Here is a 51745-nt window from a genome sequence, read left to right as displayed (position 1 = left end):
CGGCCGCTTCGTCCTGTCCGGCGACGACCGCTGCTCCCGCCACAGTCCTTGGGTGCCYCCATGGCTGTTGCCYGACCCACCGCGCGCGTGGCCAGGCAGACAGGCTCGCCGCCGTCCTGAGGATGGCCCGGCCCGCGGGTCGGACCGCGGTGGAGCGCGGTGAGGTGCGACGTGTCAGCGCCCCACGGCGCGCGGCTGCGCTCGGGGGCGGAAGGTTCAGGAGGCGGAGCCCGAGGTCAGGTCGGACCGCCACTGGTTGCTGTCGTGGACCAGGTGATGGGCGGCGGTGTAGACATCCGAGAGCGCCTCGAGCATGCAGCACGGATCCAGGAGGTCCGAGCCGGTGGAGTCGGTGTTGAGGAAGTTCGCCCACTCGACGGCCCGCTTGAGGGCTTGGAGGTCCTGGGTCGAGACCAAGGTCCGTTCAGACAGCTCCATGGCGACTCCCTCTGGGGCAAGGCGCCGCAGTCCTTGGTGCTCGCGCCGGAGGCGTGGGTCCGGAGCTGGCGCTCACGGCGGCCATGTGGTGCCCACCGAACCCACGGCAGGCGATCCGTTGGAGTAGGTGCCCTCCACGGTGGCTCGGACGCGACCCTGGGCGTCGGCGGCCCACACCGTGTCGACCGTGCCGCTCCAGCGACCTGTCGTGGTCGCTCCCGCGGTGCACGTCACGACATTCTGGGTCTGGGCGCACGAGTTCCAGTCGCCAGCGCCACGAACCAGGGCCACGCCGTCGGGCAGCTGCAGCGTCAGCCGCAGCGGGCCCTTGATCCCCTGGGCGGCAGCCGACAGCCCGATCGACGTTGCTGACCGAGGGCCTGCGATACGGAGGTCGACCGTGAGCGGCGTCGTCGGCGGCGCAGTGGTCGTGGTGGGGGCTGCGGGAGGCTGGGTGGTCGTTGGGCCTGAGGGTGGCGGCGTCGTCCGCCGGGGTCGAGTCACCTGCGGCGGTGGGGTGGAGGTCCGGCTCGCAGGGGTGGTCGTGCTCGCGGTCGGCGCAGGGCTCGTGGTGGTGGTCGAGACGGTGACGGACGGCATCGGTGAGCTCGGAAGGGTCTGTGCCACCTGGGGCGTGGTCATGACCTCGGGGCGTGAGGCCAGCAGGATCGCGGCTGCTGCGCCAGCGAGCGCGGCCGAGCCCAGCGCCCACCGTGCCCCCGGCCGGAAACCCAGGAGGTTCACCGTCGGGCTGTCGGCTCCGGCGAGCGAGCCGACGCCCATACTGGCTCCTGCCGCTCCCAGCAGCAGCTTGGACGGCACGAGGCCGAAGACGACCGGGCCCAGGAAGCCGGCGAAGTTGAGGCTGACTGCCCGGAGCTCATCGAGCCGGCGGGTGCAGGCGACACAGCTGGCGACGTGGGCAGCGAGGGCGGGCGGCACCTCCGCCTCGGAGATGGACAGGTCCGCCAGTCCGTCGATGTACGGCTTGCACTGCGCCTCCACGCCGCGGTCGGAGAGGTGGGCTCGCAGGTAGGACAGCCGAAACCCCCGTCGGGCGCGCTTGGCCAGGGCAGCCACGCCGTTGGGGGACAGGCCCATGGCTCGGCCGACCTCGATGTTGCTGTCCTTGTCGACGGCCGTTCGCCACAAGACGATCTGCCACCGTTTCGGCAGCTCGGCGAACGCGACGCGGACGAGCTGGAGCTCGCTCATGTGGGCGGTCGTGTCGGCGGTGGGCTTGTCGAAGAGCGCCACGTCGTCGGTCATGACATCACCCGCCGACGCTCGAGTCGCCCGACTGGCTGCCAGGTTCCTGACCGAGGTCACGAGGTAGGCCCGCACCGAGGTCGTGGGGCCCGCGCCGCTGGCGAGGGCCGAGAGCATGCCGGAGAACGCATCGGAGGCGATCTCCTCCGCGTCCCGAGGCTGCCGGGTCACCCGCCGGGCAGCCATCAGCACCGAGGGGTAGTGCCGGGTCCAGAGGTCGACGGCAGCCTCGCGGTCTCCCTCTCGAAGGCGGTCGAGCAGGACCGCGTCAGGCGTCTGGTCGTCGACGTCATCCACAGTCGGGGCCTGACTCTGGTTCTGCGTGGGCGGGGAGCTCCCTGAGCTCCTGGAGGTCGAGGCCCGGGTAGAGCGGCGCGACGCTGAAGCTGACGTCGCCCGTCCCGYCGGCAGCGAGGTCTGCGCGACATTCGGCCTCGGCGACCGCGAGGGCGGCGAGCCCGCTGGCATACGGGCCGGAGTAGGTGGCCAGTGCGCACCCGGCGATGGTGGTCACGACGACGTGGGGCATGTCGATCTCGTCGATCTCCATCGAGTACATGATCCGCGCGATGCGCTCCATGTCGCCCGTGCCGTGCGGAAACTGCGGCTCGCTCACCTACCCACATCCTCGATCGCCCGGAAAGCCTTCCCTACACGCATGAAGACTCCGCAGCGCAGGATTGATGACGCCGTCCCGGGGTCGTCGGTGGCTCCCCCGACGACGAGTCACCAGCACCGGCGCCCGCGACGGTGCAGCCGGTCCAGGACCTCCGCGCCGTAATGCCCGATCGGCCGGATCGGTCTATGGGATGACGCCGTTCGCTTGCGGTTTCCGCCAGCTGGTGGCATTTGGCAGCCGTCGGGCCGGGTCCTCGGACGGGTCGAGCAAGRCTCCCGCGGGCGACGAGCTCCCGGGGGATTCCGCTATGCCGTGGAGAGGTGTGACTTCGAATGAACTTCGCAACGTCGACCAGGACCTGCCGGGCTGATCGTCCGCTCGTTCGCCACCAGCACCACCACCCGTCCCGACGCCTGCGCCGCTCGTGCTGTGCGGCTGCCGTCGCCGCGGTGGCGCTCTCGCTCCCGTCGACCCCGGTGCCGGTCGACGCGGAGACATCCCCCGACCGGTGGACCGCGGCGTCGGGAGGTCCGCTGGGCCAGCCGTCGCAGGTCGTGGTCCCGTCGATGGGCGCGCCGGCCACCACGGGGCCGGCGCAGCCCGCCGTCCGTTCCCCACTTCGGTCGCTGGCGTCGTCGGCCCCGACCGTCCACCGCCGGCGGATCTGTGTGCAGGTGGCGAACGTGCGCTCGGGCCCGGGCGTCTCGCACCGGGTCGTGACCACCCTCAGGAGGGGCGCGGTGGTGCGCGGGACGAGCACTCGTGGGTGGCTGCGCCTGGGCTCGAGCAGGTGGGTCTCGGTCTCGGTCACGTGCGCGGTCGGCGTGGGCGCTGCCGGGACGAAGGCTCGTCCAGGGGGCGATGCGGCCTTCCGGGCCTGGGTGCGTGCCATCGACCCGGCCGGGAACGCCCGGTGGACGATGGACCGCGCACACACGCACGCCCGGGGCGTCATCCGCGGGCTCACCGTCTTCCGGAGCTCCGGGCCGACCCGGTCGACCGTCTACATCCAGCCGGGGATGACGTGGTCGAAGACCAAGCTGGTCATGGCCCACGAAGCCATCCACGTGCGGCAGATCCGCTACGGCGGGTTCGCGCACTCCCTCCGGGCCTTCGGCAGCATCCGCGGGATGGAGCGTGCCGCGGACTGCGGCGCAACGATCATCCTCGGCACGGTCGTCAGGGCCGGCTGCCCGGCGGGCATGGCGACCAGCGTGAGGCACCTCCTGGCCGGTCGGCCGGCCTAGCGGTCGGTCGCGCCCCTCGCCGTCCCGCGTCGTGACGATCGACGCATATGGCGACCGAGGAGCGTGCGGCGACATAGGAAACGACGGGCGGTTGCAGGCCCGCCCGCCGTTTCCGGCAACCTGCATCCCCCGATGACAGGTCACTGGTGGAGACCGCCCAGCCGCCGGAGTGTGACGCGAGCTGTCGAACTTCTCCCTGACCGCGCAGGACTCGGTCACTCCCGGGGCCGGCTCACGGCCACTCGGGCAGGTCGTCCGCGCCGGTGTGCGGCGCCACCTCGACCCGGACGACGGCGGCGGCGATGTCGCCGAGCCGTCCTCCGGGTGCCAGGTCGACGGTCCCGGCCTCGGTGTCGACGTGGACGTACTCGCCGTAGAGGACCAAGAGGGCCCCGGCCGCATCGACAGCGCGGCACCACCGCCGGTATGCCGGGTGGTCGGCGCTGCGGGTCCACTGCAGCAACGGAATCGACCGTTCGTCGACGGTGCCCGTCAGCGAGAAGAGGGGTCCGTCCACCGTGCCGCGCACGGTGGTGGTGATGGGCGCGTTCGCGGTGATCCAGTCGATCTCGGCGACCCCGAACAGCTCGAACCCGAGCTCGAGGTAGGTCGAGATCCACGCCGACCGTCCCTCCGCGAGGTCGAGGTCGCGGACGACGATCGGATCTGACGTCGTGAACACCAGACCCGGGAGGTCGAGGCCATCGACGCCAAGGTCGGCGACCAGGACGTAGTGCATGTCCGACTCGGCGCTGAAGGGGTCGGTRCCCCCGCCGACGACAGCGCTGACGACCCTCAGCTCGGGTGGATGGCAGGACCGGTGGTGGACCTCGGCGACGAACCGGCGGTACCGGAAGCCAGCCACGGGCGGAGGTGGATCGGGGACCCGCACCTCGACGGTCAGCGACCGGCGGTCGTCGGCACCGAAGGGCACGGAGCAGGTGGCGCACCTACGCGCGGAGGTCGCGGTCGCGACGACGTAGTGCGACGTGTCGGCGGTCTTGAAGACGTGCAGCTCAGGGGGCCAGTCCACGTTGTCGACCCCGGGGTCGCCTGCGGCGCGCACTCCTGCTCCCTTCGTCGTGTCCCGTCCTCGGTAGGACGCCGCAACCACGGGGAACGTGACGGTGGTCCTGCCGTCGTACGTGCACGCGTCCGTCGTCACCTACCCGCGTGCGTGGACGACGGGTTCAGCGCTGGTGCGCCAGCCGCCGGGCGTGCAGGACCTTCGCGTAGATGGCTGTCACCTCGTCGAGCGTGGAGACCGGCACGGCCGTGACGTGCTTCCACCCGGGGGCGGTTGCCGTCACGCGCACCGCGCCGACGACGGCGGTGGCCGGGCTGGTGGACGCCGACCCGGACCAGTCCGGCGGGGTGGTGCCGTCGTCGATCTGCCATTCGACGTGTCGGGTCGATGACAGGCCGCTGGGGGTCGCCACCGTGTCGGGGGTCAGGGTGATGTCGCCGATGTCCTGTCTCCGCCGGGCCTCGGAGAGGGGACGGCGTCGGGGTCTGGGCCGGGTGGTGTGGGACGAGGTCTGGTGGGCTGACATGCACCAAGAGACCCGATATGTCCCCGATCGTGACGGTCGCTACCCGCTGGCGAGGGTGCCCAAGCCTGCCTTGATCTCGTTCTTGAGCACCTTCCCGACCTTGGAGCGGGGCAGGTCGTCCCACACGTGCACGGCGTTGGAGCCTTGACGCGACCGGTGCGCGCCTTGACGAAGGCGATCACCTCGGCCGGGTCGACCACGACAGGGCGGACAGCGTCACGGCAACCTGTGCTGCCTGGGCTGGGGGGCCCGTCGGCTGGCGGTCACGGGCAGGGGCGCGTGATCGTCACGACCGTGCGGGCCGCAGCGCCGGACGAAGCCGGCGCCACCTCGGGTGGGATCGGCCCGAGCGACTGGTAGCCCAGGCCCACGACGACGTCGACCGAGGTGCCCTTGCGGGAGTCGGCGAACAGCTTCGCGCCGGGGATCTGGGAGGCGGTCAGCAGGGCCTGGTCGAGGCCGTCGGGGCCGTGGTGCACGACGGCCGACTGGGTGACGTACCAGGACTCGGGCGCGTTGCTGATCCCGCCGACGGTGAACTTCCGCTTGGCCAGTCCTGACGCGACCAGCCCGGCGACGCCGTTGCGGCCGGTGGCGTTCATGACGTTGACGGTGAACGACGCCCGCGCGGGGGCAGGCACCACCACCGGGGTGCAGGTGGGTTGGGTCGTCGTCGAGGTCATCCACCCGGCCGAGTAGGCAGCGGTCATGCTCGCCGTGCCCATCAGGACACCCGGGACCGTGACGAACAGCATCACCTGCCGCAGCCGGTGCCTGCGCCACCGCTCTGCGGGGCTGCGTCGGTCGTCGTGCAAGGGAGCCTCTTTCGTGGCGGTGCCGAGGCGAGGGGGACCCCAGCGCGCTCGGGGTTCGCAGTCACGCGCTGGGATCCCGGCTGCGGAGGGCACAGGGATTCGTCGCAGCACCCTCGAGACGTGTGGGGGTCACCGAACGTGACGCGTCCAGCCGGACCTCGACGGAGCTGGGTGACACCCGCCGGCGGTGGACGTGGAGGTGCGCCGCCGGCGGGTGCCGGTTACTCGACCGGAGGGTGAGCCGGTCACCCGTTGAGACAGCAGGGGCCCGGATTCGTGACGCGAGGTCGCGGGGGGTCCGAGGCCGTTCTCACGACGGCGACACCGTCGCAGCCACCTGGTCGGCGAGGAGGACAGCGACGCGTCGTCGGTCCACGGTCGGCCGGGCCACGTGCGAGGCGCTGGTCAGCACGAAGTAGCCGCGAGGCGCCCGCTCGCCGTGCACGGGCAGCAGGACGGCCCGGTCGACGGGCAGACCGGACCGGTCGACGTCGAGGGAGGTGCCGCCGTGGGTGACCGACCCGTCCCGCTGGAGGACCGGACCGCCCGGGAGGGTGTGGCCTGCCACGAACTCGCACCGGTCGAGGTCGAGGACCTCTCGGATGCGTGCTGCGACGGCGGTCGTCACCCGCGCGACGTCGACGTCCTGGGCCACGGCCTCGGCCGTCGCCATGACGCCGTCGAGGTAGCCGCGTTGCCGGCCGAGGTCGGCACGCTGGCGTTGCCCCCAGAGCGCCAGCTCGGTGACGGCGATCCCCACGACCAGCAACAGCACTGCCACCTCGACGTCCTCGGCGCTGTCGATCGCGAAGCTCCGGTAGGGCTGGGTGAGGAAGAAGTCGAACCACGTGGCACTGGACGCCGCGGCCACCAGGCCGGCGGCTCGCACCCCGGTGGCGGCTGCCGCCACGATCACCACCACCAGGGCCACTGCTGCGCTGGCGTCCGGCACGCTGTCCGGCACGGCGCCGATCGCCGCACAGAGGACCAGGGGGGCGAACGCCGCGCCGGCGACCACCCAGGGCCTGCGGTGCGTCGTGAGCTGTACGAGCTGCATACCTGCATCACGCCTCGCCCGCGGCGCGCGGTCAAGGCTCTTGACGCGATCTGTATGCGGAGGCGTCAAGATCGCGTCAACGCCCGTCAGGGCGGCATCAACGATCCACGTGGCTGTCGACGGAAGTCGTTGACTGGCAGCGTGATCGAAAACCTCGTCGCCGCACTGCTCGGCCTCGCCCTCCTCGGCTACCTCGTCTACGCGCTGGTCCGCCCGGAGCGGTTCTGATGTCCGACACCCTCAGCGGACTGTTGACCATCGGGCTCGTCGTCGTCCTGGTCGCCGTCTGCTACCACCCCCTCGGTGCGTGGATGGCGAGGGTGTTCACCGACACCCGGCACTGGCGCACCGAGCGGTTGGTCTACCGCCTCGTGCGGGTCGACCCGGACTCCGAACAGGGCTGGCGGGCCTATGCCACCAGCGTGGTGGCCTTCTCCGTGGTCGGGGTGGTGGCGCTCTTCGGGCTCGTCGTCGCACAGACGCACCTCCCCGGCCGGCAGGGGTCCGACGGGATGGGTCTGACGACCGCGGTCAACACCGCGATCTCGTTCGTCACCAACACGAACTGGCAGTCGTATGCCGGTGAGGTAGGGGCCACACCACTCCTCCAGACCGTGGGCCTGACCGTGCAGAACTTCGTGTCTGCGGCGGTCGGGCTGGCCGTCGCGGTTGCGCTCATCCGCGGACTGGCCCGTCAGTCGGGAGCGGTCATCGGCAACTTCTGGGTCGACCTGGTGCGCGGAGTCGTGCGGATCTTGCTACCTGCCTCCGTCGTCGCGGCGGTGCTGTTGCTGATCGGTGGTGTCGTGCAGAACCTCCACGGCCCCATCGTGGTCCACTCCCTGTCGGGGGTGGACCAGGTGGTCCGGGGTGGGCTGGTGGCGTCCCAGGAGGCCATCAAGGAGCTCGGGACGAACGGTGGCGGGTACTTCAACGCCAACTCCGCCCACCCCTTCGAGAACCCGAACCCCCTCACCAACGTCTTCGAGATCTTCCTGATGCTCGTCATCCCGTTCGCCCTCACCCGCACCTATGGCCTCATGGTCCGCGACCGCCGACAGGGTTGGGGGCTCGGGGGGTTCGCGGCGCTGCTGTGGGCCGGTGGGGTCGCCCTGACGACCTGGGCCGAGGTCCACGCGTCCAGTGCGCTGACCGGTGCCATGGAGGGGAAGGAGCAGCGGTTCGGTGTCTGGGGCTCGAGCCTCTTCGCTGCTTCGACGACGGGTACCTCCAGCGGCGCCGTCAACTCGATGCACGAGAGCTTCAGCCCGCTCGGCGGCGGCACCGTGCTGGCGAACATGGTGCTCGGCGAGGTGTCTCCCGGGGGCGTGGGGTCGGGCCTCTACGGCATCGTCATCGTCGCCCTGCTCGCCGTCTTCGTCGCAGGTCTGATGGTGGGCCGCACCCCCGAGTACCTGGGGAAGACGATCGGCCGACGTGAGGTCACCTGCGCCGCGCTTTACGTCCTCGTCATGCCGGTCCTCGTCCTCGTGTTCACCGGCCTCTCGCTGGCCACCGACGGACCCCGGTCCACCATGCTGGCGTCCGGCCCGCACGGGCTGACCGAGGTCCTCTACGCCTACGCGTCAGCCGCGAACAACAACGGCAGTGCCTTCGCCGGCCTGGGGGCCGACACCCCTTGGTACAACCTGACGCTCGCGGTCTGCATGCTCCTCGGACGGTTCGTGCCGATGTTGCTGGTGCTGCGTCTCGCAGGGTTGGTGGCGCAGCAGCGCACCCGACCTGCCACCACGGGCACGATGCCCACCCACACCCCGCTCTTCGTCGGCCTGGTGACCGGCATCGCCCTGGTCGTCGCCGGCCTGACCTTCTTCCCCGCCCTGGCGCTGGGCCCCATCGCGGAGGCACTCTCATGACCCGCTCGCTGCTGCACGTCGTACCCCAGGCGTTCGCCAAGCTGGACCCCCGGCACGTCTACCGCTCCCCGGTCATCTTCGTGGTCTGGGTGGGGTCGGTCCTCACGACCGGCCTGGCCGCCAAGGATCCCAGCGTCTTCAGCTGGTCGGTCGCGGTCTGGCTCTGGCTGACGGTCCTCTTCGCCAACGCGGCTGAGGCGGTCGCAGAAGGCCGTGGCAAGGCGCAGGCAGCCAGTCTGAGGGCCGCGAAGCGCGAGACGGTGGCGCGCCGCCTGCGTCCGGACGGCGCCGAGGAGTCGATACCGGGCAGCGAGCTGACCGTCGGTGACCTGGTCGTCGTCGAGGCCGGGCAGGTCATCCCGGGGGACGGCGAGGTGGTGGACGGCGTAGCCACGGTCGACGAGTCCGCCATCACTGGAGAGTCGGCACCCGTCATCCGCGAGTCGGGTGGCGACCGCAGTGCCGTCACCGGAGGCACCACCGTCTTGTCCGACCGCATCGTCGTGCGGATCACGACCAAGCCGGGCGAGAGCTTCATCGACCGCATGATCGCCCTCGTGGAGGGTGCCCAGCGGCAGAAGACACCCAACGAGATCGCCCTGACGATCCTGCTCACGACCCTGACGATCGTCTTCCTCGTGACCGTCATGGCGATCCAGCCGCTGGCCTCCTACTCCGGCCGCGTCCAGCCGGTCGTCGTGCTCGTCGCCCTCCTGGTGTGCTTGATCCCGACCACGATCGGGGCCCTGCTCTCGGCGATCGGGATCGCCGGCATGGACCGGCTCGTCCAGCGCAACGTCCTGGCCATGTCCGGGCGCGCCGTCGAGGCGGCTGGTGACGTGTCGACGCTCCTGCTCGACAAGACGGGCACGATCACCTTCGGCAACCGCCGCGCCACCGAGCTCGTCTCGCTAAGTGACAGGGGCGCCCACGACCTGCCGGACGCGGCATACCTCTCGTCGCTGGCGGACTCCACGCCCGAGGGGAAGTCGATCGTCGACCTCGCCACCACCGAGTACGCCGTCAACGGCGGACGGTCTGCGCAGGTGCTGGTGCGCGATGGTGCCGCGTTCGTCGAGTTCAGTGCCACGACACGGATGTCGGGGGTGGACCTCCCTGACGGCACCCACATCCGGAAGGGCGCCACCTCGGCCGTCCGCCGCTGGGTGGAGGAGTCGGGCGGCACGGTGCCCGCCCGGGTGCAGGCGCTGGTCGACGACATCGGCAGATCCGGGGGCACCCCTCTGGTGGTCGCCCGGCGGGACGGCTCTGCGCCTGCCCGCGCACTGGGTGTCGTGCACCTCAAGGACGTGGTGAAGCCAGGCATGCGAGAGCGATTCGATGTGTTGCGCGCCATGGGAATTCGCACCGTCATGATCACGGGCGACAACGCCCTCACCGCGGCGTCCATCGCCAGGGAGGCGGGTGTAGACGACTTCCTCGCGGAGGCCACCCCCGAGGACAAGATGCGCCTCATCCGCCAGGAGCAGGAGGGTGGGCGCCTCGTCGCCATGACCGGTGACGGCACCAACGACGCGCCGGCCCTGGCCCAGGCCGATGTCGGCGTCGCGATGAACTCGGGCACCTCGGCGGCGAAGGAGGCCGGCAACATGGTCGACCTCGACTCCGACCCGACCAAGCTCATCGAGGTGGTCGAGATCGGCAAGCAGCTTCTCATCACCCGTGGTGCCCTGACGACCTTCTCGATCGCCAACGACATCGCCAAGTACTTCGCGATCATCCCGGCGATGTTCATCGCCCTCTTCCCCGGTCTGGATGCCCTCAACATCATGCGGCTGTCGTCACCCGAGTCGGCCATGCTCTCGGCGGTCATCTTCAACGCGCTCATCATCCTCGCCTTGATTCCATTGGCGCTCAAGGGAGTTCGCTACAGGCCGTCCAGCGCTGCCCAGCTGCTCCGGCGCAACCTGCTCGTCTACGGGCTCGGCGGCGTCATCGCTCCCTTCATCGGCATCAAGCTCATCGACCTCGGTGTCTCCCTCCTCCCCGGATTGGCCTGACCACCATGTCGTCACTTCGCCAGCTGATGGCATCCCTGCGGATGCTGCTCGTCCTCACCGTCCTCCTGGGCCTGCTCTACCCAGCCGTCGTCTGGGGTGTCGGACAGATCGGGTCCCCCGACCGCGCCAACGGTTCCCTGGTCAGGCGGGAGGGCGTGGTGGTCGGCTCGAGCCTCCTGGGGCAGGACTTCAAGGGGCCCCGGTGGTTCCACGGCCGACCGTCGGCGAGCTCGAATGCCGGTGGTGTCAGTGGTGGTTCGAACCTGGCCGCGACTGCGCGCGACCAGGTCGACGCCGTCCGCGCTCGGCAGGCCGCCTGGCAAGGCGTCGGCGAGGGTTCCGCACCCGCCGATGCCCTGACCGCCTCGGCCAGTGGTCTGGACCCGCACGTGTCCCCGGCCACTGCGCTCGCACAGGTGTCGCGGGTGGCTGCCGCGAACGGGCTGAACGAGAGCGTCGTCCGGCAGCTGGTCGACTCCCACACCCAGGGCCGCTCGCTCGGCTTCCTCGGTGAGCCGCGGGTCAACGTGCTCGAGCTCAACCTCGCGCTCCTGGACGCGGCGAGGTGATGAGCCGCCCCACCCGCGACATCTCCCCGCGAGGGACGACAATCGGCTCATGAGCAGGGGAGTGTTGCGGGTCTACCTCGGCGCCGCACCAGGCGTCGGCAAGACCGTCGCCATGCTCTCCGAGGCTCGGCGCAGGAGCGAGCGCGGCACCGACGTGGTCATCGGGGTCTGCGAGAGCCACGGCCGGGCGGTCACCGCCGGACTCATGGAGGGCATCGAACGCGTCCCCCTCCGAGTGGTGTCCCACCGCGACCGGGCCCTCGAGGAGCTGGACGTGCCAGCAGTCCTCGCCAGGCGCCCTGAGGTCGTGCTCGTCGACGAGCTCGCGCACACGAACGCCCCCGGGAGCCCGCACGCCAAGCGCTGGCAGGACGTCGAGGAGCTGCTCGTCGCGGGCATCGACGTGATCTCCACCGTCAACGTCCAGCACATCGAGTCGCTCAACGACGTCGTCGAAGCCATCACCGGGATCCGCCAGCAGGAGACCGTCCCGGACGAGGTGGTCAGGTCGGCTGACCAGATCGAGCTCGTCGACATGTCGCCGCAGGCGCTGCGGCGACGCCTCGCGCACGGCAACGTGTATGCCGCCGAGCAGGTCGACGCGGCCCTCGCCAACTACTTCCGCGAGGGGAACCTGTCGGCGCTGCGCGAGCTGTCGCTGCTGTGGGTGGCGGACCGTGTGGAGGAAGGGCTCGACCGCTACCGGGCCGACCACCAGATCACCGAGCTGTGGCCGACCCGGGAGCGTGTCGTCGTCGCCCTCACCGGCGGACCGGAGGGGCGCACCCTCCTGCGGCGTGGCGCCCAGATCGCCTCCCGGGCCGGAGGGGAGCTGCTCGCCGTGTACGTCACGCCCCCGGACGGCCTCGTCGACGCGACGCTCGAGGGCCTCGCCGACCTCCGTCAGCTGACCGTCGAGCTGGGGGGCACGTTCCACACGGTCAAGGGCGAGGACGTTGCCTCGGCCCTGCTCGAGTTCGCCCGCGGTGTCTCCGCCCGGCAGGTCGTCATCGGCGCCTCCCGCCGCCGGCGGTGGCAGGAGGTGCTGTCGACCGGGGTCGGACAGCGGGTCGTGGAGGGCTCGGGCGACATCGACGTGCACCTCGTCACGCACGAGCTCACCCGTACCGTCCGCGCGCCCTTGCGGTTCGGCCCGGCCCTGGGTGCGCGGCGCACGGCGATGGGCTGGGCACTCGCGGTGCTCGGCACGGCCGCGCTGGCCGGCATACTCCGTGCGACACCGGGGTGGCACGACCTGCCGCTCGAGGTGCTCCTCTTCCTGCTCGTCACCGTGGTCACCGCGCTCGTGGGAGGTCTCTGGCCGGCGCTGGCCTCGGCCGTGCTGGGCAGCCTGGCCATCAACTGGTTCTTCACGGAGCCGGTGAACACCCTGACGATCAGCGACCCCCAGAACCTCGTGGCACTGCTCGTCTTCGTCGTCGTGGCGGCCGCCGTCTCGTCGGTCGTCCACGTGAGCGAACGCCGGGCCGCCGCAGCCGGATCCGCCCGCCGCGAGGCAGACGCGCTCGCTGCCACGGCTGAGTCGCTCCTCGGTGAGCGCGACCCGCTGCCCGCGCTGCTGCGCCAGGCAGTCGAGTTCTTCGGCGTCGACACGGCTGCGGTGATCGCCCGTGACGACGTGCGCTCACCGTGGACCGTGGTGGCAGCGACGGAGGGCTTCGAGCTGTCGACCGTGGCCACCGCCTCGGTGCGGGCCTCGGTCGACGACACCCGGGTGCTCGTGCTCACCGGTCGCACGCTGTCGGGAGCGGACCGTCGGCTGGTGTCGGCGTTCGCCGCACGCGCCGGGGCGATCCTCCACCGCGACGAGCTCGTCGAGCTGGCCAGGGCGGCGAAGGTGCTCGCCAAGGACAACCGGGCCCGCACCGCGCTCCTCGCGGCGGTCTCGCACGACCTGCGCACGCCGTTGGCGAGCATCAAGGCGGCGGCCTCGAGCCTTCGCCAACCCGACGTGGTGTTCAGCCAGGACGACCGGGCAGACCTGCTCGAGACGATCGAGGAGTCGACCGACCGGCTCACCGGGCTCGTCGCCAACCTGCTCGACATGTCACGGCTGCAGAGTGGCTCGGTGGTGCCCCGGATCGGCGCCGTCGACGTGGAGGGTGCCGTGGCGGTCGCCGCTGCGCCCCTCCCCAACGCCGACCGCGTGCGGATCAGCATGGACGCCGCCCTGCCGCCGGCCGATGCCGACGCCGGTCTGCTCGACCGGGTGCTCGCGAACGTCCTCGAGAACGCCCTCAAGCACTCGGCCGCGGAGGTCGTCGTCCACGCGGCCGCCACCGGCAGCCGGGTGCAGGTCAGGGTCGTCGACCGGGGGAAGGGTGTCCCGGAGGGCGCGAAGGAGACGATCTTCGCGCCATTCCAGAGGTTCGGTGACACCCCTCGCGGCACGGGCGTGGGACTGGGGCTGGCGGTGGCCCGGGGCCTGATGGAGGCGATGGGCGGGTCGATCGTCGCCGAGGACACCCCGGGTGGGGGACTCACGGTCGTCATCGAGCTGCCGCGTCACCAGGGCGCGGAGGGGCTGCCGGTCGAGGTCGACGCTGCGAGGATGAGCCCGTGACCTCGATCCTGGTCGTGGACGACGAACCGCACCTCGTGCGGACGCTCGCGATCAACCTGCGCGCCCGGGACTACACGGTCGAGACGGCCGGTGACGGACGGACCGCCCTGCAGTCCTTCCATGACGCCCCACCCGACCTGGTCGTGCTCGACCTCGGGCTCCCGGACCTCGATGGGGTCGAGGTGCTGCGACGCGTCAGGCAGGTCTCGGACGTGCCGGTCATCGTGCTGTCGGCGCGCACCGACTCCGTCGACAAGGTGGAGGCGCTCGACCTGGGTGCCGATGACTACGTCACCAAGCCGTTTGCGATGGACGAGCTGCTGGCGCGGGTGCGCGTGGCGCTTCGTCGCCGCGACGACGGGCCGGGGTCGACGGTCGCCCCGGTGCGGACGCCGCACTTCACCCTGGACTTCGCCGAGCGGCGAGCCGTGGCGGCTGGGGTCGAGGTGCGCCTCACGCCCACCGAGTGGAGTCTGCTGGAGGTCCTGGCCCGACGGCCGGGGCACCTCGTCTCACAGCGCGAGCTGCTCCGGGAGGTGTGGGGTCCCGGGTACGGCAGGGAGTCGAACTACCTACGGGTGTATGCCAACCAGCTCCGCCGCAAGCTGGAGCCGGACCCCTCGGTCCCGCGGTACGTCGTGACCGAGCCGGGCCAGGGATACCGGCTGGTCGCGCCGACCGGGTGACCCGGAGCAGGCGCCGAGCCCGTCGGCGATGCGGCCACTGGAGCCCGTCACAGGCAACCGAGGTCAAACGCTGTGCCGGCCTCCGCATTTTCGTCGGCGGACCCCTCCTATACCGCCGACCCCGATGCCATGCTGGTTTGGCTCTCCGAGGGGGCCTAGTCCGTTCGGTCAGTTGTGCGCAGGCCAAACGTGCCAACTGGCCTCCGAGGACTATCCAGCCTCTGCGTAAGCACCCGTATGTTTCCGTTCACCCAAGAATGTCTTCAATCAAGCTTCGTGTGTCGTGAGGAAGGTGGCTCCGTGTCCAGACTGCAGTCGGCGGCTGGCCGTGTCCCCCAACGCTGGTCGTTCGGTCACTGGCCCCTGCGCCGGAAGCTTGCAGCCGCGATCGTCCTGCCCGTGCTCCTCGCCTTCGTCTTCGGTGGCCTGCGCGTCAAGAACGACTTCGACTCCTCGCGCCAGCTGTCCCAGGCAGCCGACACCGTTCTGGTCATCCGCCCCGTCGTCAACTACAACCTCGCAGTCCAGCGCCTCGCCGCAGCCGGGAGCGTCGGCGGCGGCGGTGTCATCGCCGCCATCACCAAGTACGAGTCCGCAGCGGCCGACCTCCGTATCGCCCTGAAAGCTGACGGCGTGCCGGACTCGGTGCGGCAGAGCGGCCGCGACGCCCTGGCCCTCGGCCAGGCGGTCCGCACCGCGAAGACCCAGAGCGAGTTCTCCGACATCGTCATCGACAAGTCCGGCAACATCGCCACCCTGATGTCCTCCGCCGTCAGCGACCTCGGCCTGAGCGACGACTCGGCCTCCGCCAAGATCGTCGTCGCCCTCCAGGACGCCATCGCCGCCCAGCGCGCCATGACCGGTGAGCAGCTGAACCTCTCCAACACCGACGACGCCTCCGCCAACCTGCGCGCGATCGGCTCGGTCGGTGCCGAGACGGCGGCCCTCACGCGACTGCGGTCCACCGCGTCGGCGGACCAGGTGGGCACGTCCCGCCAGCTCCTCAACGAGAACGGCCGACGCAACTACACGCTCCAGCAGCAGCCCCCGGACAAGGCCCAGATCGCGGGCCTCGGCACCGTGTTCGAGTCGAGCAACGCCGGCTACAGCAAGCTGATGGACTCGCAGCTCACCTCCCTCGAGGCCAACCTGCGTGACCGCGCCGCCCAGCACCGTGCCGAAGCGATCCTCAACGCCGCCATCGTGGTCATCGCGCTCGCCCTGGCCCTCGGTCTGGTCCTCGCGCTGATGCGCTCCCTCCTCGTCCCCATCCGCGCCGTGCGTCAGGGTGCCCTCGACGTGGCGAACACCCGCCTCCCCGAGGCCGTCGCCGCCATGCGTGACGGTGAGGAGCTGCCCGAGTTCGTGCCGATCCCGGTCCACACGACGGAGGAGATGGGCCAGCTCGCCCGCGCCGTGGACGACCTCCACACCCAGGCCCGCACGCTGGCCGGTGACCAGGCCCGCCTCCGGGTCCAGGTCGGCCACATGTTCGAGACCCTGTCGCGCCGCAGCACCTCCCTCATCGACCAGCAGCTCAGCCTGATCGAGCGACTCGAGAGCGACGAGGAAGACCCGAAGCGCCTGCAGAGCCTCTTCCGCCTCGACCACCTCGCCGCCCGTATGCGCCGGAACAGCGACTCGCTGCTGGTGCTGGCCGGCACGTCCACCCGTCGCGGCATGTCGGGCTCGGTCTCGGTGTCCGACGCCGTCCGTGCAGCCGTGTCCGAGGTCGAGAACTACGAGCGCATCGACATCGGCGACACCTCCAACGACCACGTGCTCGGTGCGGTCGGCTCCGACCTCATCCACCTGGTCGCCGAGATCGTCGACAACGCCCTGTCCTACTCCCCGCCCACCTCTCGTGTGGCGATCCGTGGTGCGCGTACGCCGGAGGGTGGCCTCCTCATCGAGGTCGCCGACCGTGGCCTCGGTATGCCGCCGAAGGACCTCGCGGCGCTCAACGACCAGCTCGCGCACGGCGGGGACATCACCGCCGACACCGCACGTCGGATGGGTCTGTTCGTGGTCGGCAGCCTCGCGAAGCGGCACGGTATCGCCGTCCGCCTGCGCCGCAACGGCGACGACAAGCAGGGCATCACCGTGTCGGTCCACCTGCCGGCCGGCCTCCTGGCCGACAGTGCCAAGGGCGAGCGTCCGGTCCGCCCGGCTGCCGCCGCGGCCGCCGCCCCCGCGGCTGCCGCGCCGGCTCCCACGACCCCGACGTCCGCGGTCGGTGGCACCACCAAGGCAGGCCTGCCGACCCGGGTCCGCGGAGCCAGCGGCGCCACGCCCAGCCCCGTCACCGACGCGGCCAAGAAGCTCCCCACCCGGACGCCCGGCGCGCACGGCCCGACGGCCGCGAACGCCATCCAGGCGCCGGCCAAGCCCGTCATCGAGGGGTCGGGGGCAGCCGAGGAGAAGGCAGCCACCAACGGCCACTCCGAGACCCCGCCGGTCAACGGCACGTCGGCCAAGGTCGACGAGGTCGGCACGGTCGACGCGCCGGTCAACGGCTCGACCCCCGTCGACGCGCCGGTCGAGGAGCAGGGCGGGGCCGCCGAGGTCGAGGACGCGAAGGCGGCCACCCCGGCAGCCGCCAAGGCCGAGGAGAAGGTCGACGCCAAGGCTGACGAGAAGGTCGACGCCACGACGGACGAGAAGTCCGACGCCACGACGGACGCGAAGTCCGACGCCACGACGGACGCGAAGTCCGACGCCCCGCAGGCCGAGGCGACCGAGCCCCAGCGTTCCGCCGCGGGCCTCCCCGTCCGCAAGCCGCGGGCCACCGGCATCACCGAGTACCGGGAGTTCGAGGACGCCCCCTCCACCGAGCAGGCGGACACGAGCTCCGACAAGGCCGCCGCGAGGTCGGACGCCCCCGCAGCCAAGGGTCGGCTGAGCTGGCTCCCGGGTCGGGCCAAGGCGGCGGCCGAGGCTGCCCGCCTCGAAGCCGAGGCCCAGGCCAGCGAGCCCCGTCAGATGCCGTCCAACCTGTCGGCCTGGCTGGACCACCGCGCCAAGCTCGTCGAGGCCTCCAAGGCGCGCGAGCTCGGTGAGGCTGCCCCGGCTGCCGAGCCCGCGGCGACCGAGCCCACTGTGTCCACCGAGAACACCGACGCTGGCGCCGAGATCCACGTGCCCGCGGAGTGGGTGGCCGAGGCCCAGGTCGACACCGCCGGGGCGAAGGTCGCCGAGGCCCCCACCGAGCAGGCCGAGGTCGCCGACGCTCCGGAGGCCACGGTCGCCGAGGCCGAGGTCGCCGCACCGGTCGACAGCACCCAGGTCCTCGAGGCTCCCGCTACCGCCGAGGCCGGTTCGCTCCCGACCCGCGTCCCCGGTGCCACGGCCTCCGCGAGCGCCGGTCTCCAGGAAGCCGAGGCCCCGAGCTCGCGCCCGCGGGTGCGTGCCCACAACACGTCGTTCTTCGGCGCTCGTCGGGCTCGCGACGTGGCGGCGGCCGAGGTGGCCGAGGCGGCTCCGGTCGTCGAGGAGCCTGTCGCAGAGGCGCCCGTCGCGGAGGTCGTCGAGCCCGCCCAGGCGGCCGAGCAGACCACGGAGGCGCCCGCCGCCGAGGTCGCCGAGCAGCCGGCCGAGGAAACCACCGAGGTCCTCCCCGTCGAGTCCGAGCACGTCGAGCCCGAGCACGTCGAGACCGAGCACGTCGAGMCCGAGCACGTCGAGSCSGAGCACGTCGAGCCCGAGCACGTCGAGCCCGAGCACGTCGAGCCCGAGCTGGCCGAGTCGGAGCACGTCGAGCCCGAGCACGTCGAGCCGGTCGTTGCCGAGGCCGAGGCCGACGTCGTCACGGAAGCCGAGCCGGCGGAAGCGCCGAGCGGCAACCTCAACGACACCCCCATCTTCCGGGCGATGATGTCCCGCTGGCTGACCGACGACTCCGGACCGACGCAAGCAGCGACGTCATGGTCCACCAACGAGGCTGACCAGGCGTGGTCCGCCGCCGCACGGATCGAGGAGACCCAACCCCTGGAAGAGTCCGCAGCCGGTCTCCCGAAGCGTCGTCCGGGGAACTTCCTGATCCCCGGTGCGATCGACGAGGCCGACGAGAAGCCCGCTGCCCCCGCAGCATCGCGACGTGATCCCGAAGCGATCCGCCGCAACCTCAACCGCCACAAGAACGGTGTGAGCTCCGCTCGCACCGAGGCACAAGATGGAACACACCGAGAGGAAGCCGATGTTCACCACTGACGCCATGGCCCAGCCCAAGGGCGAGTACGACTGGCTCGTGGCCAAGTTCGCGACCGAGACCCCTGGCGTGTCACACGCCATCCTGGTCTCGGCCGACGGGCTTCCCATGGCCGCCAGCGAGCAGCTCCCCGTGGACCGGGCCGAGCAGATGGCAGCCGTGGCCTCGGGCATGGCCAGCCTCGCCTCTGGTGCGGCTCGCCTGTTCCAGGGTGGCACGGTCCTGCAGTCCGTCATCGAGATGGAGCTGGGTTACCTGCTCCTCATGAGTGTCGGAGACGGCTCGCACCTGGCAGCACTCACCAGCACCGACTCTGACATCGGTCAGGTCGGCTACGAGATGGCGGTTCTGGTTGACCGCGTCGGCAAGATGATCGACGCGTCGGCCCGGACCCCGATGACGGGCTAGTCCCATGGCGCCAGACGGACGCGACGTGTCGGCAGGCCCCCGCCTGGTCCGACCGTACGCGTTGACGTCAGGACGGACCGAGTCCGTGGTCGACCTCCCCATCGAGGCCACGTTCGAGGTGTTGCCGTCCGGCCGCTCCGCGACTTGGCCCGAAGGCGACCTCTCGGGCCGGATCATCGAGCTGTGCGCGGCCACCGAGTCGGTGGCCGAGGTCTCGGCAAAGCTGCACATCCCACTCGGCGTCGCCCGCGTGCTCCTCGGTGACCTGGTCACCGCGGGTCACCTGAAGACGCGCACCACCATCTCCGAAAACACGACATCCGACGAACGACGTGAACTGATTGAAAGGACACTCAGTGGACTACGCGCCCTCTAACCGCAACAGCGCCTCGACGAAGATTGTCGTGGCCGGCGGCTTCGGCGTCGGCAAGACCACCTTCGTTGGTGCCGTCTCCGAGATCGACCCCCTGCGCACCGAGGCACTCGTCACCAACGAGTCCGAGGGCCAGGACGACATCTCCAAGGTGCAGCAGAAGCACACCACCACGGTGGCGATGGACTTCGGCCGCATCACCTTGGCCGAGAACCTCGTTCTCTACCTGTTCGGCACCCCTGGCCAGCGTCGCTTCTGGTTCATGTGGGACGACCTGGTCAAGGGTGCCATCGGAGCCGTCGTGCTCGTCGACGTCCGCCGTCTCGACGACAGCTTCGCGGCTGTCGACTACTTCGAGGCCAAGGGCCTGCCGTTCATCGTCGCGCTCAACCAGTTCGACGGATCGCAGGAGTTCGGTCCCGACGACATCCGTGAGGCGCTGGCCATCCCGTCCCACATCCCCGTCATCGAGGTCGATGCCCGCGACCGCGAGTCCGCCAAGCAGGCGCTCGTGCGGATCACGGAGTTCGCCCTCACCCAGCTCACCGGGATCAAGGCCTCGGCCTGACCCGCCCATCCCGGCTCACGACGGAGCCCGGCCACCCACACGGCGGCCGGGCTCCGTCGTGTCCGGCACGGTCCACCACGGGTCGGTGCTCAGCCGCGGTCGATCACCGGGGCGAGCCGCGCCACGTCGTCAGGTCCCTCGAGGTCGGGTAGCCCCACGAAGACCGTGCTGACCCCGAACTCCTGGGCGAGCCGGCGGTAGCGAGCGCGGTGCGTCTGCGCCTCCCCGGCGTGGTGTCGCTTGGCAAACGGTGCGGCTGCCGTGCGTCCACGCAACCGCTCGACACGTCGCCACGTGTCGTCGCGGTCGGCGCCGACCACCGGGAGGTCGAGCACGGTCACCGCCACCTCCGACGGATCGCGACCGAGGTCGGCACAGTGTGCCCGCAGCACGGCCAGCTTCCGGGCGAGCACCTCCTCGTCGCTGGGCAGGTTGCACGCATCCGCGTGCGCGGCCGCGATGCGAAGCGTGCGACGCTCGCCGGAGCCGCCCACGACCACCTGTGGTCGCCCGACCGGCCGAGGGTATGCCGTGGTCTCCGGCAGGGAGACGCGCGTGCCGGCATACGCCTTGGTGCCCTTGTCCCACAGCGCACGGAGGGTCTCGATGCAGGCCTCCAGCTGGTCCAGGCGCTCGCCGGCGGGCGGGAAGGGGAGTCCGAAGGCCTGGTGCTCCCGCTCCCACCACCCGGCTCCGAGTCCCACGAAGGCTCGTCCACCCGAGAGGACATCAAGCGTGGCAACGGTTTTCGCGATGATCCCGGGCGCACGGAAGGTGACCGGCGACACCAGGGTCCCGAGCCGCAGGTCGGTGTCGAGGCCGGCGAGCAGGCCCAGCGTCACCCACGGCTCGGGGATCGGCTCCCACGCCCGGTCCACCTGGGGGATCTGGATCAGGTGGTCCATCAGCGCGATGCCGGCGAACCCGTGGTGGTCGGCGGCGAGGGCGATCGAGCGCAGCCAGCCGGCCGGGTCGGAACCCCAGGGAAACCTCGACACCTGGAGCACGACCTCCGGGCCGGCCTGCCTCGAGCGGGCCGGTGGCTCCTGCTCACCAGGGTGCGACGTGGGTGCCGGTCGCGGGGGCGTCCTCGACGGCGCCTGGGGAGCCTCGTGCACGACCGTGCGGACCTCGTCCCAGCCTTCGGCGGCGACGGCCTCGCGTGCCCGGGAGAATGCGGCGAGCTGCTGGCCCAGCACTCGCGCTGGGACCGGACGGTCACGGCTGGCGTTGCGGGCTCGGCACACGGTCTCAGGGGCGTCGAACAACACTGCGACGCAACGCAGTCCGACTGCCCTGCCCTGCTCTCGGAGCCGGTCGCGGAGGTCTGGGTCGAGTCCTAGGGTGTCGACCACGACGGTGAGGCCCCGACGGGCTCGCCCAGCGACGATCTGGTGGAGGAGCGCGAAGGCGTCCGCAGAGGCGTCGAGGTCCGCCTCACCGCTGCCGACCACCGCCCTCAGGGCGTCGGAGGACACGATCTCCTGCTGGCGGTAGTGCCGCGCGGCCCAGGTGGACTTCCCCGAGCCGCTGGGCCCGACCAGGACGACCAGCGCGTGGTCGGGGAGGGGGGCCGAGGTGGTCAGCCCTCTGCCCTCGGGGCGTGGCTGACCAGCCCGACGAGGTTGTCCTCGCTGTCGCGGATGAACGCCATCCACTCGTCCTGCCCGTGCGGGCCGAGGGTGTCGTCGGTGTGGCTGAAGATGATGTGGGGCTCTGCCTCGATGACGACCCCGTCGGACCGGAGCTCCTCCACCCGCGTGGGGACGTCGTCCACCTTGAGGTAGAGCAGGGCGGAGGTGGCGCCCTCCTCGAGCAGGAGGCGGGTGCCTTCACCGAGGGCGAAGAACAGCAGCCCGGGTGGGTCGAACCGCGCCAGGGGTGCCGTGCCGAGCAGCCGCTCGTAGAAGGCCGCCGCGCGGTCGAGGTCCTGCGCGTACTGCGCCACCTGGGCCAGGCCAGTGCCACCGCTCATCGCCCACCTCCTGACGCGAATCTACTGCGGCAGGGTGCGTCGCCGCTCGAGGACCGCGGCTGCGACCTTCTCTGGGTGGGTCTCGGGGATCCAGTGGCCGGCGTCGAGCTCGGTGAACGTGTAGTCGGCGGCCACGTGGTCGCGGGTCCGTGTCGCGGCGGCTCGTCCCAGCGCGGAGTCGTGCCGACCCCAGACGTAGGACGTGGGGGTGGAGATGCGATGGGCAGTTGAGGGACCAGAAGCGTTGCGCTGCAAGGGAATCGCGCGATACCAAGCCAGGCTGGCAGTCGCCGCGCCGGGCTCCCGGAAGCGGGCGGCATACCTCTGCGCGTGCTGCTCCGGCAGCCCCGAGCGGCGAAGGGCCTGCGCGAGCCGGCGCCGGAGCACCAGCTCGGGCACGACCGGGAGCTGGAAGGCGGCCATGTACCAGCTGCGGCGGGCCTGGTCGCCGTGGCGCATCGCCCAGGCGATGGCGCGGTGGTGCGGCGTCGACACGACCGTGAGGCTGCGCAGGCGCTCGGGGTGGCGCTCGGCGAGGGCCCACGCGACCGAGCCTCCCCAGTCGTGGCCCACCAGGTGCACCCGAGGGGCGCCGAGCTCGTCGAGGAGGGCGAGGACGTCAGCGACCAGCTCGTCCATGCGGTAGGCGCCCCGGCCGGTGGGCCGCGCCCTGGGGGAGTAGCCGCGCTGGTCGAAGGCGACCACGCGCAGGCCTGCGTCGACGAGCAGGGGAGTCACCTGCGACCAGGTGTGGCGGTCCTGTGGCCAGCCGTGGAGGAGCACGGCGATCTCCTCGCCGTCGCCGCTGTCGCTGACGTCGAAGACCAGGCCGTCCCGGGTGAACTCCTCCACCCCGTGAACCTACCCGCCCGGCACCCCCGGACCACGCCGACCGCGTGGTGCGGGACAATGGGGCGTGACCAGACCCGCCCCCCAGTTCCCCCTCGGCGGGCGGCGGGCATGGATCGTGTATGCCGCGTCGGTCTCGATCTACGTCCTCGCGGTCTTCCACCGCAGCTCGCTCGGCGTCGCCGGGCTGCTGGCCAGCGAGCGGTTCGACATCGCGGCCACCCAGCTGTCGGTCTTCACGATGGTGCAGCTGCTCGTCTACGCAGCGATGCAGATCCCGGTCGGGGCGCTGCTCGACCGCTTCGGCTCCAAGCGCCTGCTGCTGACTGGCGTCACCCTGATGACGGTGGCCCAGCTGGGTTTCGCGTATGCCGACTCGTTCGCCATCGGGATCGTCGCGCGCGTCTTCGTGGGCATCGGTGACGCCATGATCTTCATCCCCCTGCTGAGGATCGTCGCCCTGTGGTTCCCACCCCTGCGGATCCCCATGGTGTCCCAGCTGACCGGGCTGCTGGGCCAGGTGGGGGCGCTGGTCGCGGCCACCCCACTGGTCTACGCCTTGCACACCTGGGGCTGGACGCCGTCCTACCGCACAGCCGCGTTGTTCGGCGTCGTCCTGGGGGCGATCGTCATGGTCGTCGTGCGCGACTCGCCGAACCCCGACCACGAGCTCGACCAGATCAAGGTCCGCGCCCTCGCGCGCAGCGTGCGTGCCGCCTGGCGCACGCCGGGCACGAGGCTGGGCCTCTGGTCGCACTTCTCGGCCCAGTTCGGCGCCACGGTGTTCGCGCTGCTCTGGGGGTATCCGTTTCTCGTTGCGGGACAAGGGCTCTCGCCTTCGACGGCCGGCACCCTCCTCATGCTGATGACCGTGACGACCGTGGTGACCAGCCCGCTCATCGGAGGGTTCGTCACCAAGTACCCGTTCTCGCGCTCGACCCTCATCCTCGTGATCGTCTTCGCGATCATGACCGTCTGGGGAGTCGTGCTGCTGTGGCCCGGACGGGCGCCCCTGCCCTTGCTGGTGCTGCTGGTCGTCATCACGGCGGTGGGCGGCCCGGGGTCGCTGGTCGGCTTCGACCTGGCCCGCACCTTCAACCCGCCCACCCGCCTCGGGAGCGCCACCGGCATCGTCAACGTCGGTGGCTTCCTCGCGTCGCTGTCCACCGTGACGCTGATCGGCATCATCCTCGACCGGGTCGCTCCGGGCGGTCCGAGCACCTACGACGTGGACACCTTCCGGGCCGCCATGTCGGTCCAGTACCTCGTCTGGGGCGCTGGAGTCGTGCAGATCCTGCGCTATCGCCGCAAGACCCGCCGAGCCCTGCGGGAGAGCGATCCCGACGCCTACGAGGCGCTGCGTGCCGGGGAGTCGATCACTCCCTGACCGCCGTCCTTCTCGTCGGTTGCCTGACGGTGGGGGAAATCGCGTGGTTTGGGACCGGATCGCTGGTCTGGCGGAGGGCTGCCGATTTGCCCGTTCAGGGGCTCCCACCTGCGAAAACGCCGATTTCGTTATCGATTCGAGACCATTTCTGGACACCTGATCGAAGCAGGGGGATCACCTGCTGAAAGACATTCGTGTAACTCCGCGAATGACAGGCCTGTCATTTCCCGGAAGGGGCTGTAAGGCGTGGGATTTGTGTGACGAGAGTGTTGTGAGTGAAAGGCCGGCTCTAGTCTCGTCCGGCTGTCACTGTTCACCCCGGTCGGCCCCCTTCCAGAGCCCCGGACCACGACTCGAGAGGCATTCCCCGTGCCGAAGGCCCACCCCGCTCGCCGCGTCCTGCGCACCGGCGCGACGCTGTCGATGGTTGGCGTCCTCGCGGTGTCGATGGCCCTGACCGCCACGGCCGACCCGGTGTACCCCTCGAAGGCCCAGGTCGCCCGGGCCAAGACCGCGGTCACCACGACGAGCGGCAAGATCGCCAGCCTCGACGCGCAGTACGTGGCTGCGAGCGCGCGCCTGGCCCAGGTACAGGACGCCGCCGGCGCCGCTGCCGAGGCGTACAACGGAGCGCGCTACGAGCTCGACCGCCGCTCGGCCGAGACGGCCGCGGCCAAGAAGCGCGCCGCCCAGGCGCAGCAGGTCGCCGACGCCGCGGGACTCCAGGTGCGCCGCTACGCCGCCAGCGTCTACCAGCAGGGCGGCAACCTCGGTGAGCTCGAGGCCTACCTGTCGAGCACCGGTCCGCAGGACCTGATGGACCGGGCCACCGCGCTCGAGGCGGTCAGCGACGCGCGGGCCCAGAGCCTCCAGCGGGCGGGCGCCGCGTCGATCGTCGCCGACACCATGCGTCAGCAGGCCGCCCAGGCCGAGGCCGCCCAGGTCAAGGCCGCCCAGGCCGCGGAGGCCGCCCGCAACGCCGCCCAGGCTCAGGCCGACCAGGCGCAGGCCGCAGCCGCCGAGATCCAGCAGCAGCAGACCTCCCTCACCGCCCAGCTCGCCACCTTGCGCAAGACCTCGGTCGCGCTCGAGCGGCAGCGACAGGACGGACTGGCCGCGGCCGCAGCGGCTCGGGCCGCAGCCGCCGAGGCCGCCCGCCAGGCCCAGCTCGCCGCCGAGCGCGCGAAGGCTGCTCGCACCGCGGCTGCCAAGCGTGAGGCCAGGGCTGCCGCTGCCCGGGCCGCCGCCGAGGCCGCGCGCCAGAGGGCTGCTGCCCAGGCCGCGGAAGCAGCTGCCGCGCAGAACAACCCCCGCCCGAGGCCGCAACCGGAGAACCCCCCGCCCCCGCCGCCGTCGACCAACGGAGGCGTCTCCGCCGTCATCGCCTACGCTCGCGCGCAGGTCGGCAAGCCCTACCAGTGGGGCGGCGCCGGCCCGGACAGCTTCGACTGCTCCGGACTGACCATGCGCGCCTGGCAGCGGGCCGGCGTCAACCTGTCGCACTACACCGGCGCCCAGTGGGACGAGACCGCCCGCGTGGCGATCAGCGACCTGCGACCCGGCGACCTCGTCTTCTACGGCAGCTCGGGTCCCACCAGCCACCACGTCGGTCTCTACATCGGCGACGGCCAGATGATCGAGGCTCCCTACACGGGCGCCGACGTCCGCTACGCCTCGATCTACCGCTCGGACCTCGTGTCGTACGGCGGCCGCCCGTAGTCCGCGCCACCGTGTGGTCGGCGCTCAGGCAGCGGCGACCGTCGTGTCCGTGACGAGGACGCCGCCGGTCCGGGCTGCCTTCGGCTTGCCGGTCCAGTTGCCTCCCATGCCGATGAGCGTCGAGACGTGGACCTCCCCGCCTGACACGGCGACGACGGGGACCTCCTCGGTCGTGGCCGTGGCGCGGTTGACCCACGTGTTGGTGAGCAGGCACACGCCCCCCTGCACCATGACCAGCGCCGTGTCCCGCTGGTCGGTGTAGTCGGTGGGGCGCGCCATCCCGAAGTTCAGCCGGGTGTTGGTGAACGAGACCCCACCGCCCTTGACGACGATGAGGGCACCCATGGCCGGGTCGCCCGCGTTCTCGCCCTCCACCACGCAGTCGGAGAAGGCGAGGCCGCCCTGTTGCGACGGCGTCCCCTCGACGAGGATCCCGCGCGACCCGCCTCGTGCGGTCAGGTAGAGGTTCTTGACGCTGGTCTTCATGACGTTGGAGAACCGCATGAGGTAGCGCCCGCCGTTGGCGCCGACCCATCCGTAGTTCATGGACGACGGGCAGAACCAGTTGTCGGAGCCCCGCAACGAGAACTGCGTGTCCTGGACGCCGACGACGGTCCAGTCGCCCGCCCACGTGTTGAGGGTGGCCGCGAACGGGTCGGCCGGAGTGCCGAGGACGTGCTTGAAGCCGTAGAAGGTGAGCGAGTCGAGACGGGTCGCGTAGGACGTCCCCGCGCTGTAGGGGTGGTGGTAGAACTGCGTGACCCCGTTGGAGGACTTGAAGCAGATCCCCGCCACCGTCACGTCATAGGTCGTCGCGGTGCCCACCAGCCAGGAGCTGGCTCCGTTGCCACAGTTCAGCGTGACGGTGCACTGCGGGAGGGCGCCGCTCGTGCCGCTGATCTCCGGGTTCTGCCACCCGAGGTTGGGCCCGAGGATCCGCAGGCCGCTGAACGTCGTGCGGGTCGCGCTGAACGTGTGGCTCCGTGCCGCGAGGCGGATCGGCCGACGCGGGCTCGAGCCGCGGGCCGCATCGAGGGCCGCGGTGAGCTTCTGGTCGTCGGTCCCGGGGTAGGAGTCGAGGAGGATCTCGTCGCCGATCGTGGCGGCCTGCGCCGATGAGGACCCTGCGACCGCGACTCCGGTCGTGAGGAGGGCGCCTGCGCCCAGCCGCTTCAGGACTGCCCTGCGAGTGGACATGTCGTCTCCTTCGGCCCGCGAGGGGCGCTGCTGGTGATGGTGTGCCGTAGGGCACCGGGGGAACATCACCGAGAAGACGGACGGGTCAGGCAGGGCGTTACGCGTGCGGGCGTCTTGTGCCGCAGCGGGATTCGCGTGGGTGACCACGCGGCATACCCTGGGACGCACCGAGCCCCCACGACGACGCGAGGTCGCCCCGGGGGCTCGGTATGCAGCCTGCGCGCCGCAGCGCGCAGGTGTCAGTCAGTGGGGGGCTTGGCCTCCGACATCGGCTCCGCGGTGACGTCGGGCATGCGCCAGCGGGCCGTCGTCATGCCGGCGTCCTTCGCGCGCTGGATCGCCTCGCGCACCACGCGCTCGGACTCCTCGCGCCCCGCCCAGTGGGCTCCTTCGACGGACTTGCCGGGCTCGAGGTCCTTGTAGGTCTCGAAGAAGTGCTGGATCTCGAGTCGGTCGAAGCTGCTGACCTGCTCGAGCTCGGTGATGTGGGCCTGGCGGGGGTCGCCGGCGGGGACGCAGAGGATCTTGTCGTCGCCGCCCGCCTCGTCGCGCATGTGGAACATCCCGATCGGGCGGACCCGCACCAGGCAGCCCGGGAAGGTCGGCTCCTCCAGCAACACCAGCGCGTCGAGCGGGTCGCTGTCCTCGCCGAGGCTGTCCTCGACGTAGCCGTAGTCAGCGGGGTAGCGGGTCGAGGTGAACAGCAGGCGGTCCAACYGGATGCGGCCGGTCTCGTGGTCCACCTCGTACTTGTTGCGATGCCCCTTGGGGATCTCGATGGTGACGTCGAACTCCACGACGATGTCCCTTCCGTAGTGCGCCTACCTGAGACGTGGTGCGCGTGCCTATGACCTAGGCTCGCCGCTAAGTGTTCCGTATGACGCAAGTCCAGCGCTGAGGGGGTCGAGTGCGTCGATTCCTGACCGCCCTGCTGGTCGCCCTGCTCCTCGTGGTCGCCTACGGCACCCTCGACGTGTTCGACGTCGTGCCGGGCATCCTCACCCGGGACCAGCCGCAGGCGGCACCGACCACGCCCACCCCGACCGGCACGGTGACCCCCACCAGCGTGTCGGTCCCGACGGTCGACACCGCCGCGCAGCCCCTCCAGCCGGCCTCGGCCAGTGCTCCCATCCCCGACCCCGCGGCCCTGGCCAAGGTGCTCGCCACGGCGGTGGCCGACCCGGCGCTGCGTCCCGGTCCCGGAGTGGTGGTCCGCGACGCGTTCACCGGCCAGACCCTGTTCAGCAGGGCGGCCGACACCCCGCGCGTCCCCGCCTCGACCGCCAAGCTGCTCACGGCCCTCGCGGTGGGGACGACCCTCGACCCGCTCTCGACGCTGCCCACCAGGGTGGTCCAGGGAGCCCTGCCCACCGAGGTGGTCCTGGTCGCCGGCGGCGACACCATGCTCGCCCCCGGCAGGGGCTCGCCGACCGCCGTCGAGGGACGAGCGGGACTCGGCGACCTGGCCGCGCAGGTGGGCGCCGTCCTGCAGGCGGCCGGCACGACGAAGGTCGCCCTGCGGCTCGACACCACCTATGCCAAGGGGCCGCGCTGGGCGCCGGGATGGAGCCAGGCCGACATCAACGCCGGTTTCACCGGCGGCGTCTCGATGCTCGGTCTCGCCGGCCAGCGTGCCATTCCCTACCACCCGGCACCCCGCAACCCGGAAGCCGTCACCGGGGCGGCGTTCGTCGCCGCGCTCGCCAAGGTCGGCATCACCGCGACCCTGACCCGCGAGAGCACCTGGTCCACGCCGGTGCCCGCGAACGCCACCGAGCTGGGGCGGGTCGAGTCGGCTCCGGTCGGTGACCTCCTCGCCCTCGCCCTCGACGAGAGCGACAACGCCCTCACCGAAGGCCTCGCACGGCAGGCCACCGTGAAGGAGGGCGGCGCGGCCACCTTCGCGGCGGCCGTCGCCTTCGTCGTCAAGGCCGTCGAGGCCCAGGGGGTGGACCTCACCGGCGTCACGCTCAAGGACACCAGCGGGCTCACCGCCGGTCAGGCGATCCCTCCCCAGGTGCTGTCCGACGTGCTCCAGCTCGGGGCGGACGGCTCGGTCCCGACGCTGCAGGACACCCTCTCGAAGCTGCCGGTCGCCGGGCTGACGGGCACGCTGGCCGAGCGCTTCCAGGCGAAGAACACCCATGCCGTCGCTGGGCTGGCGCGGGCGAAGACCGGCACCCTCACCGGGACCAGTGCGATGGCCGGGACGGTGATCGACGCCGATGGACGGGTGCTGTCCTACGTCGTGCAGGCCGACCGGCTTCCCGGGGGGGTCGGAACCCTCAACGCCCGGGCCGCGTTGGACCGCTTCGTGGCGGTGCTCGCGACCTGCGGGTGTCCCTGACCTACCGTGAGGGGATGACCGTGTCCGACGCCTCAGCACCGCACGTCACCCGCTATGTCGACTGGCAGTTCGCCAAGGCCACCGGTGCCCGCCTCGTCCCGGCTGGGCCGAAGGTGACCGGAGCGGAGGCCGCTGAGGTCGTCGCCTCGGTGCGCGCCGCGGCCGCGGCCGCCCAGCAGCCGGTCGCGGAGACGGCTCGTCTGCACGCCCCCGGCGACGCCCCGAAACCGGTGGTCGTCGACCGCGGCACCTGGATCTCGCTCAACGCCGACTCGATGTCCGCCCTGATGGACCCGGTGTTCGGCAAGCTCGTGGACGGGCAGAAGTCCGCGCCGCACCCGACCGTGCAGGCCATCGGTGGCAAGGTCACCGGCGGAGAGGCGGGCGCGCTGCTGGCCTTCATGTCGAGCAAGGTGCTCGGCCAGTACGACCTCGCCCCGGGCGGCACCCCCCAGCTGATGCTCGTCGCGCCCAACCTCGTGCAGGTCGAGCGCGAGCTGCGGGTCGACCCGGCCGACTTCCGCCTGTGGGTGTGCATGCACGAGGAGACCCACCGGGTGCAGTTCACCGCGGTCCCGTGGCTGCGCGACCACATGATCGAGCGCGTGCGCACGCTGGCGACCGACCTGGTGCCCGACCCCGAGTCGCTGCAGGAGACCCTGTCCCGGCTCGGCAACCAGCTGCCCGAGGCCCTCAAGGCCGGTGGTGCGGGCCTCACCGACCTGATCGCCACGCCCGAGCAGCGTGCCCAGCTCGCCGAGGTCACCGCAGTGATGTCGCTGCTGGAGGGGCACGCCGACGTCGTCATGGACGAGGTCGGGCCCCAGGTGATCCCCTCGGTCGCGCAGATCCGCAGCCGGTTCAACGAGCGTCGCAAGGGCGTCGGGGCGTTCGACCGGGTGCTGCGCCGGTTGCTCGGCCTCGAGGCCAAGATGCGGCAGTACCGGGACGGGGCCGTCTTCGTGCGCTCGGTGGTCGACCAGGTCGGCTTCGACGGCTTCAACCGCGTCTGGGAGTCGCCGGAGACGCTCCCCAAGCCTGCCGAGATCGAGACGCCCTCGGCATGGGTCGCCCGCGTCCACGCCTGACCCCGCAACCTGGGCGCCCTCTGGGGCGCCCAGGTTGCGGGAAGGGGCTCCGGTGACCGGCCCCCACCCGGCCACGGCCGCTGTCCGGTCCGCCGTCCGCGCCGTGCTGGGGGAGTGCGACCCGGGCGACCTGGTCCTCGTGGCCTGCAGCGGGGGAGCGGACTCGCTGGCCCTCGCCGCCGCAGCCGTCTTCGAGGCGCCCAAGCTCGCGGTCCGCGTCGGTGCCGTCGTCGTCGACCACGGGCTCCAGCCGGGCTCCCCCGACGTCGCCGCTGCCGTCCACGACCAGTGCCGCGCCCTCGGCCTCGATCCCGTGGTGCTGCGGCGGGCGTCGGTCACGGGCGGTGGCGGTCTCGAGGCCGCGGCCCGCGACGCGCGCTACGCCGCCCTCGAGGACGTCGCCCGTGAGACCGGCGCCACGCTGGTGCTGCTGGGGCACACCCGCGACGACCAGGCCGAGCAGGTGCTGCTCGGCCTCACCCGGGGTGCCGGCGCCCGGTCCCTCGCCGGTATGCCGCGGGCCCGCGACCGGTTGCGGCGTCCCCTCCTGGGCGTGACGAGGGAGCAGACCCGTGCGTCCTGCGCCGCCGAAGGGCTCCCGTGGTGGGACGACCCGATGAACGAGGACCCCGCCTTCACGCGGGTCCGCGCCCGCCGCGCGCTCGTCGACCTGGAGCGCGACCTCGGTCCCGGGGTCGCGGCCGCGCTGGCCCGCACGGCCGACCAGCTGCGCGAGGACGCCGACCATCTCGACGCCCTCGCCGACGAAGCGGTCGCCACCCTGCTCCCTCCCTTCCCGGTTCGAGGTGAAAACGCCGGGGAATCCCGGCGCGTCCACCTCGAACCGGTCGGAGTGGGGGTGGACGCGATGCTCGCGCTGCCCCGCCCCGTGCGCACCCGCGTGTGGCGGCGGCTGGTCCTGGCCGCCGGCGCGCCGGGCGGACAGGTGAGCACGCGGCATACCGAGGCGTGCGACGCGCTGCTCACGGACTGGCACGGGCAGGGCCCGATCAGCCTGCCCGGACCCCTGCTCGCCAGCCGGTCGGCCGGCCGGGTATCCATCGCGCCACCCGCTCGGGTTGAATAGCCCGAGCCGACCACCGAGCCGGACAACCAAGCCGACGACAAGGGAGTTCAAGCCGTGGACGCTGCCCACATGGGAGCCGATCTCGAGAAGGTCCTCATCACCGAGGAGGAGATCCACGCCAGGCTCGACGAGCTGGCCGCGGAGATCTGGGCGGAGTACGACGGCAAGGACCTGCTGCTGGTGGGGGTGCTCAAGGGAGCCGTCATGGTGATGGCCGACCTGTCGCGCGCGCTGCCCGGCACGGCTCCCGTCGACTGGATGGCCGTGTCGTCCTACGGCTCCGGCACCAAGTCGTCCGGTGTCGTCCGCATCCTCAAGGACCTCGACACCGACATCACCGGCAAGCACGTGCTGATCGTCGAGGACATCGTCGACTCCGGCCTGACGCTGTCGTGGATCAGGGCCAACCTCGAGTCCCGGTCCCCGGCCTCCGTGGAGATCTGCACCCTCCTGCGCAAGCCCGAGGCGGCCAAGGTCGAGATCGACGTCAAGTGGGTCGGTTTCGACATCCCCAACGAGTTCGTCGTGGGCTACGGCCTCGACTACGCGGAGAAGTTCCGCAACCTCCGGGAAGTCGGCACGCTCGCGCCCCACGTCTACGCCTGAGGCGTACCCGGAACACCGCGCCCATCCGGGTCGTTGTCCAGCACGAACCACCCCGGTGCCGCGTAGTACCGTCGTGGCAGAGCCGTGCCCAGGCCGGGCCACGGCACAGAGCGTGAGCGAGCAGGAGGAACGGGGCGGCCAGCCCCGCTACACACATGGATTTCAAGCGCATCCTTCGGGCCCCCCTGTTCTGGGTCGTCGCCGTCATCGCGATCACGCTGATGGTCTTCAGCCTTAGTGACGCCGGCGGCTACACGCGGATCGACACCTCTGCCGCCCAGCAGCTCATCACCGACAAGAAGGTGGAGCGCGCGGTCGTCACGAACAACGAGGTGGTGGACCTCGACCTGAAGAAGGGCGAGTCCTACTCCGACGGCAAGAACATCAAGAACGCCACCAAGGTGCGCACCCAGTACGTCGAGGCGGCCGGGCCCAGCTTCATCAAGCTGCTCGAGGACAACACCCCGCCCGGACGCATCAACCAGGTCAACAAGGACACCAACCCGCTGCTCTCGCTGCTCGGGTCGATCCTGCCGATCATCATCCTGCTGGGCCTGTTCTGGTTCCTCATGACCCAGATGCAGGGCGGCGGTTCGCGCGTCATGCAGTTCGGCAAGTCCAAGGCCAAGCTCGCCACCAAGGACACCCCGAAGGTCACCTTCGCCGACGTCGCGGGCGCGGACGAGGCGGTGGAGGAGCTCCACGAGATCAAGGAGTTCCTGGCCGAGCCGGCCAAGTTCCTGGCGGTCGGGGCGAAGATCCCCAAGGGCGTCCTGCTGTACGGCCCCCCCGGCACCGGCAAGACGCTGCTCGCGCGCGCCGTCGCAGGCGAGGCCGGCGTGCCGTTCTACTCGATCTCCGGCTCGGACTTCGTCGAGATGTTCGTCGGTGTCGGTGCGTCGCGGGTCCGCGACCTGTTCGAGCAGGCCAAGGCCAACGCACCCGCGATCGTCTTCGTCGACGAGATCGACGCCGTGGGCCGGCACCGTGGCGCTGGACTCGGCGGTGGGCACGACGAGCGCGAGCAGACCCTCAACCAGCTGCTGGTCGAGATGGACGGCTTCGACGTCAAGACCAACGTCATCCTCATCGCGGCGACCAACCGCCCCGACATCCTCGACCCCGCGCTGCTGCGCCCGGGCCGGTTCGACCGCCAGATCGCGGTCGAGGCTCCCGACATGATCGGCCGCCACCGGATCCTCGAGGTGCACTCCCAGGGCAAGCCGATGGCCACCGGCGTCGACCTGCTCGCGGTCGCCCGTCGCACGCCCGGTTTCACCGGCGCCGACCTGGCGAACGTCCTCAACGAGGCGGCGCTGCTGACCGCCCGCAGCGACGGCAAGCTCATCGACGACGCGGCCCTCGACGAGGCCATCGACCGCGTCATCGCCGGACCCCAGAAGCGCACCCGGATCATGTCGGCCAAGGAGCGCAAGATCACCGCCTACCACGAGGGCGGCCACGCCATCGTCGCGGCGGCGATGAACCACCTCGACCCCGTGACGAAGGTGACGATCCTGCCCCGCGGCCGGGCGCTCGGCTACACGATGGTGATGCCGACCGACGACAAGTACTCCACCACGCGCAACGAGATCCTCGACCAGCTCTCCTACGCCATGGGCGGTCGCGTCGCGGAGGAGGTCGTCTTCCACGACCCCACCACCGGCGCCTCCAACGACATCGAGAAGGCCACCGGCATGGCCCGCAAGATGGTCACCGAGTTCGGCATGAGCGAGCGGGTCGGCGCCATCAAGCTCGGCCAGTCGCAGGGCGAGGTCTTCCTGGGCCGCGACATGGGCCACCAGCGCGACTACTCCGAGGAGGTCGCGAGCATCGTGGACGAGGAGGTGCGCAAGCTCATCGACGCGGCGCACGACGAGGCGTGGCACGTCATCAACGACAACCGCGACATCCTCGACAAGCTCGTCCTCGACCTGCTCGAGCACGAGACCCTCAACGCCAAGGAGCTCGCGGCGATCTTCGCCCCGATCCGCAAGCGACCGCTGCGCCCGACCTGGCTGTCGAGCGAGACCCGCTTCCTGTCCGACCAGCCCCCCGTGCTCACGCCGGCCGAGCGGGCCGCACAGAACGGGTCGTCGGCTCCCCTCGAGGCCGCAGGCACCGACCGGGCCACCGCCGAGGCGATCGACAAGGCGGCCGAGGCCGGCTCGGTGAAGGCTCCGGAGGAGCACCCGCCCACCCAGGTGATCCAGATCCCCGAGGGTGGCCAGGTCGATCCGAATGCCCACTGAGCGCACGAAGCACGTGGTCGACCAGGCCCGTGCCGAGGCGGCGGTCCGCGAGCTGCTGATCGCCATCGGCGAGGACCCCGACCGGGACGGCCTGGTCGAGACGCCTGCCCGGGTCGCCCGCGCCTACGGCGAGTTCTTCGCGGGGTTGTCCCTCGACGCGGCGGAGGTGCTCTCCAAGACGTTCGAGATCGACCACGAGGAGATGATCCTGGTGCGCGACATCGAGGTGTACTCCATGTGCGAGCACCACCTCGTGCCGTTCCACGGCGTGGCCCACGTGGGCTACATCCCTGCCAAGGACGGCCGCGTCACCGGCCTCTCCAAGATCGCCCGGCTCGTGGAGATGTATGCCCGCCGGCCCCAGGTGCAGGAGCGCCTCACCACCCAGGTGGCCGACGCGCTGTGCACGCACCTCGGCGCGCAGGGCGTCATCGTGATCATCGAGTGCGAGCACCTGTGCATGTCGATGCGCGGCATCCGCAAGCCCGGCTCGCGGACGATCACCTCAGCCGTGCGGGGCCAGCTGCGCGATGCGGCCACGCGGGCCGAGGCCATGGCGCTGCTGCTGGGTGGCAAGCGGTGACCGGACGCGATCTCGCGCGCCCCACCCCTCCTGCCAACAGCAACAGCCGGCTCCCCGGCATACTCACGGCGTCGAGGGCGCCACGGCTGCTCGGCACGCTCACCTACGTCGTCGGCACCCTCGACCTGCTGACCGGACTGCTGCACTCCTGGCGGGTCCACCTGCACGGGCTCACCGAGGTGCTGCCCGGCGCCCTGTCCGACGCGGCCGCGGCGGCCACCGTCGTCTCCGGCATCTTCCTCATCGTGCTCGGCCACTCGCTCAAGCGGCGCAAGCGGCGGGCCTGGCGGGCGGCGGTCGCGCTGCTGACGCTGTCGGTGGCCCTCCACGTCATCAAGACCGAACCAGCCTCGGCCGTCGTCTCCCTGATGGGGCTGGCCCTGCTCGTGCGCTACCGCGCGGAGTTCCGGGCGCTGGGCGACCCGTCGACGAGGTGGCGGGCGGTCCGCGCGTTCGTCCTGCTCCTGGTGGCCTCCGTGGTCATCGGCACCTTCGTGCTGTGGCTCAACCGGAACGACACCCTGGGCGGCTTCCCGCGCCTCAACGACCTGGTGCAGGAGCTCGGGCTGGGCATGGTCGGGGCCAACGGCCCCCTGGTGTTCACCCGCGACCGCGCCTCCGACATCGTGGGCTCGCTGCTGCTGGCCCTGGGCCTGATGACCCTCCTGACGCCCGTCTACCTGGCGTTGCGACCGCCCGAGCCGCGCCCGTCGCTGACCGACGAGGACGAGGTCGCACTGCGCCGGCTGGTCGGGCACGGCGACTCGCTCGCCTACTTCAACACCCGCCGTGACAAGTCGGTGGTGTGGTCCGCGTCCGGCAAGTCGGCCGTGGCCTACCGCGTCGTCTCCGGCGTCATGCTCGCGAGCGGCGACCCCGTGGGGGACCCCGAGGCGTGGCCCGGCGCGATCCAGGCGTTCCTCGCCGAGGCGCGGGCCCACGCCTGGACGCCCGCGGTGCTCGGCTGCTCCGAGCACGCGGGCAACGTGTGGGTGCGCGAGACGGGCTTCACCGCCCTGGAGCTCGGGGATGAGGCGGTGGTCGACGCCTCCGCGTTCACCCTCGCCGGGCGGCCCATGCGCAACGTGCGCCAGATGGTCGGCCGCGTCGCCCGCGCCGGGTATGCCGTGGAGGTCTGCCGCGTCCGCGACGTCACCCCCGAGGTGCGTGAGAAGGCATTGGCCGACGCGGCGGCGTGGCGCTCGAGCGCGACCGAACGAGGGTTCTCGATGGCGCTCGGCAGGCTGCTCGACCAGGCCGACCCGGAGTGTGTCTTCGTGGCGGCACGGCAGGATGGCGTCGTGCGCGCGTTCCTGCAGTTCGTCCCGTGGGGCCCTGACGGGATGTCCCTCGACGTGATGCGCCGCGACGCGACGGCCGAGGCCGGCGTCAACGAGCTCATGATCACCGAGACCCTCGCCGCCGCCCCGGGGCTCGGTGTGCGACGGGTGTCGCTCAACTTCGCGGCCTTCCGGTCAGTGCTCGAGCGCGGTGGCAAGCTCGGCGCCGGGCCGGTGCTCAAGGCGTGGCGGCGGGTGCTGCTGTTCGCGTCGCGCTGGCTGCAGATCGAGAGCCTGTACCGGTTCAACGCCAAGTTCCAGCCGCAGTGGCAGCCGCGCTTCCTCGTCTACCCCTCGGGGTCGGACCTGCCCCGGGTGGGGCTGGCGGCGTTGGAGGCCGAGGCGTTCCTCACGTGGCCGAAGCTCGGCCGGCTCGGCGGTGGCGCATGACCGCGTCGTCGGGCGCCCGCGCCCTCGGGTGGCCCCTCCAGCGGGCTGACGGGCTCCCGGTCGTGATGGGTGTGGTCAACGTGACCCCCGACTCCTTCAGCGACGGCGGACAGTGGTTCGAGCCGTCGGCAGCGATCGAGCACGGCCGTGAGCTGATCGCCCAGGGTGCCGACATCCTGGACGTCGGTGGCGAGTCGACCCGTCCCGGCGCCGAGCGCCCCTCGGTGGCGGAGGAGCTCCGCCGCGTGCTGCCCGTCGTGTCGGCGCTCGCTGACGAGGGTGCGCTCGTCTCCGTCGACACGATGCGGGCCGAGGTGGCGGCGCAAGCCCTCCGGGCCGGTGCCGCCATCGTCAATGACGTCAGCGGCGGCCTCGCGGACGAGGAGATGGTCGGCATCGTGGCTGGCGCCGGGGCGCCGTTCATCGCCATGCACTGGCGAGGGCACAGTGTCGACATGCAGTCCAAGGCGGTCTACGACGACGTGGTCGAGGACGTGGTTGCCGAGCTCTCCGAGCGGGCTCGTCAGCTCGTCGCCGGTGGCCTCGAGCCGAGCCGGATCGTCCTCGACCCGGGCTTCGGGTTCGCCAAGCTCACCGCCCACAACTGGTCGCTGCTGCGAGGGCTCGAGCGGTTGCTCGAGCTCGACCACCCCGTCCTGGTGGGCACGTCCCGCAAGACGTTCCTCGGCCAGGTGGGGGTCGCCCCGGGTGGCGACCCACGACCGCCGCTCGACCGTGACGTGGCGACCGCCGCCACGTCGATGCACGCAGCCCGTCTGGGGGCGTGGGGGGTGCGGGTGCACCACGTACCCTCGACCCTCGACGCGATGCGCGTCGCCCAGGCCATCGAGGATGCCCCATGACGCTCGCCACCCACCTCACCAGCTTGACGCTCACCGCCATGACGCTCGCCGCCATGCCCCCCACCGCCATGACGCTCGCCGTTCTCGCCCGCCTGACGCTCCGGACCGTGGCGCTCGCCCCGGTCCCGATCCCGAGCGCGACCGGGGGGCACCGGTGACCGACCAGATCGTGCTCAAGGGCATCTCGGCCCGGGGTCACCACGGCGTGCTCGACTTCGAGAAGCGCGACGGTCAGGTGTTCGTCGTCGACGTCACCATGCACGTCGACCTCGCCCCCGCCGGCGCCAGCGACGACCTCACCGACACCGTCAACTACGCCGAGGTCGCCGGTGACGTCGTGGGGCTCATCGAGGGAGAGCCGCTCGACCTCATCGAGGCCCTGGCCGCCCGCATCGCCGACCGCGTGCTGGCGAGGCCGCTGGTCGAAGCGGTGGAGGTCGTGGTGCACAAGCCCGAGGCCCCGGTCGGGCACCCGTTCACCGACGTGCAGGTGCGGGTGACGCGGGAGCGGCAGTCCCACGTCGTCATCGCGATGGGGTCCAACATCGGCGACTCGATCGAGACCCTCCACGACGCCGCCATCTCGCTCTACGGCCTCATCGACATCATCGAGGTCTCGGCGCCGGTCGAGACCGACCCGGTCGGCGGACCGGAGCAGCCGGTCTACCTCAACGCCGTGGTGACGGGCACGACGCACCTGGCGCCCTCGTCGCTGCTGGCGGGGCTGCACGACATCGAGCGCGCCCACGGCCGCACCCGTGAGGTGCACTGGGGTCCGCGCACGCTCGACCTCGACCTCATCCAGTACGGCGACCCCGTCTTCGACACCGACGTGGTGATGGACAGCCCCACGCTCACCCTGCCCCACCCCCGGGCGCACGAGCGCGGCTTCGTGCTGGTGCCGTGGCTCAGCGCCGACTCGGAGGCCGTGCTGCGCGTCGACGGACAGGTCCGCAGGGTCGCCGACCTGGTCAGCGGCATGGATGTCTCCGGCGTCCGACCCGGGCCCGACGTCGACCTCCTGGAGGGCCCGTGGTGAACGAAGGCAGTGGGCTGCGCTGGTCGCAGCTCGTGGCCATCACCCTCGTCGTCGGTCTGGTGTCATGGGTCGGGTGGCGGTTCTACCTCAACGCCGGACACCTCCTCGGACCGGCCTCCTGGGTCTCGGCGGTGCTGCTCGTCGCCATGGCCGTCCTCGTCATCGGAGCCGGGCTACCGGTGCGGCGCTTCCTGCGGGGGGAGGTCCGCAAGACGCTCAGCCCGATCCGGGCGGCCCGCACGCTGGTGCTCGCCCAGGCAGCCGCGCTGACCGGGTCGGCCGTGCTGGGCTGGTATGCCGCGCAGGTCGCCCACGCGCTCGCCGACGTCGACCTGCCCGGTTACCGGTCGCTGCTCTGGCGGCTGCTCGCCCTGACGGCGTCGTCCCTGGTGCTCACCACGGCCGGCATGCTCACGCAGCGGATGTGCCGGGTCGACCCTCCCGGTGACCGTGACCGTGACCAGCGCCCCTGACCCCCGGTGCCCTGACCCTGACCCCCGGTGCCCTGACCCTTGCTCGCCCTACTTGTCGACGTCGCCGACCACGAAGAACATCGAGCCGAGGATCGCGACCATGTCGGCGATCAGGTTGCCGGGCAGCACCTCGGCCAGGACCGCCACGTTGTTGAACGATGCGGAGCGCAGCTTGAGCCGCCACGGGGTCTTCTCCCCGCGTGACACGAGGTAGTAGCCGTTGAAGCCGAGCGGGTTCTCGGTAGCGGTGTAGAGATCTCCCTCGGGCACCTTCAGCACCTTGGGCAGCTTCACGTTCACCGGCCCCTGCGGCAGCGTGCGCAGGCGGTCGAGGCAGGCCTCGGCGAGGTCGAGGCTGACGTGCACCTGCTCCAGGAGCACCTCCAGCCGGGCCAGGCAGTCGCCGGCCGTGCGGGTCACGACGCGTCCGGGACCGCCGTCGGCGAACAGCTCGGCGTACGCGAGGTACGGCTCGTCGCGCCGCAGGTCCATGTCGACCCCTGCGGCTCGGGCGATCGGGCCCGAAACACCATACGCCGCAATGGTTTCCGCGGTGACGAGTCCGACGCCTCGGGTGCGCGCCTCGAGGATCTCGTTGCCCACGATGAGCGCCTCGAGGTCGGGCAGCCGCCCGCGCACTGCCTGCACGGCATACGCGACGCGGTCGAGCCAGCCAGCCGGGAGGTCCTCCTTGAGCCCGCCGACCCGGTTGAACATGTAGTGCATCCGCCCGCCAGACGCCTCCTCCATGACCGCCTGGAGCTCCTCGCGCTCGCGGAACGCGTAGAAGATTGGGGTGATGGCGCCCAGCTCGAGGGGGTACGAGCCGAGGAACATCAGGTGGTTCAGCACCCGGTTGAGCTCGGCCAGCAGCGTGCGGGCCCAGACCGCGCGCTCCGGCACTTCCATGCCGAGCATCCGCTCCACACCGAGCACGACCCCCAGCTCGGACGAGAACGCGGAGAGCCAGTCGTGCCGGTTGGCCAGGACGATGATCTGGCGGTAGTCGCGGACCTCGAACAGCTTCTCGGCACCGCGGTGCATGTAGCCGACGATCGGCTCGGCCGAGACGATGCGCTCGCCGTCGACGACGATCCGCAGTCGCAGGACGCCGTGGGTGGCAGGGTGCTGTGGACCGATGTTGAGCACCATGTCGGCGGTGGCCAGACCGCCGGCGCCCATGCCGACGGTGAGCTCGCGCCGGCCTTCGGTGGTGGTCACCCCGCCAGTCTGCCGTATGCCGCGAGTCGGGCCGGGCGCGGCGGCTCCGCCCGGTGCTGCCGGCTCGGCCTAGGTGGCGGCGGCTCCGCCCGGGTGGCGCCGCGTCAGCCCGGGCAGCCGGGGATGTTCTGGATCGTGGTCGCCGCGCCCTTGTCGTCGATCTGGACGAGCACGGTGTTCTCGCGGTCGGCCAGACCCGTGAGGGCCGCGGCGTCGACCGACTTGGTCTGCAACGGCTGGTCCACCGCGATGCAGTGGTGGTAGAGGATCCGGGCTCCGTCGGCGATCGGGATCGTGTAGGTCAGCTTGGCGTTCTGGTTCTCGTACGGCACGTCTCCCTTGAACGGCGCCGTGGGCACGCCGTCCTTGGCCAGCTTGGCGTCGTCGAGCTTCTTCCAGGTCCACCGGTCGAGCTCGATGAAGGTCACGCCGCCGAGGGTGCCGGTCTTCGTGACGACCCCGAAGTCGAAGGTGCGGCCCTTGACGTCGGAGACGGGGGTCTTGGGGGCCGAGGCCGTCGTGCTGGCGCTCGGCCCGGTGGCGGTGACGGTGGGCGTGACCGTCACCGTGACGTTGCCACCGGAGCCCGGGGTGTCCGAACCGCACCCAGACAGCAGGACGGCAGCGGCGAGGGCCGCGAGGGATCCTGCGGCCCTGGTCGCGCGCGTGTGGTGCTGGAGCTTCATGGGGACGGGGGTCCTTTCGAGTGTCAGCAGCTCTCAAGTCTGCCCTTCGCGGAGCGCCTGACAAAACCGGATCATCTGCGGCAGGCTGCCAAGGTGACCCAGTCTCCTGTCGACGCAGCCGACTTCCTCGACCTGGCCGACCCCGCCACCGTCGCAGACCCCTACCCCCACCTGGCCGCCCTGCGCGCGGCCGCGCCGCTGGCCTGGCACAGCCGGATGGGGATGTGGCTGGCGACCGGTCACGCGGAGGCCGGGGCCGTGTTGCGCGACCGGCGCCTGGGCCGCGTCTTCGCCCCCCGCACCCCCGAGACCGACTGGGACACCTTCAACTGGTTGCACGCCGACTCGATCCTCGACAGCGAACCGCCCAAGCACACCCGGCTCCGCCGACTGGTGGCGGGTGCCTTCGGCCGCGGCCACGTGCAGCGGCTCGCCCCGCGGATCGAGCAGCTCGCGGCCGGCCTCCTCGCCGCGCTGCCGGACGGTGAGTTCGACGTCATCGAGGACTATGCCGAGCCGCTGCCTGTCCTGGTCATCGCCGAGCTGCTCGGGGTGCCCGAGGCCGACCGGCACCACCTGCGCCCGTGGTCGCAGGCGATCGTGCGGATGTACGAGGTGGACCGGACGGAAGCCGACGAGGTGGCGGCCCGCGAGGCAGCCGGCGCGTTCGCGGCATACGTCGAGGAGCTCGCGGCGGAGCGCGCGAAGGCGCCCGGCGACGACCTCCTGACCGACCTCGTCACCGCCCGTGACGGGTCGGACCGGCTCTCGGCGCGCGAGCTGGTGGCCACCGCAGTGCTCCTGCTCAACGCCGGTCACGAGGCGAGCGTCAACGGCTTCGGCAACGGGCTGCACTCGTGGCTCACGGCTCCCGACCGACAGCCGCTCGACGTCACCGATGACGCGGCCGTCGCGCGGATGGTCGAGGAGTTCCTGCGCCATGACTCGCCGCTGCACCTCTTCGAACGCACCGCGAAGGAGCCGACCGCGGTGGCCGGCGTCGCCCTCGAGCCCGGCGACAAGGTCGCTGCCCTGCTCGGCGCCGCCAACCGCGACCCCGGCGTCTTCGTGGAGCCCGACCGGTTCGACGCGGCCCGCGACCCCAACCCCCACCTCGCCTTCGGTGCGGGCATCCACTTCTGCATCGGCGCGCCGCTGGCCCGGTTGGAGCTCGAGATCTCGGTGCGCACCATGCTCGCCCGCTTCCCCGGGCTCCGGGTCGTCGAGGCGCGGCGGCGGCCGACGTTCGTGCTGAGGGGTTTCGAGCAGCTGGTCGTCAGCCCACGCGCTTGAGGGCCCACAGGAAGTCGCCGAACCCGCCGGGTGCCACCAGGGCGGCCGCCGAGGACGCGGCCGCGAGGGCCCGGAGGTAGGTCTGCGGATCCTCGCTGGCCAGCTCGATCGGAGGGGTGCGACCGTCGACCCCCAGACCGCGCAGGGCGGTGCGCTGGTCGACCAGCTCGTCGTGGTCGAGGGAGTCCATCGCGACGTGGGCGGTGAGGTCGCACGTGCCGTCCGGCACCGGGACGACCTGGTGCCCGCGCCGGTATGCCGTGAGCGTGCCCGCCGACGGGCGGTCACCCCCGCGGTGGCCGTAGTCCACGGCGACGACCAGCCCCTGGTCGACCCGGCTCACGAGGTCGGCCCAGGCCAGGTCGCGGGGAAGCCCGATCTCCACGCGCTCGCCGGCGACCCCAGTGGGCCAGTGCTCGGCCGCCCAGCCCCGGTCGTCGGTCCCGAGCGGGTCGCCGAGGGTCTCCATGCCGTCCACCGGGTCGACCAGGACCTGGCGCAGGACGCCCCGGTCGTCGACCTCGGCGACCGGGCACGGCACGACGTCCAGCCACTCGTGCGCGACCACCAGGACGCCGGCGAGGTGGCGCAGCTCGTCGGGGAGGTCTGGTCCGCCAGGGGCGACGTGCCACGCCGTGGCGGCGTCGAGGTCGGTCGGTCGGTGCACCACGTCCACCCCGGTGAGCCGCAGGCTCGCGTCGGCGGACCGCAGGTGGGCCAGCAGCTCTCCCCGGCCCGCGCCGACGTCGACGACGTGAGTCAGGCCGTTCTCGCGCGCCAGATGAGCCAGGGCGGCGCCGAGGACCTTGCCGGTCCCGCCGTGGGTCGCGGTGCTGAAGTGGCCCGACGGGCCGGCCGGCGAGCGGTAGAAGCCGCGGTCGCCGTAGAGAGCCTCCTGCCACGCCACCTGCCACGCCACCGGGGTCACCCGCCCAACCTATTGCGACCACTCTCCCTTGTGTGTCGGGGCGTCACCCCGGCTGCCGAAACGGTGGTTGCTCTGCGAAACGGGGGCTGTGACGCCCGTTTCGCAGGGCAACCACCGTTTCGCGGGGAGGCGCAGATAGGTTGGGCCGGTGACTTCGGCCGACGAGCGTCCCGCACGCCTTGACGTCGGTGTGGTCGGTGCCGGGCGGGTCGGCGCCGTCCTCGGCGCGGCCCTGCAGCGCGTCGGCCACCGGGTCGTGGCCGTCTCGGGCGTCAGCGAGCAGTCGCGCGAGCGTGCCGCCCGGCTGCTGCCCGGCACCCCGGTGCTCGCGCCGGAGGAGGTCGTCAGACGGTCCGAGCTGGTCGTCCTCGCGGTGCCCGACGACGCCCTGGCCGACCTCATCGCCGGGCTGTCCGCGACGCGCACCTGGCAAGCCGGACAGCTCGTCGCCCACACCTCCGGTCGGCACGGGCTCGAGGTCTACCAGCCGGCGCTCGACCAGCACGTCCTCGGGCTCGCCCTGCACCCAGCCATGACGTTCACGGGCACCAGCCTCGACCTCGACCGGCTCGTCGAGTGCTGCTTCGGCGTGACCGCGCCGGAACCCCTGCGTCCCGTGGCCGAAGCGCTGGTTCTCGAGATCGGGGCCGAGCCGGTCTGGATCGAGGAGTCCGCCCGCGGGCTCTACCACGCTGCCCTGGCCCACGGCGCGAACCACCTGGTGACCCTGATCGCCCAGTCCCTCCAGGCCCTGCGCGCCGCGGGGGTCGAGTCGCCGGCCCGCGTGCTGGGTCCGCTCGTCTCCGCGGCGCTGGACAACGCCCTGCGGGCAGGTGACGCTGCCCTCACCGGGCCGGTCGCGCGGGGCGATGCGGGTACCGTTGCGGAGCACCTGCGACAGCTCCAGAGCCTCACCCCCGACATCCGCCCGACCTACGTGGCGTTGGCGAGGGCGACAGCAGAGCGAGCGCTGGCCAGCGGCCGGCTCAAGCCGCACGTGGCCGAACCCCTGTTGGACATCCTCGCCACCGACCAGGAGCGATAAGTGAGCGCACAGCCCGGTATGCCGCCCGCCACGGGGGGTGCGACCGTCACCACCGGAGCGCCTCCTGTCGAGCCGGTGGTCGCCCGCACCCGTGAGGAGCTGCACGTCGCGCGCCGGGCGCTGACTGACGGCGACGTCGCGGTCGTCATGACGATGGGTGCGCTCCACGAGGGTCACGCGACGCTCATCGAGACCGCCCGGCAGCGGGCCGCCCACGTGGTCGTCACGATCTTCCTCAACCCGCTGCAGTTCGGGCCGCGTGAGGACCTGTCGCGCTACCCGCGCACGTTCGACTCCGACATGGAGATCTGCCGGCGGGCCGGGGTCGACCTGGTGTTCGCGCCCACCCCTGACGTCATCTACCGCGACGGCGACCCCGGGGTGCGCATCTCGGCCGGCCCGCTCGGGAACGTGCTCGAGGGCCAGGCGCGCCCCGGGCACTTCGACGGCATGCTGACGGTGGTCGCGAAGCTGTTCCACCTCACGGGAGCCGACTCGGCCTACTTCGGCCAAAAGGACGCCCAGCAGCTCCTGCTGATCCGGCGCATGGTCCGCGACCTCGACTTCCCCGTGAAGGTGGTGTCGGTGCCCACGGTGCGCGAGGCCGACGGGCTGGCGATGAGCAGCCGCAACACCTACCTCACCGAGTCCGACCGGGAGACTGCGTTGTGCCTGTCGCGGGCCCTGCAGGCCGGTGCCGCAGCTGCCGCGGAAGGCCCGTCCGCGATCCGCCGGGCCGCCCGCTCGGTGCTCGTGCGCGAGCCGCTGGCGCTGATCGACTACCTCGTCCTCGTGCACCCCTCCACGCTGGAGGACGTGCCCGAGTGGTACCGCGGCGAGGCCTTGCTGGCCGTGGCCGGCCGGGTCGGCACGACCCGCCTCATCGACAACCTGCCCATCTCGGTCGGCCCCGGTGGAGGAGCCCTCGAGGTGTTCACCGACGTCGACTCGTCCGGTGCCTGACGCACTCCACGCCTGACTCACTCCACGCCTGACGAACACCACGCCTGACGAACACCCCGCCTCACGACAGACAGAGGGCCGATCGCAGATGCAGCGCTTCATGCTCTACGCCAAGATCCACCGGGCGACCGTCACCCAGGCCGACCTGCACTACGTCGGCTCGCTGACCATCGACCGCGACCTCATGGACGCGGCCGGGCTGCTGCCCGGTGAGCAGGTGGACGTCGTGGACGTCGACAACGGCAACCGGCTCACGACCTACGCGATCGAGGGCGAGCGGGGCAGCGGGATCGTGTGCATCAACGGCGCGGCCGCTCGGCTGATCTCACCGGGAGACACCGTCATCATCATCGCGTATGCCGCGATGGACGACGCCGAGGCGCGGACCTTCGAGCCGCAGGTCGTCTTCGTGGACGAGCACAACCGGATTATCGAGATCGGCCACGACGGTGGGGACGTCCCGGACGGGTTCGGCCTCAAGACCTCCGCGGTGACGCGGCGTCACCATGACTGACCAGCCGGCGACCGAGCCCGGGTCCCCGGTCATCCCGCGCCGACTCGTCGCGGGGGAGCCGGGGTGGAGCACCGCCGCCGACGTGGTCGTGGTCGGCTCCGGCATCGCCGGGCTGACGACGGCGCTGCGACTGCGGCAGCGGGTGGACCGGGTGCTGCTGGTGACCAAGACGGTGCTCAACGAGGGGTCCACCCAGTGGGCCCAGGGTGGCATCGCCGCGGCGCTCGACCCGGGTGACTCGCCCGAGGAGCACCTGCACGACACGTTGGTCGCCGGGTGTGGGATCTGCGACGTCGCCGCCGTCACCGCGCTCGTCCACGAGGGGCCCGAACGGGTCCGCGAGCTGGTCGCCCTGGGTGCGGAGTTCGATCGCGACGCCGAGGGCGAGATCAAGCTGACCCGCGAGGGCGGGCACCACAAGGACCGGATCGCCCACGCCGGTGGTGACGCCACGGGCAAGGAGATCTCCCGAGCGCTCATCGCGGCGCTGCACCGCGTGCAGGACGACCCCGGCATCGAGGTGATCGAGCACGCCCTCGTGGTGGATCTCCTGCAGGACAACGAGTCTCGCGTGTGCGGCGTGACCCTGCACGTCATCGGCGAAGGGCAGATGGACGGCGTGGGTGCGGCCACCTCCCGCGCCGTCGTCCTGGCCACTGGCGGCCTGGGGCAGGTGTACTCGGCGACCACCAACCCGTCGGTCGCGACCGGGGACGGCATGGCCGCGGCGCTGCGGGCCGGGGCCGTCCTGGCCGACGTCGAGTTCGTGCAGTTCCACCCCACGGTGCTCTGGCTCGGAGAGGGGTCCAGCGGCCAGCAGCCCTTGATCTCCGAGGCGGTGCGGGGCGAGGGCGCGTTCCTCGTCGACCGTGACGGCGTGCGCTTCATGCAGGGCCGCCACCCCCTGGCCGACCTCGCCCCGCGGGACGTCGTCTCGCGCGCCATCGTCGACCGGATGCAGCAGACCGGTGAGCGCCACGTGTTCCTCGACGCGCGCCACCTGGGTCGCGAGTTCCTCGAGGAGCGCTTCCCCTCCATCGTCGCCCGCTGTCGCGAGCTGGGTTTCGACCCCGCCACCGAGCTGTTGCCGGTGGCGCCGGCCCAGCACTACGCCRGCGGCGGCGTGCGCACCGACCTCGTCGGGCGGTCCTCGCTCGACGGCCTCTACGCCTGCGGGGAGGTGTCGTGCACCGGCGTGCACGGGGCCAACCGGCTGGCGTCCAACTCGCTGCTCGAGGGACTCGTCTTCGCCCACCGCATCGCTGACGACATCAGTGAACGCCTGGCGTGGGGTGACCTCCCGCAGGCGGCCCCCGCCGCTCCCAGTGGTGAGGCCGCCCTGCTCGACAGCTCGGCCAGGGTGCAGGTGCAGGCAGCGATGACCGAGGGTGCCGGGGCGGTGCGGTCGGCGACCTCGCTCGCCGCCACGGCTGCGGCCCTGGCTGACCTGGCGCTCGCGGCCACGTCGAACGAGCCCGGCCCCCCGTCGTGGGAGACCACCAACCTCCTGCACATCGGCCAGGTGCTGACCCTGGCCGCGTCACTGCGCGAGGAGACCCGGGGTGGGCACGTCCGCAGCGACCACCCCGAGCAGGTCGACCCACGGTGGCGCGGCCACACCCTGCTCGTCCGTGGTGCCGACGCGCGCGTCACCCCCACCTTCGAGCCCGTACCCGAACAGGACCTCACGTGACCGACCTGGCTTTCCCCGAGACCGACGCCCTCGCCGTCATCCGCACGGCCCTCGACGAGGACCTCGGCGGTCTCGACGGGGTGGACGTCACGACGACGGCCACGATCCCGGTCGACCAGGTGAGCACCGCACACGTGGTCGCCCGCGAGGGTGGCGCGCTGGCCGGCATACCGCTCGTGGCCATGGTCTTCGACGAGGTGGCGCGACGGATCGGCGCGGAGCCCCTGCGCATCACGACGCAGCGGGCGGACGGCGACGTGGTGGCCGAGGGTGACGTGGTCGCGGTGCTGGAGGGCTCGACCCAGGTCACCCTCGTGGGGGAGCGCACCATGCTCAACCTGCTCTGTCGCCTGTCCGGCATCGCGACCCACACCCATGCCTGGGCGCAGCGCCTGGAGGGCACCGGCGCGACCGTCCTCGACACCCGCAAGACGACGCCCGGGCTGCGGGCGCTGGAGAAGTACGCCGTGCGGGCGGGCGGCGGCACGAACAAGCGGATGGGCCTCTACGACGTGGCCATGATCAAGGACAACCACAAGCTCGCCGCGGGTTCGCTCAGCAAGGCGTATGCCGCGGTGCGGGCGCAGTTCCCCGACGTCCCCGTGCAGGTCGAGGTGACGACGACGCAGGAGGCGCTCGAGTCGGTGGAGGTCGGGGCGCGGTTCCTGTTGTGCGACAACATGTCCGTGGAGCTCCTGCGCGAGACGGTCGAGGCCGTGCGCGCGACGGGTGAGCAGGTCGAGCTGGAGGCCACGGGTGGGCTCACCCTCGAGGTCGCCCGCGCGTACGCCGAGACCGGGGTCGACTACCTCTCCGTCGGCGGGCTGACCCATTCCTCGCCGATCCTCGACCTCGCCCTCGACCTCGTCGACTGACGCGCCCCGGTTCGATGTAAACACGCCGGCGATCACCGGCGCGTTGACATCGAACCGGCTGGGCGCAGGGCACTGTATGCCGGTCGGTACCCTTTGCGGGTGAGCCAGACCCCCGAAACCACCGCCACCGGCGTGAGTGACACCAGCGTGAGTGACACCGACCTGCCCGAGCAGATGCAGGTGCGTCGCGACAAGCGGGACCGGTTGCTGGCCGAGGGGAAGCAGGCCTTCCCGGTGACGGTGCCGCGCACCCACACGCTGGGAGAAATCCGCGAGCAGTGGGGACACCTCGAGACCGGCGAGGAGACCCAGGACGTCGTCGGGGTGGCCGGCCGGGTCATCTTCATCCGCAACACCGGCAAGCTCGCGTTCGCGACCCTCCAGGAGGGGATCGGCACCCGGCTGCAGGTCATGCTCAGCCTCGCCGAGGTCGGTGCGGACGCGCTCGCCGAGTGGAAGTCCACGGTCGACCTCGGTGACCACGTCTTCGTCGAGGGACGGGTCATCTCGTCGCGTCGCGGTGAGCTCTCGGTCATGGCCACGCGGTGGGAGATGGCCTCGAAGGCGCTGCGTCCCCTGCCGGTGCTGCACAAGGACCTGTCGGAGGAGTCCAGGGTCCGGCAGCGCTACGCCGACCTCATCGTGCGCCAGGAGGCGCGTGACATGGTGCGCACCAAGGCAGCCGCGCTCTCCGCGATCCGTGGGGTGCTGGAGGGGCAGGGTTACCTCGAGGTCGAGACCCCGATCATCCAGCTGGTCCACGGTGGGGCGGCGGCTCGTCCGTTCCGCACCCACATGAACGCGTTCGACCAGGAGATGACCCTCCGGATCGCCTTGGAGCTCAACCTCAAGAAGGCTGTCGTCGGCGGCATCGACAAGGTCTACGAGATGGGCCGCATCTTCCGCAACGAGGGTGTCGACGCCACCCACAGCCCCGAGTTCACGATGCTCGAGGCCTACCAGGCGTACGGCGACCAGACCACGATCGCCGCCCTGATGCGCGACGTCTACCTCGGCGTGGCCGACGCGCTGGGTTCGCGCCAGGTGGCGACCGCCGCGGGCACGGTCGACCTCGACGGCGAGTGGCGCTGGCTGCCGGTCTACCAGGGCGTGTCCGAGGTGGTGGGTGAGGTCGTCACGATCGACACCGACGTCGAGACGCTGCGCGGGTATGCCGCGAAGCACGACGTCGCCATCGACCCCGCGTGGGACAAGGACAAGGTCTTCCTCGAGCTGCTCGGAGAGCTCGTCGAGCCCGGCCTCCTGCAGCCCACGTTCCTGTGTGACTACCCCGCCGTCGCCCAGCCCCTGGCCCGACCGCACCGCAGCGAGCCCGGGCTGATCGAGGCCTGGGACCTCATCATCGCCGGGGTCGAGCGCGGGACCGGGTTCTCCGAGCTCGTCGATCCCGTGGTGCAGCGCGAGGTGCTGACCGCCCAGTCGGTGAAGGCGGCGGGCGGTGACCCGGAGGCGATGCAGCTCGACGAGGACTTCCTGCGGGCCCTGGAGTACGGCGCACCCCCGATGGGTGGTCTCGGGTTCGGCGTCGACCGCCTCGTGATGCTGTTCACCGATGCGAGCATCCGCGAGACGATCCTCTTCCCCCACCTGAAGCCCGAGGTGTCTCGATGAGCGGTGTCTGGCCCTACATCGCCGCGCTGATCCCGTCGGCCGGGGTCGGCTTCCTCTTCTGGCTGGTCATCAAGAACATGATCGAGGGCGACCGAAAAGAACGGCTCGCGCATTCCCAGTGGGATGCCGATCACCCTGAGAACCCACCCGTTCGCGATAATTCAAAAGGCGCCGACAAATAGGTTCGACATTCATTTCCCCTTTCTTGGGTGAACCGATAGTTTGGCTCGACAAGAATGTCTGCGGAAAGGATTCCTGATGGCCCAGCGCGTCAACATCGTGCTCGAGGACGACCTCGACGGTTCCGAGGCCGACGAGACCGTGACCTTCGCCCTCGACGGCGTCACGTACGAGATCGACCTCAACGCGAAGAACGCCGCGGCCCTGCGCGATGCGCTGGCGCAGTATGTCGGTCACGCCCGTCGCGCCGCCGGCCGCCGTGCCGCTGGTCGACCGGCCGCCGCCAGCCGGGGCACCGGCAAGCGTGACMTGGCCGACGTGCGGGAGTGGGCGCGTTCCAATGGTCACCAGGTGAGCGATCGCGGGCGCATTTCCGCCGAGGTCCAGGCCGCCTACGACAAGGCGCACTGACCCTGGAGGTCACCTACGTCCCGGTGGGTTCGCCAGCACGTCCGGGCGCAGCAGGAGATCCAATACGTCCGGGCGCAGTAGGAGATCCAGTACTTTCCTGGGATTGGCGCGACATTGTCGAAAAGCAGCGCGCCGGAATCGACGCATTCCATGAGTGGCGTGCCCGGCTGAGCCTCACGACCGCTCGTCAGCACGCTGCCGTGGTGCCGCAGTCGATGCCGGCGGCGTTCGTGCTGCAGTGGACCCTGGAGGCGGCTGCGGAGGCGGGGGTGTACGCGGCCCGGCACCACCCGTGGGTCGTGCACCCCTTCGAGGCAGCGTTGAGCTTCGCGCTGCAGCCGAGCCAGCTCTACCCCGTGGCCGCGCAGTTCGAGCGTCCGCGAGTGACGTCCGCGGCACTGGACGACCGGCTGGACGCCGCCCGGGCGGCATACCGGGCCGACGCGCTCGAGCTGGCGCTCGGCTACCACTCGCCGGTCAAGCTGGGCGAGCACACCCGACGCGGCATGGTCGACGACGTGTGGGCCATGACCCTGGCCCGGGCCAGCGGCCAGCGTCCGCCGCGGCGCGCGTCGTGCTGCTTCATCTACGTGTTGCCCGGCGTGCACGAGTGCTCGGGCTGCCCGCGCGTGCCCGGCCCACCCCTTCCCGCAACCTGAGCGCCCCAGGGGGCGCTCAGGTTGCGGGAAGGGGTGCCGAGCTAGCCGAGCAGGTCGGCCAGGAGGTCGCCGTCGGACTCGAGGCGGTCGAGCACCTCGTCGAACATGAGCTGCTCGAACTTCCTGCCCTCGGCTCCGGCCTCCACCTCGTCCCACGAC

Annotated in this window: 50 protein-coding genes (1 of these 50 only partly in view); 34 read left to right on the top strand and 16 right to left on the bottom strand. The window is 71.4% G+C overall.

Annotation, left to right across the window (positions count from 1 at the left end; all coding sequences use genetic code 11):
- Nucleotides 1-216: 216 nt before the first annotated feature.
- The 3 genes from AC1DX8_RS14675 to AC1DX8_RS14665 form a co-directional block, all read right to left on the bottom strand.
- The gene (locus AC1DX8_RS14675) at nucleotides 217-438 is read right to left on the bottom strand and encodes a hypothetical protein (RefSeq protein WP_477630667.1); all 222 of its coding nucleotides are present in this window, start codon (nucleotides 436-438) and stop codon (nucleotides 217-219) included.
- Nucleotides 439-510: 72 nt separating this feature from the next.
- Nucleotides 511-2004, bottom strand: a complete 1494-nt coding sequence (locus AC1DX8_RS14670; protein WP_477630666.1) for an RNA polymerase sigma factor — start codon at nucleotides 2002-2004, stop codon at nucleotides 511-513.
- On the bottom strand, nucleotides 1997-2323 hold the full coding sequence (locus tag AC1DX8_RS14665) for a hypothetical protein (RefSeq protein ID WP_477630665.1): 327 nt from the start codon (nucleotides 2321-2323) through the stop codon (nucleotides 1997-1999). The genes AC1DX8_RS14670 and AC1DX8_RS14665 overlap by 8 nt, the downstream gene beginning before the upstream one ends.
- Before the next feature lie 452 nt (nucleotides 2324-2775).
- On the opposite strand from AC1DX8_RS14665, the gene AC1DX8_RS14660 reads away from it, so the two are divergent.
- Entirely contained in the window at nucleotides 2776-3573 is a 798-nt protein-coding gene (locus AC1DX8_RS14660) for an SH3 domain-containing protein (protein WP_477630664.1), read from the top strand.
- A gap of 232 nt (nucleotides 3574-3805) precedes the next feature.
- On the opposite strand, the gene AC1DX8_RS14655 is transcribed toward AC1DX8_RS14660, so the two are convergent.
- From AC1DX8_RS14655 to AC1DX8_RS14640, 4 genes are all read right to left on the bottom strand, one after another.
- Nucleotides 3806-4738: a hypothetical protein gene (locus AC1DX8_RS14655; RefSeq protein ID WP_477630663.1), complete on the bottom strand. Its 933-nt coding sequence runs from the start codon at nucleotides 4736-4738 to the stop codon at nucleotides 3806-3808.
- A 25-nt stretch (nucleotides 4739-4763) separates the two neighbouring features.
- Nucleotides 4764-5126 (bottom strand): hypothetical protein, encoded by a 363-nt coding sequence (locus AC1DX8_RS14650; protein WP_477630662.1) that lies wholly within the window; start codon nucleotides 5124-5126, stop codon nucleotides 4764-4766.
- Nucleotides 5127-5389: 263 nt separating this feature from the next.
- Nucleotides 5390-5941, bottom strand: coding sequence for a LytR C-terminal domain-containing protein (locus AC1DX8_RS14645; RefSeq protein WP_477630661.1), 552 nt, complete (start codon nucleotides 5939-5941; stop codon nucleotides 5390-5392).
- 310 nt (nucleotides 5942-6251) lie between these two features.
- Nucleotides 6252-6998 (bottom strand): DUF4118 domain-containing protein, encoded by a 747-nt coding sequence (locus AC1DX8_RS14640; protein WP_477630660.1) that lies wholly within the window; start codon nucleotides 6996-6998, stop codon nucleotides 6252-6254.
- Between the two features lie 129 nt (nucleotides 6999-7127).
- On the opposite strand from AC1DX8_RS14640, the gene kdpF reads away from it, so the two are divergent.
- The 10 genes from kdpF (at nucleotide 7128) to AC1DX8_RS14590 (ending at nucleotide 20291) form a co-directional block, all read left to right on the top strand.
- Nucleotides 7128-7226 (top strand): K(+)-transporting ATPase subunit F, encoded by a 99-nt coding sequence (kdpF, locus tag AC1DX8_RS14635; protein WP_477630659.1) that lies wholly within the window; start codon nucleotides 7128-7130, stop codon nucleotides 7224-7226.
- On the top strand, nucleotides 7226-8875 hold the full coding sequence (kdpA, locus tag AC1DX8_RS14630) for a potassium-transporting ATPase subunit KdpA (RefSeq protein ID WP_477630658.1): 1650 nt from the start codon (nucleotides 7226-7228) through the stop codon (nucleotides 8873-8875). The genes kdpF and kdpA overlap by 1 nt, the downstream gene beginning before the upstream one ends.
- Entirely contained in the window at nucleotides 8872-10896 is a 2025-nt protein-coding gene (gene kdpB / locus AC1DX8_RS14625) for a potassium-transporting ATPase subunit KdpB (RefSeq protein WP_477630657.1), read from the top strand. The genes kdpA and kdpB overlap by 4 nt, the downstream gene beginning before the upstream one ends.
- Nucleotides 10897-10901: 5 nt before the next feature.
- Complete coding sequence (gene kdpC, locus AC1DX8_RS14620; RefSeq protein WP_477630656.1) at nucleotides 10902-11465, top strand: potassium-transporting ATPase subunit KdpC; 564 nt, start codon at nucleotides 10902-10904, stop codon at nucleotides 11463-11465.
- Nucleotides 11466-11514: 49 nt separating this feature from the next.
- Nucleotides 11515-14049: a sensor histidine kinase gene (locus AC1DX8_RS14615; RefSeq protein WP_477630655.1), complete on the top strand. Its 2535-nt coding sequence runs from the start codon at nucleotides 11515-11517 to the stop codon at nucleotides 14047-14049.
- Nucleotides 14046-14735 carry a response regulator transcription factor gene (locus AC1DX8_RS14610; protein WP_477630654.1) on the top strand — a complete coding sequence of 230 codons (690 nt, stop codon included), beginning with the start codon at nucleotides 14046-14048 and terminating at the stop codon, nucleotides 14733-14735. Before AC1DX8_RS14615 ends, AC1DX8_RS14610 begins: the two co-directional genes overlap by 4 nt.
- A gap of 300 nt (nucleotides 14736-15035) precedes the next feature.
- A complete protein-coding gene (locus AC1DX8_RS14605) occupies nucleotides 15036-18944 on the top strand; it encodes a sensor histidine kinase (protein ID WP_477630653.1) in 3909 nt (1302 codons plus the stop codon).
- Nucleotides 18931-19350: a roadblock/LC7 domain-containing protein gene (locus AC1DX8_RS14600; RefSeq protein ID WP_255358340.1), complete on the top strand. Its 420-nt coding sequence runs from the start codon at nucleotides 18931-18933 to the stop codon at nucleotides 19348-19350. Before AC1DX8_RS14605 ends, AC1DX8_RS14600 begins: the two co-directional genes overlap by 14 nt.
- Before the next feature lie 85 nt (nucleotides 19351-19435).
- Complete coding sequence (locus AC1DX8_RS14595; protein ID WP_477630652.1) at nucleotides 19436-19726, top strand: DUF742 domain-containing protein; 291 nt, start codon at nucleotides 19436-19438, stop codon at nucleotides 19724-19726.
- Complete coding sequence (locus AC1DX8_RS14590; RefSeq protein WP_477630651.1) at nucleotides 19707-20291, top strand: GTP-binding protein; 585 nt, start codon at nucleotides 19707-19709, stop codon at nucleotides 20289-20291. Before AC1DX8_RS14595 ends, AC1DX8_RS14590 begins: the two co-directional genes overlap by 20 nt.
- 89 nt (nucleotides 20292-20380) lie before the next feature.
- Here the strand turns inward: AC1DX8_RS14590 and AC1DX8_RS14585 are convergent, their stop codons facing one another.
- From AC1DX8_RS14585 to AC1DX8_RS14575, 3 genes are read right to left on the bottom strand one after another with little or no spacing between them, the layout of a single operon-like run.
- Nucleotides 20381-21835: an LLM class flavin-dependent oxidoreductase gene (locus AC1DX8_RS14585; RefSeq protein ID WP_477630672.1), complete on the bottom strand. Its 1455-nt coding sequence runs from the start codon at nucleotides 21833-21835 to the stop codon at nucleotides 20381-20383.
- A gap of 38 nt (nucleotides 21836-21873) precedes the next feature.
- Nucleotides 21874-22266, bottom strand: coding sequence for a VOC family protein (locus tag AC1DX8_RS14580; RefSeq protein WP_477630650.1), 393 nt, complete (start codon nucleotides 22264-22266; stop codon nucleotides 21874-21876).
- 21 nt (nucleotides 22267-22287) lie between these two features.
- Nucleotides 22288-23118, bottom strand: a complete 831-nt coding sequence (locus AC1DX8_RS14575) for an alpha/beta fold hydrolase (RefSeq protein ID WP_477630649.1) — start codon at nucleotides 23116-23118, stop codon at nucleotides 22288-22290.
- 64 nt (nucleotides 23119-23182) lie between these two features.
- On the opposite strand from AC1DX8_RS14575, the gene AC1DX8_RS14570 reads away from it, so the two are divergent.
- Nucleotides 23183-24502 carry an MFS transporter gene (locus AC1DX8_RS14570; protein WP_477630648.1) on the top strand — a complete coding sequence of 440 codons (1320 nt, stop codon included), beginning with the start codon at nucleotides 23183-23185 and terminating at the stop codon, nucleotides 24500-24502.
- A gap of 369 nt (nucleotides 24503-24871) precedes the next feature.
- The gene (locus AC1DX8_RS14565; protein ID WP_477630647.1) at nucleotides 24872-26221 is read left to right on the top strand and encodes a C40 family peptidase; all 1350 of its coding nucleotides are present in this window, start codon (nucleotides 24872-24874) and stop codon (nucleotides 26219-26221) included.
- A gap of 24 nt (nucleotides 26222-26245) precedes the next feature.
- On the opposite strand, the gene AC1DX8_RS14560 is transcribed toward AC1DX8_RS14565, so the two are convergent.
- Both AC1DX8_RS14560 and AC1DX8_RS14555 read right to left on the bottom strand, forming a co-directional pair.
- Complete coding sequence (locus AC1DX8_RS14560) at nucleotides 26246-27418, bottom strand: hypothetical protein (RefSeq protein ID WP_477630646.1); 1173 nt, start codon at nucleotides 27416-27418, stop codon at nucleotides 26246-26248.
- Between the two features lie 239 nt (nucleotides 27419-27657).
- Nucleotides 27658-28215, bottom strand: a complete 558-nt coding sequence (locus AC1DX8_RS14555) for an inorganic diphosphatase (protein ID WP_477630645.1) — start codon at nucleotides 28213-28215, stop codon at nucleotides 27658-27660.
- Nucleotides 28216-28325: 110 nt separating this feature from the next.
- On the opposite strand from AC1DX8_RS14555, the gene AC1DX8_RS14550 reads away from it, so the two are divergent.
- The 11 genes from AC1DX8_RS14550 to AC1DX8_RS14500 all read left to right on the top strand — a co-directional run bounded on the left by AC1DX8_RS14550 (nucleotide 28326) and on the right by AC1DX8_RS14500 (nucleotide 39486).
- Nucleotides 28326-29765: a D-alanyl-D-alanine carboxypeptidase/D-alanyl-D-alanine-endopeptidase gene (locus AC1DX8_RS14550; protein ID WP_477630644.1), complete on the top strand. Its 1440-nt coding sequence runs from the start codon at nucleotides 28326-28328 to the stop codon at nucleotides 29763-29765.
- A 14-nt stretch (nucleotides 29766-29779) separates the two neighbouring features.
- Complete coding sequence (locus tag AC1DX8_RS14545; RefSeq protein ID WP_477630643.1) at nucleotides 29780-30853, top strand: zinc-dependent metalloprotease; 1074 nt, start codon at nucleotides 29780-29782, stop codon at nucleotides 30851-30853.
- 52 nt (nucleotides 30854-30905) lie between these two features.
- Nucleotides 30906-31940, top strand: coding sequence for a tRNA lysidine(34) synthetase TilS (tilS, locus tag AC1DX8_RS14540; protein ID WP_477630642.1), 1035 nt, complete (start codon nucleotides 30906-30908; stop codon nucleotides 31938-31940).
- A gap of 54 nt (nucleotides 31941-31994) precedes the next feature.
- Nucleotides 31995-32546: a hypoxanthine phosphoribosyltransferase gene (gene hpt, locus AC1DX8_RS14535; RefSeq protein WP_477630641.1), complete on the top strand. Its 552-nt coding sequence runs from the start codon at nucleotides 31995-31997 to the stop codon at nucleotides 32544-32546.
- Nucleotides 32547-32701: 155 nt separating this feature from the next.
- Nucleotides 32702-34798, top strand: coding sequence for an ATP-dependent zinc metalloprotease FtsH (gene ftsH, locus AC1DX8_RS14530; protein ID WP_477630640.1), 2097 nt, complete (start codon nucleotides 32702-32704; stop codon nucleotides 34796-34798).
- On the top strand, nucleotides 34788-35381 hold the full coding sequence (folE, locus tag AC1DX8_RS14525; protein WP_477630639.1) for a GTP cyclohydrolase I FolE: 594 nt from the start codon (nucleotides 34788-34790) through the stop codon (nucleotides 35379-35381). Before ftsH ends, folE begins: the two co-directional genes overlap by 11 nt.
- Complete coding sequence (locus tag AC1DX8_RS14520) at nucleotides 35378-37111, top strand: phosphatidylglycerol lysyltransferase domain-containing protein (protein ID WP_477630638.1); 1734 nt, start codon at nucleotides 35378-35380, stop codon at nucleotides 37109-37111. The genes folE and AC1DX8_RS14520 overlap by 4 nt, the downstream gene beginning before the upstream one ends.
- On the top strand, nucleotides 37108-37974 hold the full coding sequence (gene folP / locus AC1DX8_RS14515) for a dihydropteroate synthase (RefSeq protein ID WP_477630637.1): 867 nt from the start codon (nucleotides 37108-37110) through the stop codon (nucleotides 37972-37974). Before AC1DX8_RS14520 ends, folP begins: the two co-directional genes overlap by 4 nt.
- The gene (locus tag AC1DX8_RS14510; protein ID WP_477630636.1) at nucleotides 37971-38132 is read left to right on the top strand and encodes a hypothetical protein; all 162 of its coding nucleotides are present in this window, start codon (nucleotides 37971-37973) and stop codon (nucleotides 38130-38132) included. Before folP ends, AC1DX8_RS14510 begins: the two co-directional genes overlap by 4 nt.
- On the top strand, nucleotides 38129-39013 hold the full coding sequence (gene folK / locus AC1DX8_RS14505) for a 2-amino-4-hydroxy-6-hydroxymethyldihydropteridine diphosphokinase (RefSeq protein WP_477630635.1): 885 nt from the start codon (nucleotides 38129-38131) through the stop codon (nucleotides 39011-39013). Before AC1DX8_RS14510 ends, folK begins: the two co-directional genes overlap by 4 nt.
- Nucleotides 39010-39486: a DUF3180 domain-containing protein gene (locus AC1DX8_RS14500; protein ID WP_477630634.1), complete on the top strand. Its 477-nt coding sequence runs from the start codon at nucleotides 39010-39012 to the stop codon at nucleotides 39484-39486. The genes folK and AC1DX8_RS14500 overlap by 4 nt, the downstream gene beginning before the upstream one ends.
- 48 nt (nucleotides 39487-39534) lie before the next feature.
- On the opposite strand, the gene AC1DX8_RS14495 is transcribed toward AC1DX8_RS14500, so the two are convergent.
- Both AC1DX8_RS14495 and AC1DX8_RS14490 read right to left on the bottom strand, forming a co-directional pair.
- Entirely contained in the window at nucleotides 39535-40668 is a 1134-nt protein-coding gene (locus tag AC1DX8_RS14495) for an NADH-quinone oxidoreductase subunit D (RefSeq protein WP_477630671.1), read from the bottom strand.
- Nucleotides 40669-40811: 143 nt separating this feature from the next.
- On the bottom strand, nucleotides 40812-41393 hold the full coding sequence (locus AC1DX8_RS14490) for a hypothetical protein (RefSeq protein WP_477630633.1): 582 nt from the start codon (nucleotides 41391-41393) through the stop codon (nucleotides 40812-40814).
- 93 nt (nucleotides 41394-41486) lie between these two features.
- On the opposite strand from AC1DX8_RS14490, the gene AC1DX8_RS14485 reads away from it, so the two are divergent.
- Nucleotides 41487-42686: a cytochrome P450 gene (locus AC1DX8_RS14485; RefSeq protein WP_477630632.1), complete on the top strand. Its 1200-nt coding sequence runs from the start codon at nucleotides 41487-41489 to the stop codon at nucleotides 42684-42686.
- Here the strand turns inward: AC1DX8_RS14485 and AC1DX8_RS14480 are convergent.
- Nucleotides 42670-43614, bottom strand: a complete 945-nt coding sequence (locus AC1DX8_RS14480; RefSeq protein ID WP_477630631.1) for an SAM-dependent methyltransferase — start codon at nucleotides 43612-43614, stop codon at nucleotides 42670-42672. The two genes, AC1DX8_RS14485 and AC1DX8_RS14480, sit on opposite strands and share 17 nt — an antisense overlap.
- Nucleotides 43615-43762: 148 nt before the next feature.
- Between AC1DX8_RS14480 and AC1DX8_RS14475 the strand changes: the two genes are divergently transcribed.
- The 9 genes from AC1DX8_RS14475 (at nucleotide 43763) to AC1DX8_RS14435 (ending at nucleotide 51586) form a co-directional block, all read left to right on the top strand.
- Nucleotides 43763-44659 (top strand): Rossmann-like and DUF2520 domain-containing protein, encoded by an 897-nt coding sequence (locus AC1DX8_RS14475; protein WP_477630630.1) that lies wholly within the window; start codon nucleotides 43763-43765, stop codon nucleotides 44657-44659.
- Nucleotides 44660-44677: 18 nt separating this feature from the next.
- On the top strand, nucleotides 44678-45622 hold the full coding sequence (gene panC / locus AC1DX8_RS14470; RefSeq protein ID WP_477630670.1) for a pantoate--beta-alanine ligase: 945 nt from the start codon (nucleotides 44678-44680) through the stop codon (nucleotides 45620-45622).
- Nucleotides 45623-45710: 88 nt separating this feature from the next.
- A complete protein-coding gene (panD, locus tag AC1DX8_RS14465) occupies nucleotides 45711-46136 on the top strand; it encodes an aspartate 1-decarboxylase (RefSeq protein ID WP_477630629.1) in 426 nt (141 codons plus the stop codon).
- Nucleotides 46129-47829, top strand: a complete 1701-nt coding sequence (locus tag AC1DX8_RS14460; protein WP_477630628.1) for an L-aspartate oxidase — start codon at nucleotides 46129-46131, stop codon at nucleotides 47827-47829. The genes panD and AC1DX8_RS14460 overlap by 8 nt, the downstream gene beginning before the upstream one ends.
- Entirely contained in the window at nucleotides 47826-48704 is an 879-nt protein-coding gene (nadC, locus tag AC1DX8_RS14455) for a carboxylating nicotinate-nucleotide diphosphorylase (protein WP_477630627.1), read from the top strand. The genes AC1DX8_RS14460 and nadC overlap by 4 nt, the downstream gene beginning before the upstream one ends.
- Nucleotides 48705-48878: 174 nt before the next feature.
- Nucleotides 48879-50336, top strand: coding sequence for a lysine--tRNA ligase (gene lysS, locus AC1DX8_RS14450; protein ID WP_477630669.1), 1458 nt, complete (start codon nucleotides 48879-48881; stop codon nucleotides 50334-50336).
- Nucleotides 50333-50518 carry a lysyl-tRNA synthetase gene (locus AC1DX8_RS14445; protein ID WP_477630626.1) on the top strand — a complete coding sequence of 62 codons (186 nt, stop codon included), beginning with the start codon at nucleotides 50333-50335 and terminating at the stop codon, nucleotides 50516-50518. The genes lysS and AC1DX8_RS14445 overlap by 4 nt, the downstream gene beginning before the upstream one ends.
- A gap of 76 nt (nucleotides 50519-50594) precedes the next feature.
- Nucleotides 50595-50927 carry a histone-like nucleoid-structuring protein Lsr2 gene (locus AC1DX8_RS14440; RefSeq protein ID WP_477630625.1) on the top strand — a complete coding sequence of 111 codons (333 nt, stop codon included), beginning with the start codon at nucleotides 50595-50597 and terminating at the stop codon, nucleotides 50925-50927.
- Between the two features lie 203 nt (nucleotides 50928-51130).
- Complete coding sequence (locus tag AC1DX8_RS14435; RefSeq protein WP_477630624.1) at nucleotides 51131-51586, top strand: (2Fe-2S)-binding protein; 456 nt, start codon at nucleotides 51131-51133, stop codon at nucleotides 51584-51586.
- 41 nt (nucleotides 51587-51627) lie between these two features.
- Here the strand turns inward: AC1DX8_RS14435 and ligD are convergent, their stop codons facing one another.
- Nucleotides 51628-51745: the 3' end of a non-homologous end-joining DNA ligase gene (ligD, locus tag AC1DX8_RS14430; protein WP_477630623.1), read on the bottom strand. The gene runs 764 nt beyond the window's last position; the window shows 118 of its 882 coding nt (coding positions 765-882); the start codon falls outside the window, past its right edge; it ends in the stop codon at nucleotides 51628-51630.

The organism is Pedococcus sp. P2_A3, from assembly GCF_056405035.1.
The sequence above is the reverse complement of the archived record's forward strand: the minus strand, read 5'-3'. Positions and strand labels throughout refer to the sequence as shown.

Coding starts and splice junctions, on each gene's coding strand:
- panD (WP_477630629.1), top strand. CDS start 45,711: ATGCAGCGCTTCATGCTCTACGCCAAGATCCACCGGGCGACCGTCACC.
- kdpC (WP_477630656.1), top strand. CDS start 10,902: ATGTCGTCACTTCGCCAGCTGATGGCATCCCTGCGGATGCTGCTCGTC.
- AC1DX8_RS14615 (WP_477630655.1), top strand. CDS start 11,515: ATGAGCAGGGGAGTGTTGCGGGTCTACCTCGGCGCCGCACCAGGCGTC.
- AC1DX8_RS14560 (WP_477630646.1), bottom strand. CDS start 27,418: ATGTCCACTCGCAGGGCAGTCCTGAAGCGGCTGGGCGCAGGCGCCCTC.
- AC1DX8_RS14640 (WP_477630660.1), bottom strand. CDS start 6,998: ATGCAGCTCGTACAGCTCACGACGCACCGCAGGCCCTGGGTGGTCGCC.
- ftsH (WP_477630640.1), top strand. CDS start 32,702: ATGGATTTCAAGCGCATCCTTCGGGCCCCCCTGTTCTGGGTCGTCGCC.
- AC1DX8_RS14580 (WP_477630650.1), bottom strand. CDS start 22,266: ATGAGCGGTGGCACTGGCCTGGCCCAGGTGGCGCAGTACGCGCAGGAC.
- lysS (WP_477630669.1), top strand. CDS start 48,879: ATGCAGGTGCGTCGCGACAAGCGGGACCGGTTGCTGGCCGAGGGGAAG.
- AC1DX8_RS14600 (WP_255358340.1), top strand. CDS start 18,931: ATGTTCACCACTGACGCCATGGCCCAGCCCAAGGGCGAGTACGACTGG.
- AC1DX8_RS14510 (WP_477630636.1), top strand. CDS start 37,971: ATGACGCTCGCCACCCACCTCACCAGCTTGACGCTCACCGCCATGACG.
- panC (WP_477630670.1), top strand. CDS start 44,678: ATGCCGCCCGCCACGGGGGGTGCGACCGTCACCACCGGAGCGCCTCCT.
- AC1DX8_RS14545 (WP_477630643.1), top strand. CDS start 29,780: ATGACCGTGTCCGACGCCTCAGCACCGCACGTCACCCGCTATGTCGAC.
- AC1DX8_RS14650 (WP_477630662.1), bottom strand. CDS start 5,126: ATGTCAGCCCACCAGACCTCGTCCCACACCACCCGGCCCAGACCCCGA.
- folP (WP_477630637.1), top strand. CDS start 37,108: ATGACCGCGTCGTCGGGCGCCCGCGCCCTCGGGTGGCCCCTCCAGCGG.
- AC1DX8_RS14445 (WP_477630626.1), top strand. CDS start 50,333: ATGAGCGGTGTCTGGCCCTACATCGCCGCGCTGATCCCGTCGGCCGGG.
- AC1DX8_RS14675 (WP_477630667.1), bottom strand. CDS start 438: ATGGAGCTGTCTGAACGGACCTTGGTCTCGACCCAGGACCTCCAAGCC.
- AC1DX8_RS14495 (WP_477630671.1), bottom strand. CDS start 40,668: ATGGGCGCCGGCGGTCTGGCCACCGCCGACATGGTGCTCAACATCGGT.
- kdpA (WP_477630658.1), top strand. CDS start 7,226: ATGTCCGACACCCTCAGCGGACTGTTGACCATCGGGCTCGTCGTCGTC.
- folE (WP_477630639.1), top strand. CDS start 34,788: ATGCCCACTGAGCGCACGAAGCACGTGGTCGACCAGGCCCGTGCCGAG.
- kdpB (WP_477630657.1), top strand. CDS start 8,872: ATGACCCGCTCGCTGCTGCACGTCGTACCCCAGGCGTTCGCCAAGCTG.
- AC1DX8_RS14490 (WP_477630633.1), bottom strand. CDS start 41,393: ATGAAGCTCCAGCACCACACGCGCGCGACCAGGGCCGCAGGATCCCTC.